Here is a 56,842-nt window from a genome sequence, read left to right as displayed (position 1 = left end):
CCACGGCGACGCGGGTGCAGGAGGTTTCCAGCTGGGTGCCGTCGGTGTCTTCAAGGATGAGTTTCAGGGTGTCGGTCATAAATAAAATATCTCAGCCGCGTGGCATTAATTGATCTGGAAAGGATAAACCGAGCCCAGTTTAAGGATTTGCGTCAGTTCATCCAATGCCGTCCGGCACTCAAGCAGCAACTGCGGGTCAGCCAGGTCGGTTTCGCGCAGGCTGTCGCGGTAGTGCTTGCCCACCCACTGGGTCAGGGTTTCGTACAACGGCGCGGTCATGATAACCCCTGGGTTCACGGCCGCCAGCTCGGTTTCGTTCAACGCCACACGCAGGCGCAGGCACGCCGGCCCACCGCCATTCTGCATGCTTTGCTTGAGGTCGAAGACCTTGACCTCGCGAATCAGCCCGCCGGAAGCGGTCAGGCCTTGCAGGTACTGCCATACGCGCTCATTGGCGCGGCATTCTTCCGGCACGATCAGCAGCATCGAACCGTCAGGCCGAGTCAGCAACTGGCTGTTGAACAGGTAGGAACGCACCGCGTCCTCGACACTGACCAACGCGCGAGGCACACACACCGACTGGAAGTTGCCGCCCAGCTTGCCCAACTTGCCGTGCAGTTCGGCGAGCATCTGTTCAGTGTTGAGGAACGCATCCTCGTGATAGAACAGTACCTCGCCGTTGCCCACCGCGATCACATCGTTGTGGAACACACCGGCATCGATCACCGCCGGGTTCTGCTGGGCGTACACCACGCCGTCATCCTTCAAGCCATGCAGGCGCGCAACGGCCTGGGAGGCTTCCAGGGTCTGGCGCGCCGGGTACTTCTGCGGGGCTGGGTAACGGGGGTCGAAGGCACTACGGCCGAAGACGAAAAACTCGACGCCCGCCTCGCCGTACTCACGGCAAAAACGCGTGTGGTTGGCCGCGCCTTCATCGCCAAACTGCGCCACGGCCGGCAAGGCGGCGTGGTGGGCGAAGTGCTTGCCATCGGCGAACATCGCCCCCAGCACGCGGCTGGTGGTGGGGTGTTCGATGCTGCGGTGGTATTTGCAATTGAGGTTGGCGGCAGTGAAATGCACGCGGCCGTCTACGGTGTCTGCGCTTGGGCTGACGGTGGCGGCGTTGGCTACCCACATGCTGGAAGCCGAGCAGCTCGCTACCAGCAAAGGCATGGCCTGCTTGGCGGCCTGCTCAATCACCTGGGCGTCGGTGCCGCTGAAACCCAAGCTGCGCAAGGCGGCCACATCCGGGCGTTCCTGGGGCGCCAACACACCTTGCACAAAGCCCATGTCCATCAGGGCTTTCATTTTCTGCAGGCCCTGCAACGCCGCTTCCTTCGGGTTGGAAGACTGCTGGCTGTTGCTTTGGGACGCGACGTTGCCGAAGGACAAACCGCCGTAGTTATGGGTCGGCCCCACTAGACCGTCAAAATTGACTTCACAGGATTTCATCGGCGAGGCTCCACGAACATCTGTTTTTATAGGCATCAAATCACTTGAATACACCACAGATCCCTTGTGGGAGCGGGCTTGCTCGCGAATGCAGTATGTCATTCAACATTTGAAGTGACTGAACCACCGCTTTCGCGAGCAAGCCCGCTCCCACATTTAGATCAGCGTTATACCTGGCGTGAGCGTTGCCGGGACTATCAGGCTCGGCGTCTCCAGCGACGCCACCGGGTACGCGCAATAATCCGCCGCGTAATAGGCGCTGGCGCGATGATTGCCCGACGCCCCGACACCACCGAACGGCGCGGTACTGGCGGCGCCGGTCAACTGTTTGTTCCAGTTGACGATACCGGCGCGGCTTTCCAGCCAGAACTGCTGGTAACGCGCTTCGGAATCCGACAACAGGCCAGCGGCCAGACCGTATTGGGTGTTGTTGGCCTCAGCGATGGCACCGGCAAAATCCGCGTAGCGGATCACCTGCAGCAGCGGGCCAAACAGCTCTTCGTCTTCACGTTCCGTCACAGCGGTCACGTCGATGATGCCAGGGGTCAGCAACGCGGCCTGAGCCTGAGGTTGGGTCATCTCCAGCAGCGCCACGGCGCCATTGGCCAACATCAGTTCCTGGGCTTGCATCAGCGCTTTGGCCGCAGCAAGTGAAATCACCGAGCCCATGAACGGCGCCGGTTGCTGGTCGAAAGCACCGACTTCAATGCTCGCACTCACCGCCACCAGGCGCGCCAGCAAGGCATCGCCCCAGGCACCTTCAGGCACCAGCAAGCGGCGGGCACAGGTGCAACGCTGGCCTGCCGAGATAAACGCCGACTGAATGATGGTGTACACCGCCGCATCCACGTCGGCGACTTCGTCCACGACCAGCGGGTTATTACCGCCCATTTCCAGGGCCAGGATCTTGTCCGGGCGCCCGGAGAACTGCTGGTGCAAGTGGTTGCCGGTGCGGCTGGAACCGGTGAAGAACAGGCCGTCGATGCCTGGGTTGGCCGCCAGGGCGATGCCGGTTTCCCGCGCGCCTTGCAGCAGGTTCAGCACGCCCGCCGGCAAACCGGCTTCGATCCAGCACTGTACGGTCAGCTCGGCGACCTTGGGGGTCAGCTCGCTCGGCTTGAACAGCACGGTATTACCGGCCAGCAACGCCGGAACGATGTGCCCATTCGGCAAGTGCCCAGGGAAGTTATAAGGACCGAACACCGCTACCACACCGTGGGGTTTGTGGCGCAACACAGCGGTGGCGTCGCCCAGGAGGCCGCTCTTCTCGCCGGTACGTTCGCGGTAGCTTTGCACCGAGATCGCAATCTTGTTGGCCATGCTGGTGACTTCGGTGGCTGATTCCCACAGCGGCTTGCCGGTTTCTTCGCCAATGCAGCGGGCGATTTCATCGGCACGGCTTTTAAGCGTGGCGGCGAAGGTTTCCAGCACGCTGATGCGTTCTTCGAGCGAGCGCTTGGCCCATGCCGGGAATGCCTGACGCGCAGCCTGCACGGCGGATTCGACCTGTTCGGCGCTGGCGCCATTGCCGGCCCACAGCACTTGCTGGGTCACCGGGTTGCGCGATTCAAACAGTTCACCCTGGCCAGCCAGCCAACTACCTGCGATATACAGCGAATTCATTATTTCGACTCCCGAGCAGCAGACAACGCAACAGCACGCACTTGATCACCCACCACCAGTTGCAGGCGCTTGGCGGTCTGCGGATCGACCACCAGGGTGCCTGCCGCCAGCCGAGCCGGAGCGGCGGTGATACGGCACTCCTCGCGCTTGCGGTTATGAATCAGGAACGGCGTGGCGTCGTCCCCCGGTGTGCCGATGGCCAACACCAGTGACTGGCTGTCGCGCACCGCACGGATCTTGCTGGTTTCACATTCCACCGCAGGGCCTGCGTCGAAAATATCCACATAGCCCTGGTAGCTGAAGCCTTCGCTCTTGAGCATGCTCAGGGCCGGCTCGGTGTCCGGGTGGACCTTGCCGATCACATTGCGTGCGTCTTCGGAGAGAAAGCAGCTATACAGCGGAAACTTGGGCATCAGCTCAGCGATAAACGCCTTGTTGCCCACGCCAGTGAGGTAGTCGGCCTGGCTGAACTCCATTTTGAAGAAGTGCCGGCCCAGGCTTTCCCAGAACGGCGAACGCCCGGCGTCGTTGGACACACCGCGCATCTCGGCAATGATCTTATTGCCGAACAGTTGCGGGAACTCGGCGATAAACAACATGCGCGCCTTGGCCAGCATGCGACCGTTAAGGCCGTTGCGGTAATCGGCATGCAAAAACAACGAGCACAATTCGGAATTACCAGTGAGGTCGTTAGCCAGGAACAGCGTCGGAATCTCACGGTAGATATTCAGCTCCTGGGACGCGCTGACGGTCAGCCCCACCCGGAAGTTGTACCACGGCTCGCGCAGGCCGACGGCGCCAGCAATGGCGGAGATTCCCACCACGCGGCCTTCATCGTTTTCCAGCACGAACAGGTAGTCGGCATCGCCGCGCCCGGCTTCGCCGCGAAAGGTTTTTTCCGCCCAGCCCACCCGGTGGGTCAGGCGCTCTTCGTTGGCCGGCAAGGTGGTAAGGCCGGTGCCAGTGCTGCGCGCCAGATCAATCAGGGCCGGTAAATCGCTGCTGCGTACGGGACGAACGATCATGCTATCTCCTCGAACGGGCCGCTGTTGTCAGCCACCCGCGAAACTCTCTTTTTAAACCGCAACCAGGCGCACGCTGGCGCCTTCGCCAACACCCAGCGCTTCTGCTGCTGCCAGGTCCAGGGTCACCGGTTTGCCGGGCGCGTAGTCCAGCTCCAGCATCACCGCACGGTAATCCTGCAACTGCGCGTTACTCACCAGGTACTGGCGGCCAACGCCCTTGACCATCTCGCCGATCTTCACCGGCACCACGCGGCTCTGGGCGATCGAGCGAATGCCCGAGACCCGGGCGTGCAGCGTCGGGCCGCCGTCGAAGATGTCGATGTAATGGTCAGTCTCAAAGCCTTCACGCATCAGGATGTCGAAGGTGATTTGCGCACGCGGGTGCACCTGGCCCATGGCCTCTTGCGCTTCGTCCGGCAACAGCGGCACGTAGATCGGATAGTGCGGCATCAGCTCAGCGAGGAAGGTGCGGCTTTTCAGCCCGCACAGGCGCTCGGCGGCGGCGTAGTTGAGGTCGAAGAAGTTGCGGCCGATGGCATCCCAGAACGGCGAGTCACCGTTCTCGTCGCTGTAGCCGACAATCTCGGTCACCACCGAGTCGGCAAAGCGCTCGGGATGGCTGGCAACAAACAGCAGACGGCCACGGGAGTTGAGTTCCGACCACGGCGAACCGACCAGCTCCGGCACCACATAGAAGCTGGTGAGCAGGCTGTTGCCGGTAAGGTCGTGGCACTGGGAAAGCACGTGGATCTTGTTGTGGATCTTCAGCTCGCGGGAGGCGTGCACGAAGGTCTCGTTACGAAAGCTGTAGAACGGCTCGGAGTAACCGGCCGAGGCCACGATGGCCGAGCAGCCGGCAAGCTTGCCGGTCTCGGTGTCTTCCAGCACGAAGAAATAGCTCTCTTCACCGTTGAAACTCACCTCGGCGGCGAAGGACGCTTCGCTGGCCGCGATCTTGTCGCTCAGGCGTTCCACATCATCCGGCAAGGAGGTGACACCAATCGGGCTGTCCGCAGCCAGACGCTGTACCTCGCCCAGATCAGCCATTTGCGCGGGGCGCATCACCAGCATGGTGTCACTCCTTAACTCGAAAACTCACAGAGGAAAAAATACCGGACACGGGCTCCGGATACACATCGGTCTCAATGTGTAAGCAGATCCATGTGGGAGCTGGCTTGCCTGCGATACAGACAACTCGGTCTATCAACGGCACCGAGGTGATGCTATCGCAGGCAAGCCAGCTCCCACATTTGTTCAGGTCCGGCCAATAAAATGTGTCGCTATCAGGCTTGCGTTAACGTCTTCACAGCACGCTCAAAACGATCCAGGCCTTCATTGATGTCCGCCTCTTCCACCACCAGACTCGGCGCAAAACGCACCACGTCGGGGCCGGCTTGCAGGATCATCAAGTTCTCTTTTTCGGCCGCGTTGAACACGTCCTTGGCCTTGCCTTTGAACGCATCGCTCAACACGCAACCGATCAGCAGGCCCATGCCGCGAACCTGAGTGAAGATGCCATACTGCTTGCCGATCTGCTCCAGGCGCGCCTTGAACAGGTCGTGCTTGGCATTCACACCCGCCAGCACTTCTGGGGTGTTGATCACGTCGATCACCGCTTCCGCTACCGCGCACGCCAGCGGGTTGCCGCCGTAGGTGGTGCCGTGGGTGCCGACCACCAGGTGCTTGGCCAAGTCTTCACGGGTGAGCATCGCCGCAATCGGGAAACCGCCGCCCAGGCTCTTGGCACTGGTGAGGATGTCGGGCGTCACGCCGTAATGCTGGTAGGCAAACAGGTGGCCGGTGCGGCCCATGCCGGTTTGCACTTCGTCAAATACCAGCAGTGCGTCGTGAGCGTCGCACAGCTCGCGAGCGCCTTGCAGGTAAGCCAGCTCGGCCGGCAGTACACCGCCTTCGCCCTGGATCGGTTCCAGCACCACGGCGCAGGTCTTATCGGTCACCGCCGCTTTCAGCGCAGCCAGGTCGTTATAAGGAACGTGGGTGATGCCGGTGATTTTAGGCCCGAAACCATCGGAGTACTTCGACTGGCCACCGACGTTGACGGTGAACAGGGTACGGCCGTGGAAGCTGTTCAGCGCGGCGATGATCTCGTACTTCTCGCTGCCAAAACGGTCGAACGCCACGCGACGGGCCAGCTTGAAGGCGGCCTCGTTGGCTTCGGCGCCGGAGTTGCAGAAGAACACGCGCTCGGCAAAGGTGGCATCGATCAGCTTGTGGGCCAGGCGCAAGGCCGGCTCGTTGGTGAACACGTTGGAGACATGCCACAGCGTGTTGGCCTGTTCGGTCAGTGCACCGACCAGCGCCGGGTGCGCATGGCCCAATACGTTGACCGCGATGCCGCCGGCAAAGTCGATCAGCTCGCGACCGGCCTGGTCCCACACGCGCGAACCTGCGCCACGTACGGGGATGAAGGCAGCAGGTGCGTAGTTGGGCACCATCACTTGGTCGAAATCGGCACGTTGCACCGGGGCTTGCTCAACGGACATCGGAGTCTCCTGAAGAGGAACGCCTGCCTGGAACTGGCGGGCGATGCAGGGATTGTAAGGACAGTTTTCAGCGCCACCTTGTCGCCAAGCGACAACTTCTTATAGCGCCAACCCCGGTTTTACGCGGGTTTACGGCAATGCGACATATTGCATCGCAATGGCGCAGTGTAAACGCTGCGTTCAGTGAGAGGCAGAGGCACGGCCCGCTGATTTTCGCCTAATGCCTTAACTATCTGCTGCCCATGAACCCATCAGGCTTGCTGTGATGACAGTGACTCACCCCCACTGAAGGATCAGCCCCGTGCCCACGACAATCAGCCAACGCCTCGCAGTCGCCGCCACCCAAGTGCCTGCCGGGTTTCACACACGCCTGCCGGCCTGGCTGGCAAACGCCTCGGATGACAAGCGCCAAGCGTTGAAAACTGCGCCACTGGATGTCGCCGACTGGCAGGCCGACGCCAGCCGCCAGCAACACGCGCCCCTCAAGCAGGCGGTGGAGCAGAGTTGGACCGCGCAAAGCAAAGTAGACGCGGCACTGGCCGACCTCAAGACACCGCACGCCTTCACCGCACCGCTTTTGCAACAGGCGCTCAAGACCCGCTGGGGCGTGGACATCGATGTCAGCACCACCCATCTGCGCCTGTATGCGCCCCTGACGATCCCACTGTTCCCCATAGAAACCGGCGGCGTCAAAGCCTGGACCGTGTCGCTGGTGGATGCCGCGCTGCACAACTTTGATGCAGCAGAAAGCAAGAAAGCTGCCTACACCGCAGACTCCAGCTTCATCACCCAACCCTCTGCCACCGGGCAATTCGACACCCTGCCCTCAGTAAACAGCAAAGTCAGCATCCAGGCCTTCATCCGGCTCTGCCGTGAACTGGACATCGGCACGCAATACCAGGCCTACCTCAAGACATTTTTCGGTTTCCAGGACGCCACCCGCAAGAGCGCGCTGCGCAGTACCGTCATCGAAAGCCTGAAGGCCGAGGCACAAGCCGCCGTGCACCTGGCGCGCCTGAAAAAGGACGGCAGCGAAGCCGTACTGCGCACGCTCCAGGCCCAGCTCAAAGGCATCAGCAGCCTGACACTGGAAGGCAAGACCCTGCTCAGCCACGACCTGAGCCTGATGGACGCGCCGCTGGCCGGCATTGTGCTGTTCGCCGCCGACCTGGAACTGCACCACAGCGCAGTGCCCGTGGTGGCGTACATCCCCGGCGATCCGCAGGCACCGCTCAAGTATTACCGCGACGGCATTGCCTTCATTCAAGACCTGACCCGCAAATTGCGCGACGCCGATTACCAAGCGTTCTTCAGCCGCTTTATCAGCCACGAACACCGCGCCTACTTCTTTGCCAACCTCAATAACCGCTTGTCCCAGATAACCTGGCACTCCCCCATCCCCGGCGACCCCAGGCCGACCTGGCGCGCTGAACCGGTGGCCAACCCCAAGCTGCAATTGCACGCGACGAAAATCACGGGCGAGCTGTACGAACACCTCTATGAAAGCAAACTCAACAGGCTGCTCAATGACGCGCGCAATATTGCCGTGTCCACCGCCGACGCCGACAGCAAGGCACGCTGGCAACGTTGGGACGTCGTGGCAAAAATCGGCAAAACCCTGCTCGAAATCGTCGCTTTCATCGCCACGCCGTTCATTCCCCCCCTGGGCCTGCTGATGCTTGGCTACACCGCCTATCAACTGCTCGACGACGTGTTCGAAGGCATCGTCGACTGGGCTGAGGGCCTCAAGCGCCAGGCGTTCGGGCACCTGATGTCGATCCTGGAGCAAATGGTGCAATTGGGTATGTTCGCGGTCGGCGCACCGATTGCCGAAGGGCTGCTACGCCAGGCACTGCCTCGGGAAGTCTGGGCGTTTTTCGAGCGCCTGCACCCGGTCACCTCGCACGACGGCAAAACGCGCCTGTGGAACCCGGACCTGAGCCCCTACGCCCACGACCTTCAGTTGCCCGCCGCCTCACGCCCCCAGGCCGATGGATTGCATACCTACGGGGACAAACAGATCCTGCCCCTCGATGGGCAACACTTCGCCGTCAAGCAACAAGCGGACAACACCGTGCTGGTGCACCCAAGCCACATGCATGCCTACCAACCGCCCATTATCGGTAATGGCAAGGGTGCCTGGTTGACCCCACTGGATCGCCCGCTGACCTGGGACCGCAGCACCTTGCTGCGCCGCCTCGGCCCGCCCGCCGAGAGCCTCAGCGAAACCGGCCTGGAACAGGCACAGCGCATCAGCAGCACCGACGATGGCGCCCTGCGCAAACTCTACATGGACCGCCAGCCGCCACCGCCGTTGCTGGCCGACAGCCTCAAGCGCATTCACATCGACCAGCACCTGCAAGACTTCATCGACCAGATGAACAGCGACGACCCGCAGGTTTATCGAAAAGCCGACACGCAGACCCAACTCTGGCTGCTCAGCCAGACCGGCCTGTGGCCCGAAACCAAGACCCTGCGTTTTCTAAACGCCAAAGGCGAAACGGTATGGGAACATCCTGGCCGAGAAAACGCGGCAGTGGCGCAAATCCATGAAGCGCAGATGAACAACGGCGACCTGCTCAAGACCCTGCTGGAAACCCTCGACGAGCCAGAGCGCAAGACGTTGCTGGAAGAAGACTTTGGCACCCCCACCACCCAATTGCATGTGCGCGCCGCCAAGCTACGCAAACAGCTGGCACGCAGAGCCGCGGATAAACGCGCTTCGATGTTCGACTCACGCTACCGAGGCCTGGAGCTGACCACCGATGCGCGCGTTCAGAAGGTCATCGACAGCACGCCAGGCCTGCCGGTCAGCGCGGCCGAGGAAGTGCTGCGCGGTGCCAGCGGCCAGGATCTGCTCGACATCGACCAGGGCACACTGCCTTCGCACCTGGTCGAACGTGCACGCTGGGCAGCCCACCAGGTTCGAATCAGCCGGGCGTATGAAGGCTTGTACATGAGCGCGCTGGAGAGCGGCGACACCCACCGACTCGCCGTGCACTCCCTGGAAAAACTGCCGGGCTGGTCGCCCCAGGTGCGCCTGGAAGTGCGCGACTTCAAGCGCGACGGCCAGTTGCACGACGCCATCGGCCCTGCCCAAGCGCCCATTCGACGCCTGTTGGTGCGCACCATCGAAGGCGACTACATTCCCGAAGACAGCAAGGGCACCCTGCTTGGCGAAACCGACTTCTACACCGCCGTGCTCCAGGCATTGCCCGATGCGCAGCGCGACGCGCTGAATATGCAGATCGGCCAGGGCCCGCACCTGCGAGAAACCCTGCGCCAACATGCGCTGGCACGTGACGAGCTTGGCCCTCTGCTGGCCGAAGTACCGCTGCTCAAACCCTCCTACGACCCCACCCTGATGCGCCTGCCCGGCGGCATGGAAGGTTACGACGCCAGCCCATCCACTGCCGGTAGCAGCAGCGGCGCTGCCTCGCTCGAGGCGCGGCTGCACGAGTTGTACCCGCAACTGAGCCCCAACGAGCTGACCGCCGTAATCGCTGCCATGCACAACGACCCCGGTACGCCATTGGGTACCCTTCAATTCCTGAAGAACGAGTTCTCGCAGTTGGACGCCAGCCTCAGAGCCTGGCAGCAGAACGTGCCACAAACCCTTGTGGGCACTGACCTACCCCTGAGCCGCTGGCGAATTGCTTCTGAACAGCAGAATCGTCGGCTCTGGGCGCAACGGCTGATCAGCGCCTGGCGCCACGACACACCCCGGGACGCCGCGTTTGATAACGGGCACCTGTTGCAACTCAACCAACCCATTTACGGCGAACTGCCGACACTGGAGGCCAGCTTCGGGCACATCACCAGCCTGGAGTTGCTGGGCTACCTGACCACCCGTGGCACGCCGGCCTTCTTGGGGCGCTTTCCCGGGCTACGCCGGCTGGCTATCAGCGACATCGCCCTCAGAACACTGCCCGAGGAGGTCAGCGCATTAACTCGCCTCAATGCACTGGTACTGCGCAATTGCGAACTCAACCTCACCACCCCAAGCCGTGCAGCCCTGGCCAACCTGGCCGAGCTGCACACCCTGGACCTGTCCAACAACCCGCTGGCGCTGGCGCCCAATCTGGAAAACATGGCCAACCTGCGTACGCTCAACCTTGCGCGCAGCGGGATTTCCGTCTTCCCCTCCGGCCTGCTCAGTCGACCTCGGCTGGTCAGCGCCAACCTCAGCAACAACCTCCTGCGCAGACTGCCCGACGCCCTGTTTTCCCTGCCCGCGGGCGCCGCCAGGGCCTTCGACCTTTCCGGCAACCCACTCTCACGCACGACGCTTGAACGGATAAAAACCTACTGCCAGAACACCGGGGAACACTTTGGCGCCGACGCCAACCCAGCGGAGGTGCGCCTGGCCCAAGCGCTTTACCCGACCTATAGCACCTACGAGGCCAATCAATTTATCTTCAGGTTGCCAGGCGGGCTGGACGATTCAATGGCGACACTGGTGCGCCTCAAGGCCGACTACGAACGCCTGCAGGCCGACCTGCAAGAATGGGTAGCGGATGTGCCCGCGCGCTACCCGTTCACGGACGTGCCCATGGATGAACAGGTTCGCGCACAGCAGCAGCTCATGCGCGGGGAAATAAGAGGCTTGCTGGAGCAAGTGTGGCGACGCGAGAGCGACCTGGACTTCAGTCATGACACGCTGACCCAAACCCATCAAATGGTCCTGACGTTGCCACTGTTGGGCGACCTGCCGAAACTGAATGTGGATTTCAAGCACGTTTCCAAGCTGGAACTGAGGGCGCAGGAAACCACCTCGATACCCGAAGGCTTTCTGGAACGCTTCTCCAACCTGGAGAGCCTGCTGATTGACCGCTATGTCCTCAAAGACATTCCCGCTGCCGTGTTCAAGCTGCCCAAGCTCAATACACTCAGCCTGACGCAATGCCAACTGCGGCTGACCCCCGAAAGTGTCGCAGCGTTGAGCGACCTGCACGACCTGAACTACCTGGACCTGAGCGATAACCCACTGGGGCTGCCCCCCGATGTCAGCAACATGTCCGGCCTGGAGACCTTGATGATGGAAAACGCCGGGCTTACTGAAGTGCCGCGCGGCGCATTCAACCTGACATCGCTCACCCAACTGAACCTGAGCGATAACCGTATCACCGAGTTGCCCACCGACCTGATTGAAGTGGACCCGGACGCAGCGGCAGGTTTTGATCTGAGCGACAACCCCTTCTCACCCGAGGCGATTGCCATCCTGCGTCGCTATTACAACCGCACGGCGGTGGATTTCGATGTCGCGCAAGCCAGGCAACCGGCGCCAGACGACTCTGGCTCAAGCTCCCCGACTTCATCCGAAACAGACAACGAACCCTGAGCGCCGCTCAACCGCGCTCGGAGGGCACCGACGATAACTCGAACGGGCTGCTGCTGCGGCGCTGGTTACGGTCTTCGCGAGGGGTGGCGCCGAAAAAATTGCGGTAGGCGCTGGAGAAGTGCGGCCCTGAGGAGAAGCCGCACGACAGGCCGATCTGGATGATCGACTTGCTGGTTTGCATCAACATCTGGCGCGCCTTGTTCAGGCGCAATTCCAGGTAGTACTGGCTGGGAACGCGGTTGAGGTATTGCTTGAAGATCCGTTCAAGCTGTCGTCGTGAGACGCACACGTGCTGGGCGATTTCATCGGTGGTCAGCGGTTCTTCGATATTGGCCTCCATCAGCAAAACCGCCTGGGTCAGCTTCGGATGGCTGGAACCCAGGCGATTTTGCAATGGAATACGCTGGCGCTCGCCGCCTTCGCGGATGCGTTCTACTACCAACTCTTCGGACACCGCACCGGCCAGCTCCGCACCGTGGTCACGGGCCAATACCGCCAGCAGCAGGTCGAGTACCGACATGCCGCCGCAGGCAGTGAGGCGGTCACGGTCCCAGTCGAACAAATGGCTGGTGGCAATGACCTTGGGGAACCGCTCGGCGAAATCGTCCTGCCAGCGCCAGTGCACGGCGGCGCGGTAGCCATCGAGCAGGCCCAGTTGGGCCAGCGGGTACACACCCGCCGACAAGCCGCCGATTACACACCCTGCCCGAACAAGCTGCTTGAGCGCGGAACTCAGTGGCGAAGCGATGACCGTCGGCGGTTCGTCGGCCAACAGGAACAGCTTCTGAAAGCCCTCCAGCTTACCGGCCCACGGCTCGCCCGGCAGTTGCCAGGCACCTTCGACGGCGGGCTCGGCGAGCAAAAACGACAGCTCGTAGATCACATCCGGATGCACCCGCTGGGCAACGCGCAAGGCCTCCTCAGCCAGCGCAAGCGTAAGGGCTTTTGTGCTGGGCCAAATCAGGAAACCAATTTTGTGGGCGGTCATGGAGTGCTATCCAAAGCGAAAACAGTGAAAGAAGCTGTGGGCCAATGCTAGCCCGTAAACCAACACAAATCTCAAAAACAATGAAGACCTGCTTCCCTGTAGGAGCGAGCTTGCTCGCGAAAAACCTGAGAACGACACGGGGTATCAAGCTTGCCGCGTTATCGTTGACGATCTTCGCGAGCAAGCTCGCTCCTACAGGGGGTGGGTGGCAGTCTTGATTATTTCAAACTGCCAGAGAGGAACTGCTGCAAACGCTCCGACTGCGGGTTGACCAGCACTTCCCGCGGGTTGCCACGTTCTTCAACCACACCTTTGTGCAAAAACACCAACTGGTTCGAGACTTCACGGGCAAAGCCCATTTCGTGGGTCACCACCACCATGGTGCGACCTTCCTGGGCCAGGTCCTGCATCACCTTGAGCACTTCGCCTACCAGCTCAGGGTCGAGTGCCGAGGTCGGCTCGTCGAACAGCATCACCTCTGGCTCCATCGCCAGGGCGCGGGCAATCGCCACGCGCTGTTGCTCACCACCGGACATATGGCCGGGGAACGCATCCTTACGATGGCCCACGCCGACCTTGGCCAGGTAGTGCTCGGCCTTTTCACGCGCTTCTTTCTTCGATACGCCCAGCACGTGCACCGGCGCTTCCATCACGTTTTCAAGCGCGGTCATGTGCGACCACAGGTTGAAATGCTGGAACACCATGGACAGGCGCGAACGCATGCGCTGCAACTGCTTGGGGTCGGCAGCCTTCATGGCGCCGTCTTTGTTGGCGACCAGTTTGAGCTCTTCGTTATTGAGCAGAATCTTGCCGGCGTGGGGTTGCTCGAGCAGGTTGATGCAGCGCAAAAAGGTACTTTTGCCCGAACCACTGGAGCCGATGATGCTGATCACATCGCCGGCGGCGGCGGCCAGGGACACACCTTTGAGCACTTCATGACTGCCATAGCGTTTATGCAGGTCTTGGACTTCAAGCTTGTACATGCGGTCGGTTCTCACAAAAACAGGTGGTCAGTCGTTGAGCAAGCGCCCGCAGCGCAGCGCTTCGCGCCCCGCCACCTTGGCCAGCCAGAAACCCGCTTGGGCATAACGTAGCCGTTCAACGGCAAACAACACCCCCGAGGTGCCCGCGCAAATAGTGCTTACGCGGTCGGTGAGGGGGTCAATCACTTCAAAAATCTCGTCGCCGGTTTCTACCCAGTCGCCAGCTTTACGCAGGTAACTGATCACCCCGGCGTGGGGCGCGAACAACAACTCGGTGCCTTCGAACGGCACGCCTTCGCACGGCTCAAACTGCGGCGCAGGCCATTGGCCTTTGATCAGGCCTTGCTCGGCTAGAAAGGCCAGGATGCCTTCGGCGTGGAAGATCGCTTCATCACGGCCGGTATCAGCCTGGCCGCCCAGTTCCAAGGTCGTCGCCAGGCACGCCAGCGGAATCTGCGCATCCGGGAACGCGCGTGACAAACGCAGCCACGGCAGCGAACAGGCCTCATCAAATGAACTGCCGCCGGAGTCTTCCGCCAGCAGGCCGACCTTCACATTCAAATGTGCCGACAACGAACGCCACTGGGGCCAATGCTGGGGCAGCGCGTACATATGCAGCGCGGCTTCAGCGTCGCAATGCAGGTCGAGCACCACATCGGCGGTGCAGGCGTGGCTCAGCAGGATGCGTTGCATGCCTTGCAGCTGGCTGCTCGGTTCGGGCAAGGCATTGAGCGCATCGCTCATGGCCTGGCGGATCAGGCGCACATTGGCGTGCGGGTCGTCCCCCAGCTTGCCTTGCAGCAACTCGGCCACCGGCTCGCTCAGTTCGACAAAATCGCGGTTGAAATTCTTGCCGCTGCCGACTTCGAAACGCCCCTGGTGGCTGCCCTGCAACAACTGGCCGAGACCCATCGGGTTGGCGACCGGCACCAACTCGATCACGCCGTTGAGGGCGCCTTGCTGTTCCAGCGCCACAAGGCGCTTTTTCAGTTCCCAGGCGGCGCGCATGCCAGGCAATTCATCGGCGTGCAGGCTGGCCTGGATATAGGCCTTGCGCTCGCCACTGCCGAAACGAAACACGCTCAGCTGGCGCTCGCAGCCCAGGTGCCCCCAGGGCAGCAGATGGTCGATACGTTCCATATCAGTGCTTCCGTGGAGCCAGGTAGCTCAGCCAGCGGCGCTCGGCCAACTTGAACAAGCGCACCAGGATGAAGGTCAGGCACAGGTAGAACACGCCGGCGGTGATATAGGCTTCGAACGGCAGGTAATACTGGGCATTGACCGTACGCGCGGCACCGGTGATGTCGATCAGGGTAACGATGGACGCCAGGCTGGTGGTCTGCAGCATCATGATCACTTCGTTGCTGTACTGCGGCAGCGCACGGCGCAGGGCCGACGGCAACAGGATGCGGCGGTACAGTTTGTAGCGCGACATGCCCATGGCCTTGGCCGCTTCGATCTCACCGTTAGGTGTAGCCTTGAGGCTACCGGCGATAATTTCGGCGGTGTAGGCGCTGGTGTTGATCGCAAACGCCAGGCACGCACAGAACGTGGCGCTGGACAGCAGCGGCCATAGGAAGCTTTCGCGCACCACTTCGAACTGCGCCAGGCCGTAGTAGATCAAAAACAGCTGCACCAGCATCGGCGTGCCGCGGATCACATAGGTGTAAAGCCAGGCCACGCCGTTGACGACCGGCTGCTTGGACACCCGCATCAAGCCCAGGGGCAAGGCGGCGAGCAGGCCGAAGAACAGCGAGATGGCGAGCAGTTTCAGGGTGGTCAGCAAGCCGCCAAGGTACAGCGGCATGGCCTCCCAGATGACGTTGTAGTCGAAGATCATAGATCAGCCGCCCTTACGCCTACCGAGTAGCGCTTCTCAAGGTAACGCAAGGCCAGCAACGACACGCTGGTGATCACCAGGTACATCGCCGCCACTGCGAGGAAGAAGGTAAAAGGCTCGCGGGTGGCGTCTGCCGCCTGCTTGGCCTTGAACATCATGTCTTGCAGACCTACCACCGAAATCAGCGCGGTGGCCTTGGTCAATACCAGCCAGTTGTTGGTAAAACCAGGGATCGCCAGCCGAATCATCTGCGGCACCATCACCCGGAAAAACACCTGAAAACTGCTCATGCCATACGCCAGGCCGGCTTCGGCCTGGCCTTTGGGGATGGCCATGAAGGCGCCACGGAAGGTTTCCGAGAGGTAGGCGCCAAAGATGAAACCCAGGGTGCCGATACCGGCGGCCAAGGGGTTCAAGTCGATATAGTCGTCAAAGCCCAGCAACGGCGCGACGCGGTTAAGCAAGTCCTGACCGCCGTAGAAAATCAGCAGGATCAGCACCAGGTCGGGGATCCCGCGGATCACCGTGGAGTACAGGTCGCCCAGCCAAGCCAGCCAGCGTACCGGCGACAGGCGTAGCGCGACCCCGATCAGACCCAGAACGATGGCCAAGGCCATGGACGACAAGGCGAGCTGAAGCGTCAACCAAGCGCCATCGAGGATAACGGCCCCGTAGCCTTTCAACATGATTCAGGTCCTCGAAAAGGGGGATGAAAAAATGGCGCAAACTTCAGGATGACTGTTGCTTGCGCCATTTCGGACAGACAGCTGCGATGAATTACTTGGCGTCAGCGCCGTAAATATCGAAGTCGAAGTACTTGTCCTGGATTTTCTTGTATTCGCCGTTGGCACGGATGGCAGCGATGGCCGCGTTGATGCGCTCCAGGTTTTCCTTGTCGCCTTTGCGCACTGCGATGCCGATACCGTCGCCGAAGTATTTGGCTTCGGTGAACGATGGGCCTACGAACGCGTAGCCTTTGCCGGCGTCGGTTTTCAGGAAACCGTCTTGCAGCAGGGTGGCGTCAGCCACGGTACCGTCGAGACGACCGGCAGCCACGTCCAGGTAGATTTCGTTCTGGGTGCTGTAACCCTTGATTTCCGCACCTTTAGGAGCCAGGACTTCCTTGGCGAAACGATCGTGGATCGAACCGCGCTGCACACCGATCTTCTTGCCTTTGAGTTCATCCAGGCTGTCGCTGACGGTAGTGCCTTCCTTCATCACCAGGCGCGCTGGGGACAGGTAATAGCGGTTAGTGAAGTCCACGGATTTCTTGCGGTCTTCCGTGATGGACATGGACGACAGGATCGCGTCGATCTTGCGCACTTTGAGTGCCGGGATCAGGCCATCGAATTCCTGCTCGACCCAGGTGCACTTGACGTCCATCTGCTTGCACAGGGCGTTGCCGATGTCGTAGTCAAAACCGACGATGCTGCCATCCGGCGCCTTCGAGGCAAACGGAGGGTAAGCCGCTTCGATACCAATTTTCAGCGGCTTGCCTTCGGCGAAAGCCTGCATGGACAGCACGGACAGCGCCAGGGCGCCCAACAGCACGAGTTTCTTCATCTTGGGACTCCATCGGTATAGGGCAAAAACAGCAGTATGAGCCATGGCCCACGATGCGGCGAAGGTGTAACCGAATAGCGGTGCTGCGTCCTGCGCGGGCGACACCTGCGACGACGAGCGAGTGATCGGCATTCTAACGACAGGCCGGAAGCCGATATTTCCTCAATGCGACAACAATTTACAGAAGCACTGAGAAAGCGGTTCCAACTCATTGACAGCCTCTGAATTTTATGCAGAGACAAAAGATATTAAACCTGATGATGCTGCAAATTGCGGGCCTATTATTCGCAAACCCTTCTAGCACGGCAAGTCTGGCGTTTAATCTTATTTTTTGGGGTGTCTAGAACGCGGTTTTTCGGGGCGTGGGCGTGGTCCATTGCCTCAGGTTTGTGCGGGCGGTTACACATTTGAGCGAGGCGGTAACATTCAGAAACGTCCTACGATGAAAACCGATATTTATTGGTTTGGTGGATATACAGGTGTGTCAGACCGCCACCACTGCCTGCTATGGAAAGCACCCCAAATGTGGGAGCGGGCTTGCTCGCGAAAGCGGTGGGTCAGCTAAATATGAGCCAACTGACCCACCGCTTTCGCGAGCAAGCCCGCTCCCACAGGGAATTGGCCTCGGCTCGAACGCCTACAAAAAAGCCCCACCCGGCTTGCACCGAATGGGGCTCTGTCCCACCTACCCCGCTTACGCGACGTTCATGGTCTTGTGCGTTTCAATCAAATGCGCCACCACGCTTGGATCTGCCAGAGTAGAGATATCCCCCAACCCATCGTATTCAGCCGTGGCGATCTTGCGCAAAATGCGCCGCATGATTTTCCCCGAGCGCGTTTTCGGCAGCCCCGGTGCCCACTGGATTACATCCGGCGAGGCAATCGGCCCGATTTCCTTGCGCACCCAGTTCTTCAATTCCAGGCGCAACGCTTCATTGGGCTCTTCGCCATTTTTCAGGGTGACGTACACATAGATGCCCTGCCCCTTGATGTCATGGGGCACGCCCACCACTGCCGCCTCGGCGACTTTGGGGTGGGCAACCATGGCGCTTTCGATCTCGGCGGTGCCCATGCGGTGGCCGGACACGTTCAACACGTCATCCACACGGCCAGTGATCCACCAGTAACCGTCCTCATCGCGACGTGCGCCGTCACCGGTGAAGTACATGCCGCGGAAGGTCTTGAAGTAGGTGTCGACAAAACGGTCATGGTCGCCGTACAGGGTACGCGCCTGGCCTGGCCAGGAATCCAGAATCACCAGGTTGCCCTCGGCGGCGCCTTCGATGATGTTGCCCAGGTTGTCCACCAGCGCCGGTACCACACCGAAGAACGGCCGCGCCGCCGAACCCGGCTTCAGCGCATGGGCGCCCGGCAGCGGGCTCATCAGCGTGGCGCCGGTTTCGGTCTGCCACCAGGTGTCGACGATCGGGCAACGGGATTGGCCGACGTTCTTGTAGTACCAGTCCCAGGCTTCCGGGTTGATCGGCTCGCCCACCGAACCGAGCAGGCGCAGGCTGCTGCCGTCGGCGCCTTCGCAGGCTGCGGTGCCGGAGGCCATCATGGCGCGGATCGCGGTCGGTGCGGTGTAGAGGATGTTGACCTTGTGCTTGTCGACGATCTTCGCCACGCGGGTGATGTCCGGGTAGTTCGGCACGCCTTCGAACAGCAGCGTGGTCGCGCCATTGGCCAGCGGGCCGTAGACGATGTAGGTGTGGCCGGTGACCCAGCCAACGTCAGCGGTGCACCAGTAGATTTCGCCCGGGCGGTAGTCGAATACGCGCTCGTGGGTCAGGGCCGCATAGAGCAAGTAGCCACCGGTGGTGTGCTGCACACCCTTAGGCTTGCCGGTGGAACCGGAGGTATAGAGGATGAACAGCGCTTCTTCGGCACCCATCTCTTTTGGCGCGCAGACGGTGCCCGCTACTTTCATCAGGTCTTCGTACCAGATGTCGCGATGCTGGTTCCACTTGATCGCGCCATTGGTGCGCTTGCACACGATCACCTTCTGGATGCTGCTGGTTTCCGGGTTGGTCAGTGCGTCGTCGACGTTAGCTTTCAGCGGAATCTTCTTACCGGCACGGATGCCTTCGTCAGCGGTAATCACCACTTTCGACTTACAGTCGATGATGCGACCAGCCAAGGCTTCCGGAGAGAAACCGCCAAACACCACCGAATGAATCGCGCCAATGCGGGTACAGGCCAGCATGGCGACCACGGCTTCGGGGATCATCGGCATATAGATAGTCACCACGTCGCCGCGATGCACGTCCTGGCCGCGCAGGGCGTTGGCGAACTTGCAGACTTCTTCGTGCAGCTCGCGGTAGGTGATGTTGCGGCTCTCGGCAGGGTCATCGCCCTCCCAGATGATCGCGATCTGGTCACCACGCTCGGCGAGGTGACGGTCCAGGCAATTGTAGGAAACGTTCAGGGTGCCATCGGCGAACCATTTGATGTCGACATGGTGGTCGTCGAAAGAGGTCTGCTTGACCGCGGTGAAAGGCTTGACCCAGTCAAGGCGCTTGGCTTGCTCACGCCAGAAGCCGTCGGGGTTGACCACCGACTGCTGGTACATGGCCTTGTAGGTCGCCTCGTCGGTCAGCGTGTTGGCTGCTACTTCGGGGCGAACGGGGTACAGGGAAGCCGCACTCATCTTTCTTACCTCGGTGACATAGTTGTTGTTGTATGGCCCCTGTTGTAGCCGGGGTGGGCCTATAGAACCATTCGACGATGGTAGTAACAAGACCCTACAAATTGCCCTGCTATGCCGTTTTACCCCTCTGGCCCGCGTGCTGCGGCGCCTGGCAGGTTTCTGAAAAAATCTTGATTGAGGGATTGTTACAAAAACCGCCAAAAGTGTTTATCAAAACCACGGGTATATGAATATAACCGAGGCGCCTAAAATCAACTCCGCCAACAAGGCACTCTGATTAACAACGCAACAGCCCCCACGAAGGCAACGTTAATCCGAACTTCCCAACTTTTAAGTGACACACGCGGCCTCACAAGGGCCCCGTGCCCCCTTTCGCCCTGAAGAAGGTAATGAAGCAATGAAAGCGTTATTAGTGATGGCCCTGAGCAGCCTGTGCGCCACTGCCGCCCTGGCTGACGAAGCCCCGACTGAACTGGCCGGCCAGAACGCTCCGATCGTTGAGGACTACACCTACAGCACGCACTTGGATGTGGCCAAAGTCTTGTCCATGAGCAGCATTCCAGAAGTCTGCGAAGTTGTACCGGTAAAAATGGAATATGAAGATTCGCAAGGCCAGCGGCATATTCTTAACTATCAAGTGATGGGCAATGGTTGTTCTAACGGCTAACAACTTCTGAAGTTGGATTCTTAATTGCCGCAAGAAATCGTTCTTGCGGCCAAGAACCCGCTTTGAATACACCCCACATCAATTGTGGGAGCTGGCTTGCCTGCGATGGCGATTTCAGCCACGACCACTCTTTTTACGCCCGCTTCCCCTGCCCCAAAAAAAACATCCCCGCCCGTCAAAAACCCCCACCCCCAGCAAAGCCTTGCAAACACTCGCTTTGGCCGAAAACCACGTCATTTTGGCGCTCCCAAGTGACCATCCGCCGCAACACAAACCCAATTTTTTCCCTATAATGCGCGGGTAAATCGGGCCTGCAATATCCCTTTACACAGGGATAAAGAGCCAGACCTTGAGCCTGCGCTGCAGCAAGCACGCATCGCTGCGCCCCTCAAGCCTCATGCAGCACCCGTAACCTGATTCCGTTTATTTGCCTGCGCGAGCTGTTGCAACAAACGATTCCTTAAGATCCACCGCGGCCCAAGGGCCGTGTGAACACCCAACCATCCGGTTTCACACGGGCACCTTTGAGCCCTCACGCAGGAGACGACACGTCATGCTGAGCTGGGACGAATTCGACAAAGAAGAAGAAGGCGAAGTAGCCGCTAAAGGCGCCAACGCCGGCCACGCCACCGAAGCCAACATGGACCGCCTCGACGGTGCCGGCGCTGCTGCCGCCGTGGAAGCCCGCGCCGTCACCGCCAACGACTCCGCCGCCATCGTGCGCGCCAAGGCTGCCCTGGACAAACTCGACGTCGCCGAAGGCCTCGCCGAGCTGGAAGGCGCCTCTGCCCGCGTCGCCGTTGACGAAAAACGCATGATCAACTGCCGCGCCGACCTCAACCAACTCGTGCCGTTCAAGTACGACTGGGCCTGGCAGAAGTACCTCGACGGCTGCGCCAACCACTGGATGCCGCAAGAGGTCAACATGACCGCCGACATCGCCCTGTGGAAAAACCCCGAAGGCCTGACCGACGACGAGCGCCGTATCGTCATGCGCAACCTGGGCTTCTTCTCCACCGCCGACTCCCTGGTGGCCAACAACCTGGTACTGGCCGTGTACCGCCTGATCACCAACCCGGAGTGCCGCCAGTACATCCTGCGTCAGGCCTTCGAAGAAGCGATCCACACCCACGCCTACCAGTACTGCATCGAATCGCTGGCCATGGATGAAGGCGAGATCTTCAACATGTACCACGAGATTCCATCGGTCGCCAAAAAGGCCGCCTGGGGCCTGAAGTACACCCGTTCGATCTCCGATCCAAAGTTCGAAACCGGCACCGTCGACACCGACAAAGAACTGCTGCGCAACCTGGTCGCTTACTACTGCGTGCTGGAAGGCATCTTCTTCTACTGCGGCTTCACCCAGATCCTGTCCATGGGCCGCCGCAACAAAATGACCGGCGTGGCCGAGCAGTTCCAGTACATCCTGCGCGATGAGTCGATGCACCTGAACTTCGGTATCGACGTGATCAACCAGATCAAAATCGAAAACCCACACCTGTGGGATGCCGAGATGAAAGAAGAAGCGACCCAGATGATCCTGCAGGGTACGCAGCTGGAGATTGAATACGCTCGCGACACCATGCCTCGTGGGGTGTTGGGGATGAATGCGGCGATGATGGAAGACTATCTGAAGTTCATCGCTAACCGTCGTTTGACGCAGATTGGGTTGAAGGAAGAGTATCCGGGGACGACGAATCCGTTCCCTTGGATGAGCGAGATCATGGACTTGAAGAAAGAGAAGAATTTCTTTGAGACTCGGGTGATTGAGTATCAGACGGGTGGGGCGTTGAGCTGGGATTGATTTCCAAATCAAGTAACACTAAAGAGCCCTGACTTGTTCAGGGCTTTTTTATGCTCACAGGAATGAACAGGATGCTTCCTACAGGATCATCATCCATAGAGCGGTTGATTCAAACTCCTGTGCCACCTAGGCTCATCCGCCGGTGCCTAAGAAACGCCCAACGTAGAAGCAAGCCTTAATCACACAGCTAAACCTCGCTCGACGTCAGTCATGCGAATTAGATGTCGTTATGTGGCTTAGCCGGTTGGCGTTTCTTAAACCGCACTCTCTACGCTGGGTTCTCGCCCTTGAGCAAATCACGTAGAGGTCATAGGGAATGTCAAATCAACACGTATCCATCTTTCCGGCCAGCAACGCCGTACATGAAGCATTTATCGCGGTAGTGTTCACACGCCACAGCCTTCATTTACATACTCTTCTTTTGGAAAACCAACCCTGGTTTTGCGCCCGCGAGCTTGGGCGCTTGATGGGATGGCATCTGGACGAGCGAACGACTCGCAAGCTCGATAAAGATCAAAAAAGAATCGTAAAATTGCTGTTCCACGGCCAACCGGAAGAAATGCTGATGATCAGCGAATCCGGTGCCTATGCATTGCTGGTCTATCACTATGTGCCGGGAAACCGTCTTTTACGAAGCTGGCTGACTCATGAAGTTGTTCCGACCTTACGCGACCAACGCCAACCTGGAAGCATGGAGCGACCATCTTTGAGCATGCTGGACTGGCCAGAGATGTCGTTAAACCTGCTGCATTGGCAGGATGAGGGCTGGATACGCCTACGGGACATGCCATACCTGTTGGTAAATCGAACGTCACGGAGACAGCGAGCAAAAACGCCGTGGTGGCGAAAGCTCATCCAACCATTCCGAATCAAGCAGCGAACTTGCTGAAGAGCACGTCCGCCAACTCCCACCAATCCGTAGGAAATTTCGTAGACTCGACAACGACCACTCAGTATCGTCCGAGGGTTTTCCACCCTCGGCGGCTGTATGGATATTACGAAAGACAAAACGGACTGGAGCGACGCGGAGCTGGAAGCGGCGGTTGAGGCTTATCTGAAAATGTTGGCTTGGGAAAAGGCCGGCCAGTCTTTCAATAAAGCCCTCGAAAACCGCCTTCCGCGCGAAGGCCCGGTGGCGGGCCGTGCGAAAGGCTCCATCGAATTTCGCATGCAGAATATTTCCACCGTATTGGTCCGTATGGGCTGGGACCGCATCGATGGTTACAAGCCTGCCAAGAACGTGGGCACCGGCGTAGAACAACGTATCCGCCAAGCCCTCGCCGCACAGGCCGTGTTCGAATCCGAGGACGCGGCCCAAACCGCCGATGAACAAACGCTTATTCGCCGCGCTTCCAAGCTGCAGCAGCAAACCTTCCCGAAACTACCGGATGGCATCGCCCAACCGCAGAAAGTAGCCAGTGTCAGCACTGCCTTCGTTCGCGATCCAAAGGTACGCGCCTGGGTGCTCAAGGAAGCCAACGGCATCTGCGAAGGCTGCGGTTCGAATGCGCCGTTTGAGGTCGACGGTTTTCCGTTTCTTGAAGTCCATCACGTCAAGCACCTCGCCCAGAAGGGGTCGGATCGCATCACCAATGCTGTAGCCTTGTGCCCCAATTGCCATCAGCGTTGTCACCGGTCGAGTGATCGGGAGGCTTTTAGCGAAGGGCTTTACGCCAAAATCGGAAGATTGGCACGGGAGTAACCTCCTGCTGTCGCAATTGATGCACGCTTAACACTATTAGTAGGACCGAGGCCAACTTGCGAACCCGGACATGCTAGAAGCCGCCCCTAAGGGCTGACTACTCTCTGCCTCCGACAAGCCTGCGCTCTTTCTCTTTTTTCTTTCAAAACCAGCGCCTGACCTTCCATTTCACCGGAAGTGCAAATCCGTGAGCCAATATGCCGAAAAAGGCAATCCACTCGATGATTGGATATTGAATAATAAAATCACTTCTAACCCCAAAAAAAGGAAACTCGCCATACTTAATCACTTCAATATATGACACCACAAAAAAGCCGTTAAATATCACACACAAAAATAACTTTAGGGTATTAAGACCTTCACCCGAAAGCCTAGCCCTTAGAGCATACGCTCCGGCCACGCCAAAAATCACAAATACAAAAGCATAAAGTACAATCAATCTACCACCACCTTATACACCTGCTTCCCTGTCTCATATCGATATACAACTCAACACCTAATAAAAACATCCCCATTCTTTTGTAAGCCCTCTCTTTATCTGATCGTAGTCCTGAGTTGAAAAATTTGCAGAAATGAGACCTTGGGATTTGCCGTTGATGGTCATGTAGCCGTGGTTTGCCATGGGATTAACGCCTTGTTGTTTTTGGCATTTACCATACGAAAAATTGCAAATAGGAAATATCGGAAAGTTCGCTTTAAGTGGTACGAGCGGTATGTAGGAAATTTAACCCACACTCCGATCAGTCAGCCAAAACACTTGTAAGAACTACCTGCACTCGCTTTCGAGTGAGCATGCCGGAACCTCAGAAGCCCCACTCCTGGCGCAGGGGTAGTAAACTCGTATCGCCATAAACGCATGGACCGTCGCACGCACACAGAAGAGCGCAGAGGCTGACCCGCTGAACCGTCAACCTGAACCCCGACAGGCAAGCGCCAGTCACAACGCTATGAAACCGCCCTACCTGATAAGGACCACCCGTGAACCCAGACATGCTCGAAGCCGGCCCCGCAGACGCCAAAGTACTTTCCGTCTTTGACTTCGACGGCACCCTCACCCACCACGACAGTTTCGTGCCCTTCCTCAAGTTCGCCTTTGGCACCGGTGAGTTTTATGGCCGGATGGTCAAGCTGGCGGTGCCGGGGCTGCGGTTTTTGGTGCGGCAGATCAGCCGGGATGAGTTGAAGGCGCAGTTGATTCGCACCTTCATGACCGGGGTGGAGAAGGCTTGGGTTGAGCAGCAAGCGCAGGAATATTGCCAGGCGCGCTGGAGCAAGTTGATGCGTCCGAGTGGGTTGCAGTCGGTGGCGGATGAGGTGAAGTCCGGGGCGGTGGTGACGCTGTGTTCGGCGTCGCCGGCGTTGGTGTTGCAGCCGTTTGCCGACCGGCTTGGCATTCGTTTGATCGGCACTGAGCTTGAGGTGGTGGATGGGGTGCTGACCGGCAAGCTCACCGGGAATAATTGCCGTTGTGAGAACAAGGTGCTGCGCCTTGAGGCGGTGTATGGGGACCTGGGGGAGTATCGGCTCAGGGCCTGGGGCGATACGCGTGGGGATCGGGAATTGCTGGCGGCGGCGCAGGATGCGCATTTTCGGCATTTTCATGCGAAGAAGAAAAAGCGGGCTCGAGTGCAGCGGTGATGCGGGTGGGCGGGGTTGGCGGGTGAACCGAGGCGATCCCATCGCAGCCTCGCTGGGGCTCGACAGCTCCCACATTTGAGCTTTGTTGAGGCTTAGGCCGGCGTCTTCAGGTCTACACCCAGTGCTGTGGCGAAAGCTTTTACCATCGGGCTTCTCGGGGCGTTGTGGCGCAGGATCAGGTTGAACGCGGTGCTCAGCTGTACCTGCTCCGAGCACAGTGCGCGCAGGCGTCCTTCCCTTACCAGTGGCGTGGCGTAGTGTTCTGGCAGAAAGCCCAGGAAGCGGCCGGTGAGGATCAGGATGGCGACGGCTTCCACTTGTGAGGCCGAGGCGGACTGGCTGTCGTGGTTGACGAAGTTGGCCTTGTCGCGATGGATCGCATACCGATGGTTCACCACTTCATATTGGCGAAGGGCATCGGGGGTGATGTCGCTGGCGGTGAACAGTGGATGCCCTACGGCGCAGTAGGCGTGGGCCTTTTCTTCGTAGAGCGGGAAGTAATCGAATTCTTCACGGCGTTGGTACACCGGGACGATGCCGGCGACCAGGCGCCCTTCCACGACGCCGCGTTCAACTTCGTCCAATTGCGAGGCGTGTAGGCGCAATCTTATTTTTGGCGATTGGCGATGTAAGTTGGCCAGGGCGGTAATCAGCGGGGAGTTAATGTCGGAGACGGTGTTATCAATAACGCCCACACTCAGGTCGCCGATGAGTTCATTCTGTGCCGAACTAAGCTTGTCGCGAAAACTGTCCACCGAAGTAAATAACTCGATGGATGCCTGGTACACCAACTTGCCTTCTTCAGTCAGCCCGAACCCTTCGCGGCCCCGTGTGCACAGGCGCATGCCGATGCGAATCTCAAGGTCGGAGATCTGTTTGCTGATGGCGGCCAGGCCCACGTTCAACTCGTTTTGCGCAGCACTGAAGCCGCCGGCTTCGACCACGGCCATAAATACCCGCAGCAATTTGAAGTCCAACCCGCTCAGTTGCAGCGGTGCTCGGGTGCCGGGTTTTGGCGGCAGGTTTCCAGAAGTGGAAAGTGGGGTTTCCATAATGCGCGTTGACCTCGAGTGCCATATTCAACAGGCTTGAACCCAATCCTTGAACATAGCCAGGCGGCGATAATGAACATAAACATCCGCCCTTGGCAACCTTGAATACGGCGCGTCAGATGCCGGTTCTACACCGATAAACTTCTGTTGAAACTGCCTCCGACTCTTCTAAAAACAAGCGTGAGGAATACCCATGTCCCAGCCCACCGACCGCCTTTGGGGCGCTCGTTTCAAGACCGGTCCGTCTGCGGCGTTGGCCGCGTTGTCGCGCTGCCCTGAGCGTTATTTTCGCCTGACGCCCTACGACCTGGCCGGCTCCCGCGCCCATGCCCGTGAGTTGCAGCGCGCCGGTTTGCTGGATGAGTCGGAGACCCTGCGCACCCTCGAAGCCCTGGACCGTATCGGTGAAGATTTCGCCGCTGGCCAGCTGCATCCCACCCTGGATGATGAGGACGTGCACACCTTTATCGAACGCGTATTGACCGAGCGCCTCGGTGCCCTGGGCGGCAAGTTGCGTGCCGGACGCTCGCGCAATGACCAGACGGCCAATGATCTGCGCCTGTTCCTGCGTGACCATGCGCGCACCATCGCCACCGAGGTGTTGGGCTTGCAGCAGGCGTTGGTTGAACAGGCCGAGCAACATGTGCAGAGCATTTGCCCGGGCTTTACCCATTTGCAGCAGGCGCAACCCATTGTGTTCGCCCATCACTTGTTGGCTCACGCACAGTCGATGCTGCGCGATGTGCAGCGCCTGGTGGATTGGGATGCGCGCACGGCGCTGTCGCCATTAGGCGCGGCAGCCATGGCAGGTTCCGCGATAGCGCGTCAGCCAGAACACTCAGCCAAGGAAATGGGCTACACCGGGCCCTGCGAAAACTCCATCGACGCTGTCGCCAGCCGTGACCATGTGGCGGAGTTCCTGTTTGTGGCGGGCATGCTCGGGGTGAATATTTCGCGACTGTCGGAGGAGTTTTGCCTGTGGTCGTCGCGCCAGTTTCGCTGGGTGGTGTTGGACGATGCCTACGCCACCGGCAGTTCGATCATGCCGCAGAAAAAGAACCCGGACATTGCCGAACTGGCGCGGGGCAAGGCCGGGCGTTTGATTGGCAACCTGACCGGATTGATGTCGACGCTCAAGTCGTTGCCGCTGTCGTACAACCGCGATTTGAGTGAAGACAAGCACAGCGTGTTGGACAGCGTGGACACCTTGCTGCTGGTGTTGCCGGCGATGGCCGGGATGGTGGCGACCATGAAGGTGCAGGTAGAGGAGTTGCGGCGCCAGGCACCGATGGGTTTTACCTTGGCGACGGAGGTGGCGGATTGGTTGGCCACCCGTGGTGTGCCGTTCAAGGAGGCCCATGAAATAACCGGCGCGCTGGTGCAGGCCTGTGAACAGCATGAGATTGAGTTGTGGCAAGCCTCACCGGCGATGTTGGCCGAGGTGGATGGGCGGCTCACCCCGGACGTGCGCGATTGCCTGACCCTGGAGGCGGCGATTGCGGCGCGCAGTGGCTGGGGTGGTACGGCGCCGGAGCGGGTGAAGGAGCAGATTGGGCGGTTGACGGTGGCGTTGGCGGCTCAGCAGGAGTGGGCTGAAAGTTATCAAGGATTTCGAATTTAAGCCGGTGACGATCGTTCCCACGCTCTGCGTGGGAATGCATCCCGTGACGCTCCGCGTCGTCACGTTACGCGCCAACGACGGGACGCGGAGCGTCCGAGGCGGCGTTCCCACGCGGAGCGTGGGAACGATCATGCATCAAGAATAATTTTGGAGTAGCAGCATGAACCAAACCCCGGCAGAGCGCTTGGAAGCCGAGCGCAAGTTGTCCGAGAACCAGTTCGATATCACGCAGTACGAGCATGTGCCGCGGCGCTATTACGGGCGGATGTTTTTTGCCACCCTGATCGTGATTGTGTTGGCGGCGCTGTTGCGCGCGTTTGCCAATGGCCAGATCGAATGGTCCTACATTGGCCAGTTCCTCACGTCTGAGGCGATCCTCTGGGGCCTGGTGAACACCATCGTCATGTCTATCCTGGCGATGGCGCTGGGCGTGGTGATCGGGGTGATCACGGCGATCATGCGCATGTCGGCCAACCCCATCCTGCGTTACGTGGCCATCACCTACACCTGGCTGTTTCGCGGCACGCCGCTGATTTTGCAGTTGCTGCTGTGGTTCAACCTGGCGCTGATCTTCCCGGTGATCGCGATTCCGGGCCTGTTCAGCATCGACACCGTCGACCTGATGACACCCTTCGTGGCCGCCCTGCTCGGCTTGAGCATCAACCAGGGCGCCTACACCGCCGAGGTGGTGCGGGCTGGCTTGCTGTCGGTGGACACAGGCCAATACGAGGCGGCCAAGTCCATCGGCATGCCGAGCCTGCAGGCGCTGCGCAGGATCATTCTGCCGCAGGCCATGCGGGTGATCATCCCGCCGGTCGGCAACGAGTTCATCAGCATGGTGAAAATGACCAGCCTGGCCAGTGTGATCCAGTACTCGGAGCTGCTGCACAACGCGCAAAACATCTACTACGCCAACGCCCGGGTGATGGAGCTGCTGATTGTGGCGGGCATCTGGTACCTGGCGGTGGTGACTGTTCTTTCATTTGGTCAAAGCCGCCTCGAGCGTCGTTTTGCCCGCGGCGCTGGCAAGCGTTCGTAAGTCTGGGTTGAGGAGATTTGCCCCATGAGAAGCATCGTCAAGGCTGTCAACCTGAACAAGTATTACGACCAGTATCACGCCCTGCGTGACATCAATATCGAGGTCGAGCAAGGCGAGGTGATGTGCATCATCGGCCCGTCCGGCTCGGGCAAAAGTACCCTGCTGCGTTGCGTCAACCAGCTGGAAAAAATCGACAAGGGCGGCCTGTGGGTCGATGGCGAACTGGTCGGTTATCGAGTGGTCGGCAACAAGCTGCACGAGATGAACGAAGCGCAGATCGCCCGCCAGCGCCTGGCCACCGGCATGGTGTTCCAGCGGTTCAATTTGTTCCCGCACATGACCGTGTTGCAAAACATCATCGAAGGCCCATGCCAGGTGCTCCAGCGCTCGCCCAAGGAAGCCATCGAAGATGCGCTGGAACTGCTGGCCCGCGTTGGCCTGGCGGACAAGCGCAATGCCTACCCGGTGGAGTTGTCCGGCGGCCAGCAACAACGTGTGGCAATCGCCCGGGCCTTGGCGATGCGCCCCAAGTTGATGCTGTTTGACGAACCCACGTCAGCCCTCGACCCGGAGCTGGTAGGCGAAGTGCTGTCGGTGATGCGCGATTTGGCCACCACCGGCATGACCATGATCGTGGTTACCCATGAATTGGGCTTCGCTCGCGAAGTGTCCAACCGCATGGTGTTTATGGACGCCGGCCAGATTGTGGAAGCCGGCAGCCCCGAAGACATTCTAATAAGCCCACAAAACCCGCGTACCCAAAGCTTTATTTCTGCCGTTCGCACTTAACTAAAAAACTAACGAGAACGCCCCCATGAAAAAGATGTTTATCCCTACCTTGCTTGCAGGCCTGTTGGCCTCCTCGTGTGTACTCGCAGCCTTGCCGCAAGCCATCAAGGATAAGGGTGAAATCAGCGCGGCCATCGTGCCGAACTACCCGCCGATGGACTTCAAGGACCCGGCCACCAACAAGCTCACTGGTTTTGACTTCGACCTGGGCAACGCCCTCGCCGAACGCCTGGGCGTGAAGATCAAATGGCAGGAAACCGGCTTCGAGCAGATGCTCAGCGGCCTGACCACCAAGCGCGTCGATATCGTGCTGTCGGGCATGAGCGACACCGCCGAGCGCCAGAAAGCCGTGACCTTCATCGACTACTTCACCAGCGGCCCACAGCTGTACACCCTGGCCAAGCGTGAAGAGATCAAGGAATTGACCGACCTGTGCGGTAAAAAAGTCGGCACCAGCCGCCGCACCACTTGGCCGTCGGAAATTACCGCGTGGAGCAAGGCAAACTGCGAAGCGGCGGGTAAGCCGGCAATCGTGGTGATCGGCACCGAAGGTTCGGCGGATGCCCGGGCGCAGTTGCAGCAAAACCGCCTGGATGCGGCGATGCAGGGCAGCGAGACCATTCCTTATTTGATGTCGTTGGACAAGGGTAAGTACAAGCCGGTGGGCCTGGCGATTTCCAAGCAGTTCACCGGGCTTGGGATTGAGAAGAGCAATACCGAGTTGGTCACGGCGATCAGTGAAGCGTTGCAGGGCATGATTGATGATGGGACGTACGGCAAGATCCTGAAGAAGTGGGATCTGGAGCAGGGTGCGGTCGAGAAGATCAGCATCAATGCCGGCCAATAATTTGATCTAAAAGTGGGAGCGGGCTTGCTCGCGAATGCGCTGGATCAGTCAGCACACTTGGTGACTGACACACCGCCTTCGCGAGCAAGCCCGCTCCCACATGGATCTCCATCTTCATCCAGAAATAACAAGGACGCTCGCCCCCACCGTGGCCACCTACTCCCTGGTAATCCGTCGCCTGATGATCTGCTCGGTGACCATCGTGGTCAGCCGCGCCATGACCAGCCCGTTGCTGGCCCTCTGGCTGAGCACACGCCTGGGCCTCAACCAGCAGGACATCGGCCTGCTGATGGGGATTGCCGTGTTCATCGCCACGCTCCTGGGGTTGTACGGCGGTTACATCATCGACCGCCTGGAAAAGCGCAAGCTGTTGATCCTGGCCATGCTCTCCAGCTCCATCGGTTTTTTGTTGCTGACCTTTGCCAGCAACCTCTACCTCACCACCCTGACCCTGGTCATCACTGAAGCCGCGTCGGCGTTGTTCCTGATCGGCTCCAAGGCGATCATCAGCGAGAACCTGCCGGTGGGTGAGCGCGCCAAAGTGTTTTCACTGCGCTACACCCTGACCAATGTGGGCTATGCGACCGGCCCGATGTTGGGCGTATTGATTGCCGGCCAACTGCCGTGGGCGCCGTTCCTGATTGCCAGTGCCATTGCCTTTGGCAGCCTGTTCCTGATGATCGGTATTGCGCCGACTCAACGGGACGACAGTCATAAACCCCAGAGTTTTCTCAGCACCCTGCGCACCTTGCGCAACGACCGCACGTTGATCCTGTTCACCAGCGGCAGCCTGTTGAGCACTATCGTGCATGGGCGCTACACCCTGTATCTGTCGCAGTTTTTGCTGGTGGCCTACACACCCGACCAGGCACTGAAAATTCTGTCGGCGGTGCTGGCCTGTAACGCGATCACCGTGATTTTGATGCAGTACCAAATCGGTCGATTCCTCAAGCGCGAGCAACTGCGCCATTGGATCGTGCTGGGTACCTTATTGTTTATTGCCGGGTTGGTCGGCTTCAGCCAGGCGAACAGTCTGCTGAGCTGGTGCCTGGCGATGTTCGTGTTCACCTTGGGCGAGATGATCATCTACCCCTCGGAATTTCTGTTTATCGACACCATTGCGCCGGATGCACTACGGGGCAGTTACTACGGTGCCCAGAACCTGGCCGCGTTTGGCGGGGCCATGAGTCCGGTGATTTGTGGCTACCTGCTGATCAACGCGGCACCCACCAGCATGTTCTTTGCCCTGGCCGCACTTACTGCCATAGGCGGCACCCTGTGTTTCTTGAGCGGGCGACGCGTGGCAGGTTCTTGCTGATATTTACCCAAGATACGGCTATTAATAGCCAAACCTCTGACGGACCCGAGCCCATGAAATTCGACACGGCCTACAGCCTGAGTCTCGACGACAAGCTGTCGATCTATGACGTGCGAGATCTGAATTTCGACGAAACCACCGGCTTCGATTCCGACAAGGATAGCTTCCTGTGCCCCAACGACGCCTGCCGCGCGGCCTTCGATAGCGCCAATGCGTTGAGCACTTTCAACGCCAAGAACGTCAACTACCAGCGCACGCCGCACTTCAAGAACAAACCCGGCACTCGGCATATCGATGGCTGCCGCTATGCCGGCAGCCATAAATCGGCGACGGGTGAAAGTGATGACGAGCGTGAGGAAAATTTCCCATCGGAGTTTGTGCTGACGCGGCGACTGTACGCGCCTAAAACACCGGTAGTCAGCACCGATGCAAGCGCCCTACAGGCACCGACGAAAGCGCCTGCAGACCGCGCTACGACATCCTCTGGCAGTAATGACACAACCCCGGACAAAACCAGCGTGTTCGCACACCCGGTGGAGTGCTACGTGTCCAACATCGATGACAAGGACAAGCTCAAGGCCATGCCCTTGAAGATCGGTGAACACACGGCGACCTACTGGGCATTCTTCAAGAAGATCGAATACCTGCAAGACAACCTGGGGTTGATTTACTGGGGCAAGATCAAGGCTATCAAGGACTACACCAGCAGCTTTCGCATCGACTTCGAGAAGAAGGTGTGGCTCGACAAAAAGCCTTATTCGGTGAACGTCTACCTGAGCAAAAAACTCATCGAAAACTACCGCAAGCGCACGGCATTCCTGGAGCAGATCAAGGCGGCGGCCAGCAGTGAACGGCCGCTGTATTGCTTTTTCTATGGGGTCACACCGCAGCTTATGCAGGTGCCCAGTAAGAAAAACCCCGAGCAAACGTTCGGGGTATTCAGCGCCAGGATCGAGAACCTGGACCACCTGATTATTCGTGAGGCGCCAGGGCTGGAATCATAAGGGGTTGCATCGCCAGTGGATGAGCGGTAGAAACAACTGTACAAAAACACAGTATAGTTGCACCTCCCCTGTCGAACCTGGAGAAAACCCCATGTCCTCTCTGGCAATGAGTTCTTTCGTAGAACAACAGATCGTCCTGCATCAATTCACCGCCAAACACTGCGCGCAGGCGCGCGTCATGCTGGGCTGGAGCCGCGAAGAGCTGGCTCGCCAGGCTGGCGTGGCGGTGCAAGCAATTGAGCAATTGGAAGGCCACGGCGACGTGGACGATGAAACCCGTTTAGTCCTGGCGTTTCGCCTGGAGGCCGAAGGGCTGGTGTTTTTCCCGGGGTTCGCACCGGGGTGGGGGATGAGTGCGCGCCGGTTTGATACCCCGGCGGCGCAACCTTCTGTGCAAGGCCTCATTTCTCAATTGATGGGTTCAACAGTGGCAACCAGCAGAGGCTGACTCAATTTCAGCCGTTGGTGGCCTCAACTGTTTTATCTGGACTGGCTGGTGTTTGCGTAAAAGGAATACCTGGGAGAAAAGCCGGTTCTCGGATGGCCTGCGAGGCTTGTTCATAACCATAGGCGACAGAGAGCAAGGTGGCTTCACTATTGCCGGAGCCATAAAAATAAAGTGCTGTCGGCATGCCTTCATCATCCATGCCTGATGGAACGGATATACCGGGGTACCCGGCCGCAGCACTGTAAAAATAGTTGTGGGACAGAAAGTTCGACACCATGGCGTCGAGCTTGTGCTCCTTCATGGGATCATCAACGGTTTTCTGAAATACAGGAAGGATCGCTTCCCACAACGCCTCGCGTTTTTGCGGGGTGGTCTCCAGGTCATTGATCATTTCCAACAGTTTCTGGTCTGGCTCACCCGCTTTGTGCGTGCGTTTGATAAAAGCGATCAGCTCAGAAAGTGATTTGACCGGCAAGCCCTCCCGCCCGGCCAGATAGTCGTCCAGTTGCTGCTTGACCTCGGAGAAAAGCGCTTCGTTATATTCTTCAAAAGCTTCATCTGACACGCTATCTTCCAGCGCCTCCACTGGCACTAGGATCGCACCCTGGGCCTTCAATACCTCCAGCGCCTGCTCATAGTGCTTGCGGTCTGCTCGCTTGGCTGGGTCCTTGGCATCCTCAGCAGACAGCTCAGGTAAAGGGGTATAGCCAATTCGCTTACCCTTCAAGGCGTCGGAACGCAGGCCTTTGGTGTAGACAGTGGTCTCGGTCATTGCATTAAGCGCCTCTGCCGCATCGCAGATATTGCGGGTGAAAGTCCCCACTGCATCCATCCGTGTGCTGGTCATGACGCCTTCGGTGCTGACCAGGCCCGTCGTGGTTTTCAGGCCAAACACACCGTTGTGGGCTGCTGGGCTGATGATCGAGCCGTTGGTTTCCAGCCCTAACGCCACCGGCACATGCCCTTGCGCTACAGCTACTGCCGAGCCAGAACTGGAGCCTGCCACCGGCCCGCCAAGTCGATGCGGGTTCAACGTCTGGCCACCTCTGGAACTCCAGCCATCGGCAGGTGATAGTGAGCGAAAGTTGGACAGCTCACTCATATTGGTTTTGCCTACAATCACCACTCCGGCTTTCAGCAAATTGTCGACGACCTTGGCATTTTTAGTGGCCGGCGCGCCCACCAAAGCCTTTGAGCCTGCGCTGGTCTGCATGCGGTCGTTGGTTTCAAAGACATCCTTCAGCGCTATCGGCACGCCATGTAAATGCCCGCGCACACGGCCATCGGCACGCTCCTTATCGCGGGCCTTCGCCTCACTGAGGGCATCCGGGTTGGTTTCCAAGAATGCATTGCCGCCCTGTAGCCCGCGATCAATATTGGCAATTTGCTTGAGCGAGTCCTTCAACAGTGACTCTGAGGTGACGCCGCCGCCTTGGCCCATCTCCACTGACATCTGGCAGGCACTCTTGAAACCTTGCACAGGGTTTGAAAGCTCCTGAAGCAGGCCTGTCGCCCATCCACCTGCCGAAACTGGTCCGATCATCAAATGCCCCTCTGTTTGACTGAGTGTGAGCGCTATCGGTCGATAACACCGCACCAGTCTAAGAGCCGGCCCCCCACCACTATTTCAGGCGAATCTTGCCACCGCGTCCTACCCTTCCCAGCCCGGTGTAGGCATCTATACCGTCTATGGCCGAAGCTGGCGGTAAGCGCGCACCAGTGCCGCCAAACCATCACCTGCCCAGCGCGCACCGTAAAACCAGATTCGGGAGCCATCCTCCAGGGTTTCACACACAAAGGGGTATCCGCTTTTTAAGGCATGATGAAAGGCGGCTTGGGGATCCTCCGACACCAGGGCATCCAGACGAAGACCTGCCACCAGCTCATCGATTTCACGACAGGCCTGCTGGCTGTCGCCACTGCGCTGCATGTCCACCGCTACCCATTGCACCCCGGCGTGACGCAGGGTGTCGAAGACCCGCTGCAAAGCCGCACTGCGCTCAACCGGCTCAACCTGATTGCCCTGTACATAGCGCTCGGCATAGCCGATCCGATACCCGGTCAACGCCCGCGTGGCGGTGAAGGTGGTGTTATTCAATACTAGCGGTACTTCGACCATTACCGGTTCGGTAGGGTCCACGCCGCTGATGGCGACAAGTGATAGCGCCGGGTCACGTACTGGCCGTATATGGGGCGCCAGGGCGTTATACCCAGGGACGAGCGTGGCGCCCGCAGCCTGTTCGGCGCCAAAGACAATAGAAGTGGGTGCTGCATGGGGTGGCGAAGCGGGCACGTCGGCGGCGTTTATTGGCGCGGGCAGCGGCTGGGCTGGGGCACAAGGCAACCCCATTCTCCAAAGCTTCTTACAGTGGCTGTCCATCGAAACGTCCTCCCGGAGATAAAATTCCCGCGGGATCATCGCACTCTCATTTGGCGTTTGTCGCAGAGCTGAAATCCGCTGAAAAACTCTTTTCCAAGCGGGTTTTCGGCTCAGCCTGCTGCGTGTTCGTTAACCGATTGAGGCTCGACTTCCAACCACCAGGCATGCCCACGCTCGGGCTGGTTCAAGCGAAATGCCTGGCCCATTGCCGGGGTAGTGATCGAGACATTGCGCTCCCAGGCCAGGGCCATGATGCGGTCGAACGGTTCGTGCCAGGCGTGGAAGGCCAAGTCGAAGGTGCCATTGTGAATCGGCAACAGCCAGCGCCCTTTCAGATCGATATGCGCCTGCAGTGTCTGCTCCGGCTGCATGTGCACATGGGGCCAATCGACATTGTAAGCGCCGGTTTCCATCAGGGTCAGGTCAAACGGCCCGTATTGCTCGCCGATGCGTTTGAAACCGTCGAAATAGCCGGTGTCGCCACTGAAAAAGATACGTCGCGTGTCGTCGATCATCACCCAGGAGCACCACAGGGTCTGGTTGCCATCAAACAGGCCGCGCCCGGAAAAGTGCTGGGCCGGTGTGCAGACAAAACGAACGCCATCGACTTCGGTGCCCTGCCACCACTCCAGTTGGCGCACTTTGCTGGCGTCTACGCCCCATTTGACCAGCGTGTCACCCACGCCTAGGGGCGCCAGGAAGTAGCGGGTCTTTTCGGCCAATTGGACCACTGCTTTGCGGTCGAGATGATCGTAATGATTGTGGGAAAGGATCACCGCTTCCAGCGCTGGCAGCTCTTCAAGGCTGATCGGCGGCTGATGAAAACGCTTGGGGCCGGCCCAACTGAAGGGCGAGGCGCGCTCGGCAAACACCGGGTCGGTGACCCAGAATTTACCGCGCATTTTCAGCAACACCGTTGAATGGCCCAGGCGATACACGCTGTGATCAGGGGCGGCCAATAACTGCTCGCGAGTCAGTGGCTGTACCGGAATCTGCCCCACCGGCCGAGTGGTGCGCGGTTTGTTGAACAGCATGTTCCAGAAAATACGCAGGGTCTTGCCCAAGCCACCGTGCTGCACCGGGGCGTCGTTGCTGAAGTGCCCCAGGCCCTGCTCGGCAGGTTTGGGCGCCGAGGGCGCAGGGTCGAGACGGGTTGAAATAGTGGCCATGACGAAGTGACTCCTGCGGTCCGCTCAAGTATTACACTGCACAGTGTAGTTTCTAGATTGCAACAAAATCCGGAGCAAGTAAACTGCCCGGTGTAATTTCATTGTTGAGTCGAATGCCTTCCATGACTGCCCCCAAACGCCTCACCGAGCGTAAACGCGAAGCCATCGTGGCGGCGGCGATTGCCGAATTTCGCGAGAACGGCTTCGAGGTCACCAGCATGGACAAAATCGCCGCCACTGCGGGCGTTTCCAAGCGCACGGTGTACAACCATTTCCCCAGCAAGGAAGAACTGTTCGCCGAGATCCTCCACCAGTTGTGGGCCAGCAGTGTTGCCCAACTGGACGTGATCTACACCAGCGACCGCCCGCTGCGCGACCAACTGCGCACGTTGCTGGAAGCGAAAATGCAGATGATGTCGGACGCCAACTTCCTCGACCTGGCACGCGTGGCCATTGCTGCCACCATCCATTCGCCGGAGCGTGCGCAAGACATGGTCAACCGCCTCAGCGCACGGGAAGAAGGCTTTACCCAATGGGTACGCGCCGCCCAGGAAGACGGCCGCCTCACCTGCACCGACCCGGCGTTCGCTGCCCATCAGATCCAAAGCCTGCTCAAGGCCTTTGCATTTTGGCCGCAAATCACCCTCGGCCAGCCCACCCTCGACCTTGTCGCACAGGCCCACGTCATCGAATCAGCCATCGACCTGTTCCTCGCCGGTTACGAAGCCAGCACGCAACGCCCGCCCCAGTAAGCCCTGTTGCAGGCGCGACATTTAAGGTCGTTTCTGGCGTATTTACCCGCTGTTTTGCGCAAATGGCCTGGAAGGACACTGATTATTCCCACGGGAATAATCGACAATTCACCGTTCTTATCCGACCACCGGCTCTGCCCGTTGACGCGTGCTGTTGCACCCGCAAAAAAAGTTGACCCAGGACACTATGGAAAACAGACGAGGCAAAGGGCTTTCATTTGCCAGGCGAATCTACACGCCAAGGATTATCGGCCTGGGTATCGGCAGCATCAGTGTGATCGGGGCTTTGTATCCCTTGTCGATGCCCGGTTGGGTCTGGGCGTTGCTGCTGTTCAACGGCATTGCCTGGCCGCACGTGGCGTACCTGGTTTCCACCCACTCGCCGTTTCCCTACCAGGCCGAACAACGCAACGTGATGTATGACTCGGTGCTGGGCGGTTTCTGGGCCGCTGCCGCCCAGTTTTCACCACTGACAGCGGTAACCATTCTGTCGATGATGGCCATGAACAACGTCGCAGCCGGGGGCAAACGCCTGTTCCTGCGCGGGTTTCTGGCACAGGCGGCCGGTATCGCGGTGGCCTGGGGCCTGTTCGGCGTCAAGTTCGACCCCAGCGTCAACCTCACCGAGGTCTACACCTGCCTGCCGATGCTGACGCTCTACCCGATGGCCATCGGCATGGTCTGTTACCAGTTGGCGATCAAACTGTCGGAACACAAACGCGCCCTCAGCGCCCTGAGCCGCGTCGACAGCCTTACCGGCCTGCTCAACCATGGTTCGTGGAAAGACCTGCTCAACCTCAAGTTTCACAAGTGCCAGCAGCAACAAGGCCAAGCGACCATTGCCTTGATCGATATCGACCACTTCAAGCACATCAATGATGTGCATGGCCACACCGTCGGTGACGCGGTACTGCGCCAGTTGAGCCAGGCGCTGCGCGAACACTTGCGCGAAGAAGACCTGGCCGGCCGCTACGGCGGCGATGAGTTCTGTGTGATTCTGCCGAAAATGCCCCTGCACGCCGCTGCGCAGGTGATGGAACATCTACGCGAAACCTTCAGCGGCTATCGTCATGCGCAGATCCCCGACCTGCGCGTCAGCCTGAGCATTGGCCTGGCGGATTTCCACCCGTCGTTCAAGGACGCGGTCATGTGGCTCGATGCGGCGGATCGCGCGTTGTACACCGCCAAAAACAGCGGCCGCAACCGCGTCAAGGTCAGCGAATGCACGCCCGCTCATTCAGCCTGAGTTGTCTGATGACACCTCGTCCGAATCTTGCTCCGCCCACCTGCTGCAATAGCATAATGCCGCCATTGGTCGCCTGGTCAAAATAGTCCTGCCTGATGGGCGAACTTCCAGGCCGATTGATCACTCTGAGACCGTTGTTCCACCCCCCTCTGTCAGCATCAGGAAGCTGGCAATGAGCAAGTCAACCGTAAGGCCAAGGGCCCTACGGGGTCAGGCGCAAATACATGGACCCCGCATACGCTTGCATGCCCGAGCCCTCCACCATGCTATTTCACGCTCATAAGAAAACCATCAGTACCCTGCAACACAGCCTTGCCCAACAGACCAGCCTGCTGGACGCCATTGAGCGCTCCATGGCCGTGATCGAATTCGACCTGCAAGGCACCGTGCTGCGCGCCAATGACAACTTCTTCAAGACCATGGGTTACCGCGCCGAACAGATCCTGGGCCAGCCCCACCGGATGTTCTGTACCCCGGCGTTCGCCCGCAGCGCGGATTACAACCAGCTGTGGACACACCTGCGCAACGGCCAATTCCAGTCGGGCACCTTTGAACGAGTAGGCGCCAACGGTGCCTCGGTGTGGCTGGAAGCCAGCTATAACCCGGTACGGGATGAAGCGGGGAACGTGATCAAAGTGGTGAAATACGCCATGGACGTCACCCCACGCCTGCAGGCCGAAAGCGAAGCCAACGCCAAGCTCGAAGCCATCGACCGCGCCATGGCGATGATCGAGTTCAACCTCGACGGCACCATCATCACCGCCAACGGCAATTTCCTGCAGCGCATGGGCTACAGCCTGGCGCAGATCCAGGGCAAGCATCATCGCCTGTTTTGCACACCCGAGCTGGCCAACAGTGCGGCCTACAGCGAGTTCTGGAAGCGCTTGAACCAGGGCGAGCTGTTCAATGGCCAGTTCGAGCGGGTGGACAAACACGGCCAGGTGGTGTGGCTGGAAGCCAACTATAATCCGGTGTACGACGCCAGCGGGCGCCTGTGCAAAGTAGTGAAGTTCGCCTCGGACGTCACCGCCCGCGTGCTACAGCATGCCGCCGACGCACAAAGCGCCGCACAGGCTTATCACCTGTCGTTGAACACCCAGGAGATGGCGGAAAAAGGCGCCGAGGTGATTCAGAAAACCGCCACTGGCATGCGCGAAATTGCCGTGGATATCGACACCTCTTCGCAACTGATCGCCAAGCTGGGCGAGCGCTCGCAACAGATCACCGCCATCGTCAACACCATTCGCGGCATTGCCGACCAGACCAACCTGCTGGCCCTCAACGCAGCTATTGAAGCGGCCCGCGCCGGCGAGCAGGGCCGTGGCTTTGCCGTGGTGGCTGATGAAGTGCGGCAACTGGCGGCGCGCACCAGCGGCTCCACCGCCGAAATCTCCGGCATGATCGCCATGATCCAGGACGAAACCCGCCAAGCCATCGACAGCATGGACGCCACCCGCGACCGCGCCGCCCAAGGTGTGGAACTGGCCAACCAGGCCGGCACGGTGATCCTGCAAATTCGCGAAGGCACCGGCGAGGCGGTACAGGCAGTGAGCGCGTTTGCAAACGAGCGAGGTAATCGCTGACCCATTGGCGCTGGCTGTCTGGAGGCTAACTTCGCAGCCAGCGCACATGCCGCCCCAGCTCATCAAACAGCGTCACCACCGAGCGCAACGCCCGGCAATCAGGCCGCGTCAACAACCACAGCGCCGTATCGTGCCCTGCCAGCGCAGGGCCCAGCGGTTGCAGGCCATCGCCCATGAGAAAATCCGGCAGTGCCGCCACGCCCAATCCAGCCCTTACCAATTCGGTCACCGACTGCATGCTGTTGCACCGATAACGGGGACGCACGCCCGGCAAATGTTCACGACGCCAGATGACGGTGGGGTGATCGGGTAAAAAGTCATCTGGCGCGATCCAGGCCAGGTCGGCCCACTCGTGGCCTGCATGCTGGCGCGCATAGTCGGCACTGGCACACACCTGATAGGTCACCGGCCCCAGGCAGCGTCCGACAAGATGCGCTGGCGGCGCCTTCGTCAGGCGCAGGGCGATATCCGCATCACGGCGGCTGAGGTTGGCGAAGTCATTGGAGGTGCTCAGTTCCAGGGTCAACGCCGGGTAGGCCGGCATGAACTGCGCGAGGGCCGGCAACAGCAAGCCTTGCAACACCGAGTCGGTGCAGGTCAGGCGCACGGTGCCGCTGATCACTTCACCGCCCTGCTCCACGCCAATACGCGCCGCCTCCAGCGCCTGCTCGGCACGCTCGGCTTGTTGTGCCAGGTTGCTCGCCAGGCCGGTGGGCAAATAACCGGCACGGCTTTTTTCAAACAGGGTCTGGCCCAGCGCCGCCTCCAGCCGCCGCACCGCACGGAACACCGTGGACACATCCACGCGCAGCAGCGCAGCCGCCCGCGCCAGGGTACCGCCGCGCACCAGGGCCAGAATCAATGACAGGTCGGCGTAGTCGATTTGATAGTGCGTGGCTGCATTGAACATATGGGCAAACGCCAATACTGATTGCGTAAACGCCAATCTATAGTGGGTATCAACCCACCACAAGCCATGGGACGTACACGATGCCAACCCCCGCGCTGCACCTTGCCCTGATCGGTGACCACAACCCCGATGTGACCGCCCACCAGGCCATTCCCGTGGCCCTGCAACAGGCCGCCGACGCTCTGGGCCTGAGCGTCCAGGCGCAATGGCTGGCCACCGACACCCTCACCTGCACTTCTGCCCTGCACGACTTTGACGGCTTCTGGTGCGTGCCCGGCAGCCCCTATCGCGATGTCGACGGCGCCCTGCGGGCGATCCGTTTTGCCCGCGAACAAGGTCGTCCTTTCCTCGGCACCTGCGGCGGTTTTCAACATGCCGTGCTGGAATATGCCCGCAACGTGCTCGGTTGGGCCGATGCCCAACATGGCGAATTAATGCCGGATGCTGAACGCGCCGTCATCACGCCGCTGGCCTGCTCTATGGTGGAAGTGAACGACACCGTGCGCCTGGCCCCGTACACGCGCATCGCCCAGGCCTACGGCAGCCTGGATATCCACGAAGGATACCGCTGCCGCTACGGCATCAACCCCACCTTCGCCGACGCCCTGCTGCAAGCCAACCTGATCCCCACCGGCCACGATTCGGCGGGCGACCTGCGCGCGGTGGAACTGCTCGACCACCCGTTCTTCGTCGCCACCCTGTTCCAGCCCGAACGCGCCGCGCTCAAAGGCATCACGCCGCCGCTGGCGATTGCGCTGCTCAAGGCCTGCCAGGAGGTATCGGTATGATCGCCAAGACACCCGCCCCACCTTATTACGCGGTGATTTTCAGCTCGCTGCGCACCGACGCCGACCTGGGTTATGGCGAGGCCGCCACACGCATGCTGGAACTGGCCAGGCAACAACCGGGGTTTCTGGGGGTGGAATCGGCGCGGGAGGATGGGCTGGGGATCACTGTGTCCTACTGGACCAGCGAGGCGGCGATCCTGGCCTGGAAACAGCAGGCCGAGCATCGGCAGGTGCGCGAGCAAGGGCGGGCCACTTGGTATGCGGCGTTTCACACGCGGGTGTGCAAGGTAGAGCGGGCCTACACCTTCCCCACTTGAAATATTGCCCCTTGTAGGAGCTGGCTTGCCTGCGATGGCCATAGGTATCTACACAACTTTGTGGGCTGAAGCAGCAGACGGTAACCACGATGCGAAGCGAGCCGCTCTTGATCCTGCTCTTGATCTGCTTGTGATCTTGATCTCAGGCGCCCCGTTAAACCACGCTGGCCGAACGCAGGCTTGAATTCGTGGGTAACCCGGCAGGACGTCGGGTTAGCCGCCCCGCGCCATGGATGGCGCGTGGCGGCGGCCCACGGATTCAAGCCTGCGTTCGGGCACACCGAGCCTAAGCGAGGTGCCAAGTGGTGGGGCAAGAGCGCTTTGCTTACTTTCGCGCTTTTCGAAAGTGAGCCGCCGTCAGGGCGGAACCCTAAGTGGCCGTTACCGAAGGAATGGATATGTACACAGTCCAACTGTGTTGACTGTCAGGCCGCCTTCGCGAGTAAGCCCGCTCCCACAGTTTTGACCGCGGGGTGTCAGGTAGATAAGTGTCGGCTGGCAGGCCGCCATCGCAGGCAAGCCAGCTCCCACCTTTGCTCGTCATCGTTTGCAAAATGACGGACGACTAACTCACCAAACTACGCAACGCGCTGATCTGCGGGATCTCTACCCGGTGCATATACACGCGTAGCGGCTCGGTGATGTTGATGCGCTCGTCGATATTCTGGTCGAGCAACAACTGCAGGCGCGCTCGGCACAGGGTCATGGTGTGGTCGGCGGCCGGCAGCCAGACGAACTCGGCTGTGGGGATGATGCCGTCATCGGCCACGTCCATGCCGAATGAGTCTTCGCTGAAACGCACGATGTACTGGCCGGTCTTGCGGTTGAGGCCGACAAAACCCTGGAGTTGGTCGGCGGCCTGGCAGATAAGCTCGGAAGTGATGCGCATGGTAAACCTCACTGAAAAGTCCCACAGGGACTGGAAAGATGGTTTACACGCGTGGCAGAAATTACCGCCCTCTGACGGGGCAGCTACCCGTAAGAATACTGCAACGCCCTGCAAAAAAGTCCACAAAATTGGCCGGTGCGCACGTTAATGTCGGTTTGGTGATAGCGCCGTTCGCAATCAATTGTTAAAAAGGACACCTTCTCAAAGTTACCTCCACGAAAGGACTTCGCATATGCCTGTCACGTTTTCCAAAAGCGCCTTGCTGCTGGCGTTGATGCTCGGCCTTGGCCAGGCACAGGCTGCCGAGCCGGTCAGCCCGGCCGAATTGGCGACAAACGAAGGCATCCCCTACCCTGCCGTGATCGCTCACCGTGGCGCTTCCTATGACGCGCCTGAATCCACCGCCGCGGCCTACAAGGTTGCACGCGACCTGGGCGCCGACTACCTGGAACTGGACCTGCAACGTAGCAAGGACGGCGTGTTGTTCGCCCTGCACGACAACAACCTGCAGCGCACCACCGACGTCGCCACCAAGTTTCCCGAGCGCAAAGACGCACCCGCCAACGAGTTCACCTGGAAAGAGCTGCAAACCCTCGACGCCGGCAGTTGGTTCAACGCCGCCTACCCGGACCGCGCGCGCGCTGGTTTCGTTGGCCTGAAGATCCTGAGCCTGGACGACATCATCAAGATCGCCGAAGGCAACCCCTCGCACAAACCCGGCCTGTACATCGAGACCAAGGAGCCCAAGCAGTTCCCCGGTATCGAAGCCGACCTGAAAAACAAGCTGCTCGACAAAGGCTGGCTGAGCTCCGCCGGCTCCAAACTGGGCAAGAGCAACACCGGTGTCGGCCAAGGCAAGGGCCGCGTGGTGCTGCAAACCTTCGAAACCGCCAGCCTCAAAGAGCTGCAGAAGGAAATGCCCAATACCCCGAAAATCCTGCTGTTGTGGGTGGGTGAAGGCAGTATCGAGCCCAAATCCAAAGTGACCTTCGCCGAGTCTGGCGAACCCACCAAGGCCGCCTACTACGCCAAGCAAGAGCCTAAAGACGCTGCCGAATTCGAAAAGTGGGTTGATGAAGCCAAAAGCCTCGGCGCCATCGGCACCGGCCCGTCGGCTGAGCTGACCGACCACGGCGACCAGAGCTACACCGACCTGGTGAAGCCTGAAATGAACAAGCTGACCCACGACAAGGGCCTGCTCGTGCATGTGTATACGGTGGATGAGCCGGTGGACTTCGAGAAAGTGATGAAGGCCGGCGTCGATGGCATTTTCACCAACCGCGCCGCTGAGCTGCTGAAGTTCTACAAGCGCTGGCCGTCGTCCAGCGTGCAGGATCTGCTCAGCGACCATAAGTACTAAAAGCGTTGGTGTCAGTGAGCCATTAAGGATGAGTTAAGTTGCGCCGGTTAATCTGGCGCCACTTAAACAGCTCAACCTAAGAAGGACACACACCATGAAAACTTTGACTGCCCTGTTCGCTGCCACCGCCCTGACCCTGACTGCCGGCCTGGCACAGGCGGATGTTCGTCCGGATCATATCGAGGGCCTGCTCAAGTCCGGCGCCGTGATGCCTTTCGACAAACTCAACGCAGCAGCCGTGGCAACTCACCCTGGTGCTTCGATCACTGACACTGAGCTGGACACCAAACACGGTGTCGCCAACCAGTACGTCTACGAAGTGGACCTGACCGATACCACCGGCAAGCGCTTTGAAGTGAAGCTCGACGCCAAGACCGGTGCCGTGCTGGAAAACAAGCAAGACACCTGAGTTGAACCTTGAAAAAACGCGCCACCTTCGGGTGGCGTGTTTTTTTATGCGCGCCTCAAACCGTCACATAACCGTCATACCGCCTTGCAATGATTCGCCTAGGAACCTGTGAAACGTCCTACAGGCCCTTTCTCTGCGAGTCGCCATGAACCACAGCATCGACCATGCCCACCAGGATTCCGATCTGTTTGGCCTGCTTTACGGTTTTCGTTTTCGCCCCGGCGAGAAAGGCCAGCAAATTGATTCCGCCACCGCCCTCGCCGCCTTGCAGCAACCCCCAGACCCGGAAGAATTCCTGTGGCTGCACCTGAACCTGGCCCACGCCGCCTGCGAGCGCTGGATGCAGGCGCATTTGTCGCTGCCGGAAGAGTTTTTTGAAGCCCTGCACGAGGGGTCGCGCTCCACGCGCATCGAGCATGTGGACTCGGCCTTGCTGGCGGTGGTCAACGACGTGGTGTTCAACTTCAGCAGCATGGTGTCGTCGGATATTTCCACGCTGTGGGTGTGCGCCCGCAGCCGCTTGCTGGTGAGTGCGCGCCTGCAGCCGTTGCACTCGGTGGATAAATTGCGCTCGTCGGTGAAGGCCGGTGAACACTTTCGCTCGCCGTTGGAACTGCTGGTGCACCTGCTGCGCGACCAGGGCGAAGTGCTGACGCAGATCGTGCGCAAGACCAGTATCAGCGTTGACCATATCGAGGATCAGCTGTTGTCTTCGCGCCTGTCCACCAACCGTGCTGAACTGGGTGCGGCCCGCCGCGTGCTGGTGCGCCTGCAACGCCTGCTGGCGCTGGAACCGGGCTCGCTGCTGCGCCTGCTCAATCGCCCGCCGCAATGGCTGCAAAAGGAAGACGTGAAGGAGTTACGCAAATCCACCGAGGAGTTTGCGCTGATCATCAACGACCTGACCGCCCTGGGCGAGCGCATCAAGCTGTTGCAGGAAGAGATCGCCGCCAACCTCAATGAGCAGAGCAACCGCACGCTGTTTACCCTCACGGTGGTGACGGTACTGGCGCTGCCGATCAACATCATTGCCGGCTTTTTTGGCATGAATGTGGGTGGGGTGCCCCTGTCTCAAGACCCGGAAGGCTTCTGGATATTGGTGGCACTGGTTGCCACCTTCACCTTGATCGCCGGGCGCTGGGCCTTTCGCAAATTCTCAAATTGAAATAAGCCCCAACTGTGGGAGCTGGCTTGCCTGCTCCCACAGGGGTTATGCGTATGTTCAGTGATTGAAGAGTCCAGCCATCGCTTTGAGCCGCTTCTTGTATACCCGCCGCGCCTCCAAGGCCTCCTCCAGGCTTACCGCCACAAACCCCGCTCGCTGGTTGGGCTGCATTTGCCCAATCAAGTCCAGGTCGGCGCTGATCACCGTGCCAATCATCGCGTAGCCACCGCCCGACACCGCATCGCGGTGCAGCACAATCGGCTCCAGCCCCGCCGGTACTTGAATCGAGCCAATCGGGTAGCAACTGTCGACGATGTTGGAAGGATCGGAGCCCGCGCCAAACGGCTGTTCCCGTGGCTGGAAGCTCAACGCGCTGCCGCCCTTGAAGCGATAGCCGATGCGATCGGCCTCGGAGCCCACCGTCCACGGTTCGGCAAAAAAACTGCTTTTGGCCTCGTCAGTCAAGCGCTCGTAATACAGCCCCGGCACCACCCGCAAGGTCACATCGCCGCCGACCGAACGCCGCAACGCCATCGGCAAGCTATTGCCCGCACGCCCGGTACCGCTGGCGGTACCGATCGACAATTGATCGCCCTCCTGCAAGCGCCGGCCATTAAACCCGCCGAGGGCGCCGAGGGTGTAGGTGGAGCGGCTGCCGAGCACCAACGGCACGTCGATACCGCCGGCGACGGCAAGATAAGTGCGTGCGCCGGCCTTGGGAAATTCGAACCGCAGCACCTGCCCGGCGCGCACGGCAAAGGCGGTGTCCTGGTGCACCACTTCGCCGTCCAGGCGCGGCGACATCAGGGCGCCGCTCAAGGCCACCAGCGCGTCCTGTTGGAACTCCAGTTCCGGCCCGATCAGCGTGCATTCCAAGCCCGCCGCGCCCACGGGGTTGCCCACTAGGTGGTTGGCTGCACTCAACGCGTATTGGTCCAGCGCCCCCGACGGTGGGATGCCCAAGTGGTAATAACCTTCACGGCCAAGGTCCTGCACGGAGGTGGCGAGGCCAGGTTTGAGGACCTTGATCATGCCAGCGCCTCCTGCAGGGTTTTCGGATAGCCGATGGGGTCGGCGAGAAAGGCATCCAGGGAAAATTCCACCGGGCGAATGCGCAAGTCGAAACGCCCGGCGTCCACCTCGGCGACGGCCCGGTCATAAGCCTCGCGGTCTATCGGCTTGAACTGCACGATATCGCCGGGGCGAAAGAACACCATGTGCGCCTTGAGGTACGCCAACTGCTGCGCCGGGTCGTAGATCGGTGCCGGGGTGACGCCGAACATCTGGTAACCGCCCGCCCCTCGCACTGAGTAGATACAGCCAAAGCAGCCGCCATGGCCCAGGGTCAGTTTCGGTGTGTCGGTGCGTGGTCGCAGGTACTTGGGCACCTGCAATTGCCGCTCGCGTTCGACCATCTGGAACATGAACGGCAAGCCCGCGACAAACCCCACCATCGACACAAACCACGGCGCGCCACTGTGGGCGGCAATGAACGCGTTTACGTCGGCCAGGCCATTGATGCGTGCGGCGTATTCCAGGTCGGTGCCGCTGGGGTCTTGGTGGCGGTCACGAAAGCGCATCAGGGTTTCGTGAGTCCAGGGGTCGTTATAGAGCACCGGGATTTCGATGATGCGCGTGCGCAAGGTGCGTTCGGCCACGGCCTGGGCTTCGGCGCTTTGCACGGCGTCGAGCAGCGCGTGAGGGGCGATGCGGTCGGGGTCGAAGCGAATCTGGAACGATGCATTGGCCAGGCAGACATCCAGTACGCCTTCCAGCGCCAGGCGCTCCACGGCGCGGGTCACCGCCATGCCCTTGAAAAAAGCCTCCAGGGACATGCTGTCGCTGACCTCGGCAAACAGGTGTTCATCACCGCCGAAGCTATAGCGGATGGGGGACGTTTCAGCCATGTCTGTTCCTCTTGGAATCATTGTAGAAAGGCAGGCAAAAAAGTAAGGGGTGGATCTTATTGGGGTGTTCTGACGTCGATACCCGCCTGGTCCAGGGCTGCACGGGTGGCCTCCACCAGGTCCAGGGCGCCAGGGGTGTCGCTGTGCAGGCAGATGGAATCGAATTCGATGGCCAGGTCTTCGCCTTCGACGGTACGCACCAGGCCGGTCTGGCAGGCGCGCAAGACCCGCGCGGCAACCGTGGCGGGGTCCAGGGCCCGCACATTGCGGGTAAACACGATGGAGCCGCTCAGGTCGTATTCACGGTCGGCATAGAACTCGCGCACCACCGGCTGCCCCAGTTCCTTGGCAATGCGCCAGATCACCGAGTTGGGCATGCAGTACAGCAACAGCGTGGGCTCGATGATCTGCAGGTTTTGCACCAACAGCCGCGCAGCTTCTTCATCGCGGGCCAGGTGCATGTACAGCGCGCCGTGAGGCTTGATGTGTTGCAGGCTCATGCCTTGGGCACGGGCTATTTCGCGCAGGGCTCCGAGCTGGTAGAGCATGTCGTCCACCAGCTCCTGGGCCGGTGCGTTGATATGCCGGCGACCGAAACCCACCAGGTCACGAAAGCCTGGGTGCGCGCCAATCGCCACCCCCAGTTGCTTGGCGCGCTCGACGGTGCGGCGCATGGTGCCGGGGTCGCCGGCGTGAAAGCCGGTGGCGATATTGGCCGAGCTGATGTAGGCCATCAGCTCTGCGTCGACGCCGTCGCCGATGGTCCAGGGGCCAAAGCCTTCGCCCATGTCTGAATTGAAATCCACTGCCTGCATCGAGGTCGCTCCGCCAAAGGTGATGCCCGCAAAGTAGGCCGGGGCTTGACCCCTTGGGAAGATCTATTATCAGATGGCCCATCTTCTGAAAATCAGATATCGCTCATGTCCCTCACCTTGCGCCAGGTTCGCTACTTCGTCGCCACCGCCGAGATCGGCCAGATTTCCCAGGCGGCGATTCACTTGAATATTTCCCAATCGGCGGTGACCACGGCGATCAAGGAGCTGGAAGCCATGCTCGGCGTGCAGCTGTTTGTGCGCTCGGCCCAGGGCATGAACCTCACCGATGCCGGGCGGCATTTTCTCAACCGTGCCTATGTGATTGTGCGCAGCGTGGACGACGCCCTCAACAGCCCGTTGCCGGACTACCGCGCCAGCGGCGTGCTGCGGGTGGCAGCCAGTTACACCGTGCTGGGTTATTTCCTGCCGCACCATTTGCAGCGCATGGAGCATTGGCATCCGGACGTGACCATCGAGGTGTTCGAACAGGAACGCCAGGCCATCGAACAGGGCCTGCTCGACGGCCAGTTCGATATGGCCGTGGTGCTGACCGCCAACCTCACCCATGCCGATATCGTTTCGGAAATTCTGTTCAACTCCGAGCGCCGCTTGTGGCTGCCCAGCCATCACCCGTTGTGCGAACGCGGTGCCGTGAGCCTGGCGGACGTGGCCCAAGAACCCTACATTTTGCTCACCGTCGATGAAGCCGAACACAGCGCCATGCGCTATTGGGAACAGGCCGGGCAAACCCCCAAGGTGCGTCTGCGCACCAGTTCGGTGGAAGCGGTGCGCAGCATGGTTGCCAACGGCAGCGGCGTGGCGATCCTGTCAGACCTGGTGCACCGGCCCTGGTCCCTGGAAAGCAAGCGCATCGAAACCCTGACCGTCACCGACCCGGTCACGCCCATGAGCGTCGGCCTGGCCTGGCACCGCGAGCGCGCGTTTACCCCGGCGATGCAAGCGTTCCGGGACTACTTCCACGACGCGTTCCTGGCACCGCAGCAGTTGTCGGCGCGCCGCTAAAGATGGGCTTGCAGGGTGGCGGCCAACCAGTCCATGAACACCCGCACTCGCAATGGCAAATGCCGCTGGCCGGCGTACAGCAACGACACATCCAGGGGCGGCGCCTGGTAGTCGGGCAACACCGCCACCAACTCGCCGCTGGCCAACAAGTCGCGTATGCCGAGCTGCGGCACCTGGGTGATGCCAAACCCGCCCAGGCACGCCGACTGATAGGCGTCGGTGCTGTTGACCGTCACCCGGCCTGCCATCGGTAACCACTGCACTTTATTGCCCACCAGGTATTCGAACCCGGCCGAGCGTGCGCCCAGTGGCCGCACGTAATGCACCAACTGGTGATGCGCCAGGTCTGCCAGGGTTTCGGGCACGCCATACCGTTGCAGGTACGCCGCGCTCGCGCAGTTGACCATCGGCATGCTGCACACCCGCCGCGCTACCACGGTTTGATCGGGCTGGGCGCCGACGCGCACCACGCAGTCGAACCCTTCGGCGATCAGGTCCACCTGGCGGTCCGAACAACTGATCTCCATGTCGATCAGCGGGTGGCGCGTCATGAAGTTAGGCAGGTTCGGCAAGATCACGCTGCGTGCCATGACATTGGGCATGTCCACCCGTATGCGCCCGGCCAGTTGGGTTTCATCCTGGCGAAACAAGCCCTCCAATTCCTCCATGTGCGCCAGCAGGTCCTTGCTGCGTTCGTACAGCACACGACCATCCTGGGTCGCCTGCACCTTGCGTGTGGTGCGTTGTAACAGCCGTGCGCCCAGCAGTTCTTCCAGCGCCTGCACATGCTCGGACACGGTGGAGCGCGGCAGGCCGAGACTTTCACCGGCCTTCGTGAAACTCGACAATTCCGTCACTCGCACAAAGGTACGCAGTAACTCTAGCTTGTTCATGGATTGTTCGCCTTATCCGGCCAGTGATTCCGTTATAGCGCTGTTTATCACGTAATGGGCGGACAAATACACTCAGTCCCACTAACCCCATTCGAGGACTGCACCATGACCCGTAAAATCGCACTCATCACCGGCGCCAGCCGTGGCCTGGGCAAAAGCGCCGCTCTGCACCTGGCTGCGCAAGGCATCGACATCATCGGTACCTACCACAGCGCAGCGGCCGAAGCCCAAGCCGTGGTTGCTCAAGTAGAGGCCTTGGGTGGCCGCGCCGCCATGCTGCAATTGGATGTAAGCCAGAGCGCGACCTTCGATGCGTTCGTTGGCCAGATCGGTAAGTTGCTCAAGGATGTGTTCGCCGTGGATCGCTTCGATTTCCTGATCAACAACGCCGGAGTCGGCACCCACGCAAGCTTTGTCGAGACCACCGAAGCCCAGTTTGACCAGTTGGTGGCGATCCACGTGAAGGCGCCGTTTTTCCTCACACAAAAACTGCTGCCGTTGATCAACGACGGCGGGCGCATCATCAATATCTCCAGCGGCCTGGCGCGCTTCAGCCTGCCGGGTTATGCGGCCTACGCGTCCATGAAAGGCGCGGTGGAAGTGTTGTCGCGCTACCAGGCTAAAGAGCTCGGCCCACGGGGGATTACCGTGAACACCCTGGCACCGGGTGCGATTGCCACCGACTTCGGCGGCGGCGCGGTACGCGATAACACCGACGTGAATACGATGGTGGCCAACAACACCGCCCTGGGCCGCGCTGGCTTGCCGGACGATATTGGCGGGGCGATTTCGATTTTGCTGGCCGATGGCAGCCACTGGATCACCGGCCAGCGGATCGAGGCGTCGGGCGGAATGTTCCTCTAAACGGCGGCCTCCTCTGTAGGAGCGAGCTTGCTCGCGAAAAACTCAAGAGCGCCGCGTGTTTCCAAAGGCTCCGCGTTATCGTTGGCGATCTTCGCGAGCAAGCTCGCTCCTACAGGGTGGCTGGGGTTTTACCGGCGAATTTCTCGCGCAACACGTCATAACCCCAGTGGTACACGTAGGTGTACGGCAGGAAGAACAACAACACGCCAATGTCGAGGATGAAGGCTTCCAACAGGCTGATCTTCATCAAGGCGGCAATCAACGGCACCGCCAAGAGGATCAGGCCACCTTCAAACAGCAGCGCATGCAGCACACGGGTCCAACTGCCGTTGGCCAGTTGCAGGCGGGTTTTAAGGCGGTCGAACAGGCTGTTGAATACCACGTTCCAGCTCAGTGCCAACAGGCTGATGCCCAAGGTCACTGCGCCCATCTCCAGCGCCGGCCGGCCGGTGATCCACACCAGCAGTGGCGTGCAGATCAACAAGGCCAGCCCTTCGAAACCAAGGGCTTGAAAAACGCGTTCAGTAAGGGATTTGGTAGGGGTCATGACCCGGCTCCGTGAGTGACGATGGTTGCCATGATCAGGCTTTGTCTCGATACTTCATAACCAATAACCATCGATCAAGGCGATAGTCATGGCCTCCCATGAAGTGCTCCAGGCGTTTGTCCAGGCGGCCACCCAAGGCTCGTTTTCCGCAGCGGCGCGCAAGCTGGGCAAGAGCCAGTCCACCGTGAGCGCGGCGGTGGCCAGCCTTGAGATCGACTTGGACGTGGTGCTGTTTGACCGCAGCAGCCGCAAACCGACCCTCACGCCTGCGGGGCATGTTTTGCTGCAACGGGCAGAGCAAGTGCTGGAAGCCAGTAGCCGCCTGGAGCTGGCGGCCAGTCAGTTATCGCAAGGCCTGGAGCCGAAGCTGAGTATCGCCATGTCCGATACTTACCAATCCGATCGGTTCGAGGTCGCCCTCACCGCCTTTGAGCAACGTTACCCGGACCTTGAGCTGGAATGCCTGATCGCGGAATGCGAAGACCTGATCGCGCTGGTGCAAAGTGGCCGGGCGCAGATCGCGTTTATCGAGCAACAGGAAGTCTACCCGCCGGACTTGACGTTTTCCCCCGTGGAGGAACGCACGGAGATCGCGCTGTTCGTCTCGCCCAAACACCCATTGGCGAACCTGGACAAGGTTACCCCGCACACCCTGCAACAACACCGGGAGCTGCGCTTGGCGAGCATCATCAGCCCCAATGAAAACCGCAGCACCCAGCGCGTATGGTCGGCACCGAGTTACCTGATGCTGATGGAAATGGCCCAATTGGGTTTTGGTTGGGCACCGATTCCGCGCTGGCTGGTGGAGCGCTTTGGCGGCAACCAGTTGGTTGAACTCAAGGTGCGCAGTTGGCCACGCTCGGTGGCGGTGGATGCGTTGTGGTCGCGGCAACAGCCACCGGGGCCTGCGGGGAGTTGGTTGCTGGGCAAGATGCTGGAATGAGCCTGTAGGAGCGAGCTTGCTCGCGAAGAACGTCAACGATAACGCGTGCTTCCTGAAGAAACGCGGCGTCGGTGAGTTTTTCGCGAGCAAGCTCGCTCCTACAGGTATTAGGCTTACGCCCTCCCACATTTGGATCGTCACTGTCTGGGGGAATTGAGTTCGGCGAGGCGTCCCGTGATGAAGCGTTTTTCTGGCGCCTGTTGGGTCAGGGCCAAGGCCTTTTCGTACGCGCTGCGGGCTTCGTCAAACCGCCCCAACTGCCGGCAAAACTCCCCACGCGCCGAATGCGCCAAGTGGTAGTCCTGCAGCTCACCGCGCTGCAATAGGTCGTCTACCAGCGCCAACCCCGCCAACGGCCCCTGCTCCATCGCCACCGCGACCGCACGGTTCAACTCGATCACCGGCGACGGCACAGCCCTGAGCAATACATCGTAGAGCCCGACAATCTGCCGCCAATCGGTTTGCCCCGCATTGGGCGCCTCGGCGTGTACGGCGGCAATCGCCGCCTGCAGACAATACGGTCCAAAGCGCCGCGTGGTGAGCGCCTGCTCCACCAGTGCACAGCCTTCAGCAATCAAGGCGCTGTCCCAAAGCGTACGATCCTGAGCGTCCAACAGCACCAGTTCGCCGCTGGCAGAAGTGCGGGCGGGCCGGCGCGACTCGTGTAGCAGCATCAACGCCAGCAAGCCCATGACTTCCGGCTCGGGCAGCAACTCCAGCAGCAAACGGCCCAGGCGAATGGCCTCCAGGGTCAGGTCTTCACGGGTGAGGTCGGCACCCGCTGAGGCCGAATAGCCCTCGTTGAACACCAGGTAAATCACCCGCAGCACACTGTCCAACCGCTCGGGCAATTCGGCCCGGGACGGCACTTGATAGGGGATTTTCGCCTCACGGATCTTGCCCTTGGCGCGCACGATACGTTGGGCAATAGCGGTGGGCGTGGCAAGAAAAGCGTGGGCGATGGCCTCGGTGCTCAGGTCGCAGATCTCGCGCAAGGTCAGCGCAACCTGGGCGTCGGCTGCCAACGCCGGGTGGCAGCAAGTGAATACCAGGCGCAGGCGGTCGTCTTCCACGTCTTCATCACTCCACGGCGCGGCTTCCAGCGCGTCGGCCTGCTCCTCCAATAACGGGGTAAACCGCGACTGACGCCGCAGGCGGTCGATGGCCTTGAAGCGGCCGGTGGACACCAGCCACGCCCGAGGATTATCCGGCACGCCATCCTCGGGCCAGCGCTGCACGGCGACAAAAAACGCCTCGTGCAGCGCCTCCTCGGCCAGGTCGAAATCCCCCAGCACGCGAATCAACGTCGCGAGCACGCGGCGTGATTCGCTGCGGTAAATGGCGTCGATCTGCGCGGTCAATCGACCATGCCCTCGGTCACCCACTTCACCAGGCGGTCCAGGCTCCGGCCCCAGCCATCATGAAAGCCCCATGGCCTGGTGGGCCTGCTGGACAGTTCAAATTGGGCGGGTTGAGTGATCACGGGGAAACCTCCTCACGTCTTTTGATTATGGTGTTGATAGATCCAATTGGCGCACGGGGCGCACTTCCACACTGCCGACGCGGGCCGCCGGAATGCCGCCCGCCACCTGGAGCGCTTCATTGAGGTCCTTGGCGTCGATCAGGTAGAACCCGGCGAGCTGCTCCTTGGTTTCGGCAAACGGCCCGTCGGTGATCAACAGCTTGCGGTTGCGCATGCGCACGGTAGTGGCGGTGGTCACCGACTCCAGCGGCTCGGCGGCGAGCATGCGCCCGCTGGCCTGAATGGCCTCGGCGTAGGCAAGGCATTCCGAGTCGTGAGGGCTGTCGGGCGAGGTGTGCAACACCTGTTCGTTGCTGTAGATCAGGCACAGGTATTTCATGGCGTTCTCCGTTTTCGGACTACTGACTATAGTTCGCGGTGCTCAAGGTTTCAGGTCGAACAACGCCGTGCCGCTTTGCATATCAAACGGTGCCGACCAGTGCTCATGCACCACCTTCCATTGGCCATCGATACGCTGGTAGCCGGCGGTGACGCGCATCCAGCAGGCCTTCACCTCACCGTCCGGCCCGGCGCCGCCGCAGTGGGCCAGCCAATGGGCGAATGCGCTGTCTGGCGCTTCGACGACATGCAGTTCATGAAACTCGAAGATGCCGGGGCCGGGGCAGTGCTCCATACACGCTTCCCAGTGCGCGCGGTAGGCCGCCTTGCCCTTGAATTGCAAGGCGGTTACCGCGTCGAACGAGACGATATCGTCGGCGTAAAAGCTGACAATCTGGTCGATATCGCGGCTAACGACGGCGTTTTTCCATTGCTCGATCAAGCTCTTGATTGCAGCGCTCATGGCGATGACTCCTTGGGGTGGACAATCACGGAAGACACCCTTAGTCGAATGGCCCGAAGGGAAATCGACATCCTCCTGAAAAATAATTTCCCGTGGCCCAAACCCGATAAACTGCCACTTCCCTTGCAGCCGTTCGGACAGCCCCATGCAAACCCGCCTCGTTGCCTACGAGGCGCTGAACGCTGTGCAACAACAGCACGTCGGCGCCATCGAAGTTCACCCTGAGCAACTGCCGTTTTGCGGTGATATGTATTGCGCCCTCAATACCCTGCTCGCCAAGCCAAGCCCTGGGGTCAAGGGCTTTGCGCTGTTGGCCGATGACCTTCCCGTGGCGTTCCTGCTGCTCAAGCGCCCCCCGTGCCTGCCTCATTGGGCCGATGAACACAGCGCCACGCTCCACGCGCTACAGGTAGACCGGCATCAGCAGGGGCGTGGATACGGCAAGGTGTGTTTGCAGGCGTTGCCCGCCGTGGCGCGCGAGGCATGGCCGCAGATCAAGGGGTTGGAGTTGTCGGTGGATGCCCACAACCTGGCGGCGATGGGGTTGTACCTGGGGGCCGGATGGGTGGATCGCGGTGAAGCGTACAAGGGCCGGGTGGGGTATGAGCGTCGGTTGAGTTTCAGGTTTGATCCATAGCGGCAATGTCACGTAAACATGTT

General features: G+C 60.0%; 53 protein-coding genes and 2 pseudogenes (1 of these 55 only partly in view). 25 read left to right on the top strand and 30 right to left on the bottom strand.

Translation table 11 applies throughout. The annotated features are described in order from the left end of the window. The 6 genes from CRN80_RS16275 to CRN80_RS16250 all read right to left on the bottom strand — a co-directional run. Positions 1 to 79, bottom strand: the 5' end (the start) of a protein-coding gene (locus CRN80_RS16275; RefSeq protein WP_003175651.1) for a hypothetical protein. The gene continues 209 nt to the left of window position 1, outside the view; the window shows 79 of its 288 coding nt (coding positions 1–79); the start codon lies at positions 77 to 79; its stop codon lies beyond the left edge, outside the window. A 26-nt stretch (positions 80 to 105) separates the two neighbouring features. After that, complete coding sequence (gene astB, locus CRN80_RS16270) at positions 106 to 1,452, bottom strand: N-succinylarginine dihydrolase (protein WP_098950574.1); 1,347 nt, start codon at positions 1,450 to 1,452, stop codon at positions 106 to 108. Positions 1,453 to 1,608: 156 nt separating this feature from the next. Next, positions 1,609 to 3,078, bottom strand: coding sequence for a succinylglutamate-semialdehyde dehydrogenase (astD, locus tag CRN80_RS16265; RefSeq protein WP_178081034.1), 1,470 nt, complete (start codon positions 3,076 to 3,078; stop codon positions 1,609 to 1,611). Beyond that, positions 3,075 to 4,100: an arginine N-succinyltransferase gene (astA, locus tag CRN80_RS16260; RefSeq protein ID WP_003193612.1), complete on the bottom strand. Its 1,026-nt coding sequence runs from the start codon at positions 4,098 to 4,100 to the stop codon at positions 3,075 to 3,077. The genes astD and astA overlap by 4 nt, the downstream gene beginning before the upstream one ends. Before the next feature lie 51 nt (positions 4,101 to 4,151). Beyond that, positions 4,152 to 5,171, bottom strand: a complete 1,020-nt coding sequence (gene aruF / locus CRN80_RS16255) for an arginine/ornithine succinyltransferase subunit alpha (RefSeq protein WP_003175655.1) — start codon at positions 5,169 to 5,171, stop codon at positions 4,152 to 4,154. A 212-nt stretch (positions 5,172 to 5,383) separates the two neighbouring features. Next, entirely contained in the window at positions 5,384 to 6,604 is a 1,221-nt protein-coding gene (locus tag CRN80_RS16250; RefSeq protein WP_003193615.1) for an aspartate aminotransferase family protein, read from the bottom strand. Positions 6,605 to 6,905: 301 nt separating this feature from the next. Between CRN80_RS16250 and CRN80_RS16245 the strand changes: the two genes are divergently transcribed. Continuing rightward, entirely contained in the window at positions 6,906 to 11,945 is a 5,040-nt protein-coding gene (locus tag CRN80_RS16245; protein ID WP_256588484.1) for a dermonecrotic toxin domain-containing protein, read from the top strand. Between the two features lie 7 nt (positions 11,946 to 11,952). Here CRN80_RS16245 and argR read toward each other — a convergent pair whose 3' ends face one another. The 7 genes from argR to acs all read right to left on the bottom strand — a co-directional run bounded on the left by argR (position 11,953) and on the right by acs (position 19,969). Next, positions 11,953 to 12,933, bottom strand: a complete 981-nt coding sequence (gene argR / locus CRN80_RS16240) for a transcriptional regulator ArgR (RefSeq protein ID WP_014719597.1) — start codon at positions 12,931 to 12,933, stop codon at positions 11,953 to 11,955. Between the two features lie 218 nt (positions 12,934 to 13,151). After that, the gene (locus tag CRN80_RS16230) at positions 13,152 to 13,916 is read right to left on the bottom strand and encodes an ABC transporter ATP-binding protein (protein WP_003193620.1); all 765 of its coding nucleotides are present in this window, start codon (positions 13,914 to 13,916) and stop codon (positions 13,152 to 13,154) included. Between the two features lie 27 nt (positions 13,917 to 13,943). Beyond that, positions 13,944 to 15,056 (bottom strand): succinylglutamate desuccinylase/aspartoacylase family protein, encoded by a 1,113-nt coding sequence (locus tag CRN80_RS16225; RefSeq protein ID WP_034133580.1) that lies wholly within the window; start codon positions 15,054 to 15,056, stop codon positions 13,944 to 13,946. 1 nt (position 15,057) lies between these two features. Continuing rightward, a complete protein-coding gene (locus CRN80_RS16220; protein WP_005790641.1) occupies positions 15,058 to 15,756 on the bottom strand; it encodes an ABC transporter permease in 699 nt (232 codons plus the stop codon). Then, complete coding sequence (locus CRN80_RS16215; protein WP_003193627.1) at positions 15,753 to 16,442, bottom strand: ABC transporter permease; 690 nt, start codon at positions 16,440 to 16,442, stop codon at positions 15,753 to 15,755. The genes CRN80_RS16220 and CRN80_RS16215 overlap by 4 nt, the downstream gene beginning before the upstream one ends. 91 nt (positions 16,443 to 16,533) lie before the next feature. Next, positions 16,534 to 17,319, bottom strand: coding sequence for an ABC transporter substrate-binding protein (locus CRN80_RS16210; protein WP_032895631.1), 786 nt, complete (start codon positions 17,317 to 17,319; stop codon positions 16,534 to 16,536). A 694-nt stretch (positions 17,320 to 18,013) separates the two neighbouring features. After that, on the bottom strand, positions 18,014 to 19,969 hold the full coding sequence (gene acs, locus CRN80_RS16205; protein WP_005790645.1) for an acetate--CoA ligase: 1,956 nt from the start codon (positions 19,967 to 19,969) through the stop codon (positions 18,014 to 18,016). Positions 19,970 to 20,366: 397 nt separating this feature from the next. Here acs and CRN80_RS16200 point away from each other — a divergent pair, with 397 nt between their 5' ends. The 4 genes from CRN80_RS16200 (at position 20,367) to CRN80_RS16185 (ending at position 24,142) form a co-directional block, all read left to right on the top strand. Further along, positions 20,367 to 20,636, top strand: a complete 270-nt coding sequence (locus CRN80_RS16200) for a DUF2790 domain-containing protein (RefSeq protein ID WP_014719601.1) — start codon at positions 20,367 to 20,369, stop codon at positions 20,634 to 20,636. A 553-nt stretch (positions 20,637 to 21,189) separates the two neighbouring features. Continuing rightward, on the top strand, positions 21,190 to 22,440 hold the full coding sequence (locus tag CRN80_RS16195) for a ribonucleotide-diphosphate reductase subunit beta (RefSeq protein WP_032895630.1): 1,251 nt from the start codon (positions 21,190 to 21,192) through the stop codon (positions 22,438 to 22,440). Between the two features lie 316 nt (positions 22,441 to 22,756). Next, positions 22,757 to 23,329: a Bro-N domain-containing protein gene (locus CRN80_RS16190; RefSeq protein WP_098950571.1), complete on the top strand. Its 573-nt coding sequence runs from the start codon at positions 22,757 to 22,759 to the stop codon at positions 23,327 to 23,329. A gap of 99 nt (positions 23,330 to 23,428) precedes the next feature. Further along, a complete protein-coding gene (locus tag CRN80_RS16185; protein ID WP_098950570.1) occupies positions 23,429 to 24,142 on the top strand; it encodes an HNH endonuclease in 714 nt (237 codons plus the stop codon). Positions 24,143 to 24,284: 142 nt separating this feature from the next. Here CRN80_RS16185 and CRN80_RS16180 read toward each other — a convergent pair whose 3' ends face one another. Continuing rightward, positions 24,285 to 24,581, bottom strand: coding sequence for a hypothetical protein (locus CRN80_RS16180; RefSeq protein WP_098950569.1), 297 nt, complete (start codon positions 24,579 to 24,581; stop codon positions 24,285 to 24,287). Positions 24,582 to 24,689: 108 nt separating this feature from the next. Next, positions 24,690 to 24,764, bottom strand: a pseudogene (locus CRN80_RS31715) (type VI secretion system tube protein Hcp); the annotation flags it as partial. A gap of 368 nt (positions 24,765 to 25,132) precedes the next feature. Here CRN80_RS31715 and CRN80_RS16175 point away from each other — a divergent pair. Continuing rightward, positions 25,133 to 25,780, top strand: a complete 648-nt coding sequence (locus CRN80_RS16175) for an HAD-IB family hydrolase (RefSeq protein ID WP_032900840.1) — start codon at positions 25,133 to 25,135, stop codon at positions 25,778 to 25,780. A gap of 92 nt (positions 25,781 to 25,872) precedes the next feature. Here CRN80_RS16175 and CRN80_RS16170 read toward each other — a convergent pair whose 3' ends face one another. Continuing rightward, positions 25,873 to 26,832: a LysR family transcriptional regulator gene (locus CRN80_RS16170; protein ID WP_098950568.1), complete on the bottom strand. Its 960-nt coding sequence runs from the start codon at positions 26,830 to 26,832 to the stop codon at positions 25,873 to 25,875. Positions 26,833 to 27,025: 193 nt separating this feature from the next. On the opposite strand from CRN80_RS16170, the gene argH reads away from it, so the two are divergent. The 7 genes from argH (at position 27,026) to CRN80_RS16135 (ending at position 33,898) form a co-directional block, all read left to right on the top strand. Next, a complete protein-coding gene (gene argH, locus CRN80_RS16165) occupies positions 27,026 to 28,453 on the top strand; it encodes an argininosuccinate lyase (RefSeq protein ID WP_032895624.1) in 1,428 nt (475 codons plus the stop codon). A 160-nt stretch (positions 28,454 to 28,613) separates the two neighbouring features. Then, entirely contained in the window at positions 28,614 to 29,492 is an 879-nt protein-coding gene (locus CRN80_RS16160; protein WP_016979819.1) for an amino acid ABC transporter permease, read from the top strand. Between the two features lie 24 nt (positions 29,493 to 29,516). Next, positions 29,517 to 30,281, top strand: a complete 765-nt coding sequence (locus CRN80_RS16155) for an amino acid ABC transporter ATP-binding protein (protein WP_098950567.1) — start codon at positions 29,517 to 29,519, stop codon at positions 30,279 to 30,281. 25 nt (positions 30,282 to 30,306) lie between these two features. Beyond that, a complete protein-coding gene (locus tag CRN80_RS16150; RefSeq protein WP_098950566.1) occupies positions 30,307 to 31,128 on the top strand; it encodes an ABC transporter substrate-binding protein in 822 nt (273 codons plus the stop codon). 148 nt (positions 31,129 to 31,276) lie between these two features. Then, positions 31,277 to 32,446, top strand: coding sequence for an MFS transporter (locus CRN80_RS16145; RefSeq protein WP_032895621.1), 1,170 nt, complete (start codon positions 31,277 to 31,279; stop codon positions 32,444 to 32,446). Between the two features lie 53 nt (positions 32,447 to 32,499). Then, a complete protein-coding gene (locus CRN80_RS16140) occupies positions 32,500 to 33,450 on the top strand; it encodes a hypothetical protein (protein ID WP_098950565.1) in 951 nt (316 codons plus the stop codon). A gap of 91 nt (positions 33,451 to 33,541) precedes the next feature. Beyond that, positions 33,542 to 33,898, top strand: a complete 357-nt coding sequence (locus CRN80_RS16135) for a helix-turn-helix transcriptional regulator (protein WP_032895618.1) — start codon at positions 33,542 to 33,544, stop codon at positions 33,896 to 33,898. A 7-nt stretch (positions 33,899 to 33,905) separates the two neighbouring features. Here CRN80_RS16135 and CRN80_RS16130 read toward each other — a convergent pair whose 3' ends face one another. The 3 genes from CRN80_RS16130 to CRN80_RS16120 form a co-directional block, all read right to left on the bottom strand. Then, positions 33,906 to 35,351: an amidase family protein gene (locus tag CRN80_RS16130; RefSeq protein ID WP_098952626.1), complete on the bottom strand. Its 1,446-nt coding sequence runs from the start codon at positions 35,349 to 35,351 to the stop codon at positions 33,906 to 33,908. 234 nt (positions 35,352 to 35,585) lie between these two features. Next, complete coding sequence (locus tag CRN80_RS31240; RefSeq protein ID WP_256588481.1) at positions 35,586 to 36,248, bottom strand: hypothetical protein; 663 nt, start codon at positions 36,246 to 36,248, stop codon at positions 35,586 to 35,588. A gap of 140 nt (positions 36,249 to 36,388) precedes the next feature. Then, the gene (locus CRN80_RS16120; protein WP_098950563.1) at positions 36,389 to 37,447 is read right to left on the bottom strand and encodes an MBL fold metallo-hydrolase; all 1,059 of its coding nucleotides are present in this window, start codon (positions 37,445 to 37,447) and stop codon (positions 36,389 to 36,391) included. 122 nt (positions 37,448 to 37,569) lie between these two features. On the opposite strand from CRN80_RS16120, the gene CRN80_RS16115 reads away from it, so the two are divergent. The 3 genes from CRN80_RS16115 (at position 37,570) to CRN80_RS16105 (ending at position 41,028) form a co-directional block, all read left to right on the top strand. Then, a complete protein-coding gene (locus CRN80_RS16115; protein WP_032895616.1) occupies positions 37,570 to 38,199 on the top strand; it encodes a TetR/AcrR family transcriptional regulator in 630 nt (209 codons plus the stop codon). 187 nt (positions 38,200 to 38,386) lie between these two features. Then, complete coding sequence (locus tag CRN80_RS16110) at positions 38,387 to 39,445, top strand: diguanylate cyclase (RefSeq protein ID WP_098950562.1); 1,059 nt, start codon at positions 38,387 to 38,389, stop codon at positions 39,443 to 39,445. Between the two features lie 263 nt (positions 39,446 to 39,708). After that, on the top strand, positions 39,709 to 41,028 hold the full coding sequence (locus CRN80_RS16105) for a PAS domain-containing methyl-accepting chemotaxis protein (protein WP_098952624.1): 1,320 nt from the start codon (positions 39,709 to 39,711) through the stop codon (positions 41,026 to 41,028). Between the two features lie 25 nt (positions 41,029 to 41,053). On the opposite strand, the gene CRN80_RS16100 is transcribed toward CRN80_RS16105, so the two are convergent. Continuing rightward, a complete protein-coding gene (locus CRN80_RS16100) occupies positions 41,054 to 41,938 on the bottom strand; it encodes a LysR family transcriptional regulator (protein ID WP_098950561.1) in 885 nt (294 codons plus the stop codon). Between the two features lie 80 nt (positions 41,939 to 42,018). Here CRN80_RS16100 and CRN80_RS16095 point away from each other — a divergent pair, with 80 nt between their 5' ends. Beyond that, positions 42,019 to 42,726 carry a CTP synthase gene (locus CRN80_RS16095; protein WP_098950560.1) on the top strand — a complete coding sequence of 236 codons (708 nt, stop codon included), beginning with the start codon at positions 42,019 to 42,021 and terminating at the stop codon, positions 42,724 to 42,726. Further along, positions 42,723 to 43,043, top strand: a complete 321-nt coding sequence (locus tag CRN80_RS16090) for an antibiotic biosynthesis monooxygenase (protein ID WP_003193670.1) — start codon at positions 42,723 to 42,725, stop codon at positions 43,041 to 43,043. The genes CRN80_RS16095 and CRN80_RS16090 overlap by 4 nt, the downstream gene beginning before the upstream one ends. Before the next feature lie 565 nt (positions 43,044 to 43,608). Here the strand turns inward: CRN80_RS16090 and CRN80_RS16075 are convergent. Next, on the bottom strand, positions 43,609 to 43,932 hold the full coding sequence (locus tag CRN80_RS16075) for a DUF2025 family protein (protein WP_003193672.1): 324 nt from the start codon (positions 43,930 to 43,932) through the stop codon (positions 43,609 to 43,611). A gap of 232 nt (positions 43,933 to 44,164) precedes the next feature. Between CRN80_RS16075 and CRN80_RS16070 the strand changes: the two genes are divergently transcribed. The 3 genes from CRN80_RS16070 to CRN80_RS16060 all read left to right on the top strand — a co-directional run bounded on the left by CRN80_RS16070 (position 44,165) and on the right by CRN80_RS16060 (position 46,866). Continuing rightward, on the top strand, positions 44,165 to 45,292 hold the full coding sequence (locus CRN80_RS16070) for a glycerophosphodiester phosphodiesterase family protein (RefSeq protein WP_098950558.1): 1,128 nt from the start codon (positions 44,165 to 44,167) through the stop codon (positions 45,290 to 45,292). A gap of 94 nt (positions 45,293 to 45,386) precedes the next feature. Beyond that, complete coding sequence (locus tag CRN80_RS16065; RefSeq protein WP_003193676.1) at positions 45,387 to 45,701, top strand: PepSY domain-containing protein; 315 nt, start codon at positions 45,387 to 45,389, stop codon at positions 45,699 to 45,701. A 145-nt stretch (positions 45,702 to 45,846) separates the two neighbouring features. After that, positions 45,847 to 46,866: a transporter gene (locus CRN80_RS16060; RefSeq protein ID WP_003193678.1), complete on the top strand. Its 1,020-nt coding sequence runs from the start codon at positions 45,847 to 45,849 to the stop codon at positions 46,864 to 46,866. Positions 46,867 to 46,923: 57 nt separating this feature from the next. Here the strand turns inward: CRN80_RS16060 and CRN80_RS16055 are convergent, their stop codons facing one another. Genes CRN80_RS16055 through CRN80_RS16045 form a run of 3 tightly spaced genes read right to left on the bottom strand, consistent with a single transcriptional unit; the run spans position 46,924 to position 49,588 of the window. Continuing rightward, the gene (locus tag CRN80_RS16055) at positions 46,924 to 47,898 is read right to left on the bottom strand and encodes a biotin-dependent carboxyltransferase family protein (RefSeq protein WP_098950557.1); all 975 of its coding nucleotides are present in this window, start codon (positions 47,896 to 47,898) and stop codon (positions 46,924 to 46,926) included. Then, a complete protein-coding gene (locus CRN80_RS16050) occupies positions 47,895 to 48,773 on the bottom strand; it encodes an allophanate hydrolase subunit 1 (protein WP_003193682.1) in 879 nt (292 codons plus the stop codon). The genes CRN80_RS16055 and CRN80_RS16050 overlap by 4 nt, the downstream gene beginning before the upstream one ends. Before the next feature lie 56 nt (positions 48,774 to 48,829). Next, a complete protein-coding gene (locus CRN80_RS16045) occupies positions 48,830 to 49,588 on the bottom strand; it encodes a 5-oxoprolinase subunit PxpA (protein ID WP_098950556.1) in 759 nt (252 codons plus the stop codon). Between the two features lie 105 nt (positions 49,589 to 49,693). On the opposite strand from CRN80_RS16045, the gene CRN80_RS16040 reads away from it, so the two are divergent. Beyond that, complete coding sequence (locus CRN80_RS16040; protein ID WP_098950555.1) at positions 49,694 to 50,611, top strand: LysR family transcriptional regulator; 918 nt, start codon at positions 49,694 to 49,696, stop codon at positions 50,609 to 50,611. On the opposite strand, the gene CRN80_RS16035 is transcribed toward CRN80_RS16040, so the two are convergent. Further along, positions 50,608 to 51,504, bottom strand: coding sequence for a LysR family transcriptional regulator (locus CRN80_RS16035; RefSeq protein ID WP_098950554.1), 897 nt, complete (start codon positions 51,502 to 51,504; stop codon positions 50,608 to 50,610). The genes CRN80_RS16040 and CRN80_RS16035 overlap by 4 nt on opposite strands. 105 nt (positions 51,505 to 51,609) lie before the next feature. Between CRN80_RS16035 and CRN80_RS16030 the strand changes: the two genes are divergently transcribed. Further along, positions 51,610 to 52,368, top strand: a complete 759-nt coding sequence (locus CRN80_RS16030) for an SDR family NAD(P)-dependent oxidoreductase (RefSeq protein ID WP_098950553.1) — start codon at positions 51,610 to 51,612, stop codon at positions 52,366 to 52,368. A gap of 109 nt (positions 52,369 to 52,477) precedes the next feature. On the opposite strand, the gene CRN80_RS16025 is transcribed toward CRN80_RS16030, so the two are convergent. Further along, positions 52,478 to 52,915, bottom strand: a complete 438-nt coding sequence (locus tag CRN80_RS16025) for a multidrug/biocide efflux PACE transporter (protein ID WP_098950552.1) — start codon at positions 52,913 to 52,915, stop codon at positions 52,478 to 52,480. Between the two features lie 88 nt (positions 52,916 to 53,003). Between CRN80_RS16025 and CRN80_RS16020 the strand changes: the two genes are divergently transcribed. Beyond that, a complete protein-coding gene (locus CRN80_RS16020; protein ID WP_098950551.1) occupies positions 53,004 to 53,858 on the top strand; it encodes a LysR family transcriptional regulator in 855 nt (284 codons plus the stop codon). A gap of 137 nt (positions 53,859 to 53,995) precedes the next feature. Here the strand turns inward: CRN80_RS16020 and CRN80_RS16015 are convergent, their stop codons facing one another. From CRN80_RS16015 to CRN80_RS16005, 4 genes and pseudogenes are all read right to left on the bottom strand, one after another. After that, positions 53,996 to 55,219 (bottom strand): RNA polymerase sigma factor, encoded by a 1,224-nt coding sequence (locus tag CRN80_RS16015; RefSeq protein WP_098950550.1) that lies wholly within the window; start codon positions 55,217 to 55,219, stop codon positions 53,996 to 53,998. Beyond that, positions 55,216 to 55,309 (bottom strand): annotated as a pseudogene (locus CRN80_RS31710) (polyketide cyclase); the annotation flags it as partial. The pseudogene CRN80_RS31710 and the gene CRN80_RS16015, both read right to left, overlap by 4 nt. 57 nt (positions 55,310 to 55,366) lie before the next feature. Beyond that, entirely contained in the window at positions 55,367 to 55,720 is a 354-nt protein-coding gene (locus CRN80_RS16010) for a YciI family protein (RefSeq protein WP_098950549.1), read from the bottom strand. A gap of 42 nt (positions 55,721 to 55,762) precedes the next feature. Beyond that, the gene (locus tag CRN80_RS16005; protein ID WP_098950548.1) at positions 55,763 to 56,182 is read right to left on the bottom strand and encodes a nuclear transport factor 2 family protein; all 420 of its coding nucleotides are present in this window, start codon (positions 56,180 to 56,182) and stop codon (positions 55,763 to 55,765) included. 145 nt (positions 56,183 to 56,327) lie between these two features. On the opposite strand from CRN80_RS16005, the gene CRN80_RS16000 reads away from it, so the two are divergent. Continuing rightward, positions 56,328 to 56,819 carry an N-acetyltransferase gene (locus CRN80_RS16000; protein ID WP_098950547.1) on the top strand — a complete coding sequence of 164 codons (492 nt, stop codon included), beginning with the start codon at positions 56,328 to 56,330 and terminating at the stop codon, positions 56,817 to 56,819. Positions 56,820 to 56,842 lie beyond the last annotated feature (23 nt).

Source organism: Pseudomonas sp. FDAARGOS_380 (assembly GCF_002591235.1).
GTDB classification, from domain to species: Bacteria; Pseudomonadota; Gammaproteobacteria; order Pseudomonadales; family Pseudomonadaceae; genus Aquipseudomonas; species Aquipseudomonas salmasensis.
The sequence above is the reverse complement of the archived record's forward strand: the minus strand, read 5'-3'. Positions and strand labels throughout refer to the sequence as shown.

Coding starts and splice junctions, on each gene's coding strand:
- CRN80_RS16120 (WP_098950563.1), bottom strand. CDS start 37,447: ATGGCCACTATTTCAACCCGTCTCGACCCTGCGCCCTCGGCGCCCAAA.
- CRN80_RS16095 (WP_098950560.1), top strand. CDS start 42,019: ATGCCAACCCCCGCGCTGCACCTTGCCCTGATCGGTGACCACAACCCC.
- aruF (WP_003175655.1), bottom strand. CDS start 5,171: ATGCTGGTGATGCGCCCCGCGCAAATGGCTGATCTGGGCGAGGTACAG.
- CRN80_RS16035 (WP_098950554.1), bottom strand. CDS start 51,504: ATGAACAAGCTAGAGTTACTGCGTACCTTTGTGCGAGTGACGGAATTG.
- CRN80_RS16250 (WP_003193615.1), bottom strand. CDS start 6,604: ATGTCCGTTGAGCAAGCCCCGGTGCAACGTGCCGATTTCGACCAAGTG.
- CRN80_RS16215 (WP_003193627.1), bottom strand. CDS start 16,442: ATGTTGAAAGGCTACGGGGCCGTTATCCTCGATGGCGCTTGGTTGACG.
- CRN80_RS16110 (WP_098950562.1), top strand. CDS start 38,387: ATGGAAAACAGACGAGGCAAAGGGCTTTCATTTGCCAGGCGAATCTAC.
- CRN80_RS16030 (WP_098950553.1), top strand. CDS start 51,610: ATGACCCGTAAAATCGCACTCATCACCGGCGCCAGCCGTGGCCTGGGC.
- CRN80_RS16050 (WP_003193682.1), bottom strand. CDS start 48,773: ATGGCTGAAACGTCCCCCATCCGCTATAGCTTCGGCGGTGATGAACAC.
- CRN80_RS16160 (WP_016979819.1), top strand. CDS start 28,614: ATGAACCAAACCCCGGCAGAGCGCTTGGAAGCCGAGCGCAAGTTGTCC.
- CRN80_RS16230 (WP_003193620.1), bottom strand. CDS start 13,916: ATGTACAAGCTTGAAGTCCAAGACCTGCATAAACGCTATGGCAGTCAT.
- CRN80_RS16010 (WP_098950549.1), bottom strand. CDS start 55,720: ATGAAATACCTGTGCCTGATCTACAGCAACGAACAGGTGTTGCACACC.
- CRN80_RS16195 (WP_032895630.1), top strand. CDS start 21,190: ATGCTGAGCTGGGACGAATTCGACAAAGAAGAAGAAGGCGAAGTAGCC.
- CRN80_RS16045 (WP_098950556.1), bottom strand. CDS start 49,588: ATGCAGGCAGTGGATTTCAATTCAGACATGGGCGAAGGCTTTGGCCCC.
- CRN80_RS16005 (WP_098950548.1), bottom strand. CDS start 56,182: ATGAGCGCTGCAATCAAGAGCTTGATCGAGCAATGGAAAAACGCCGTC.
- CRN80_RS16060 (WP_003193678.1), top strand. CDS start 45,847: ATGAACCACAGCATCGACCATGCCCACCAGGATTCCGATCTGTTTGGC.
- CRN80_RS16065 (WP_003193676.1), top strand. CDS start 45,387: ATGAAAACTTTGACTGCCCTGTTCGCTGCCACCGCCCTGACCCTGACT.
- CRN80_RS16190 (WP_098950571.1), top strand. CDS start 22,757: ATGTCAAATCAACACGTATCCATCTTTCCGGCCAGCAACGCCGTACAT.
- CRN80_RS16175 (WP_032900840.1), top strand. CDS start 25,133: ATGCTCGAAGCCGGCCCCGCAGACGCCAAAGTACTTTCCGTCTTTGAC.
- CRN80_RS16025 (WP_098950552.1), bottom strand. CDS start 52,915: ATGACCCCTACCAAATCCCTTACTGAACGCGTTTTTCAAGCCCTTGGT.
- argH (WP_032895624.1), top strand. CDS start 27,026: ATGTCCCAGCCCACCGACCGCCTTTGGGGCGCTCGTTTCAAGACCGGT.
- astB (WP_098950574.1), bottom strand. CDS start 1,452: ATGAAATCCTGTGAAGTCAATTTTGACGGTCTAGTGGGGCCGACCCAT.
- argR (WP_014719597.1), bottom strand. CDS start 12,933: ATGACCGCCCACAAAATTGGTTTCCTGATTTGGCCCAGCACAAAAGCC.
- CRN80_RS16185 (WP_098950570.1), top strand. CDS start 23,429: ATGGATATTACGAAAGACAAAACGGACTGGAGCGACGCGGAGCTGGAA.
- CRN80_RS16075 (WP_003193672.1), bottom strand. CDS start 43,932: ATGCGCATCACTTCCGAGCTTATCTGCCAGGCCGCCGACCAACTCCAG.
- CRN80_RS16040 (WP_098950555.1), top strand. CDS start 49,694: ATGTCCCTCACCTTGCGCCAGGTTCGCTACTTCGTCGCCACCGCCGAG.
- CRN80_RS16220 (WP_005790641.1), bottom strand. CDS start 15,756: ATGATCTTCGACTACAACGTCATCTGGGAGGCCATGCCGCTGTACCTT.
- CRN80_RS16170 (WP_098950568.1), bottom strand. CDS start 26,832: ATGGAAACCCCACTTTCCACTTCTGGAAACCTGCCGCCAAAACCCGGC.
- CRN80_RS16105 (WP_098952624.1), top strand. CDS start 39,709: ATGCTATTTCACGCTCATAAGAAAACCATCAGTACCCTGCAACACAGC.
- CRN80_RS16000 (WP_098950547.1), top strand. CDS start 56,328: ATGCAAACCCGCCTCGTTGCCTACGAGGCGCTGAACGCTGTGCAACAA.
- CRN80_RS16155 (WP_098950567.1), top strand. CDS start 29,517: ATGAGAAGCATCGTCAAGGCTGTCAACCTGAACAAGTATTACGACCAG.
- CRN80_RS16100 (WP_098950561.1), bottom strand. CDS start 41,938: ATGTTCAATGCAGCCACGCACTATCAAATCGACTACGCCGACCTGTCA.
- CRN80_RS16070 (WP_098950558.1), top strand. CDS start 44,165: ATGCCTGTCACGTTTTCCAAAAGCGCCTTGCTGCTGGCGTTGATGCTC.
- CRN80_RS16140 (WP_098950565.1), top strand. CDS start 32,500: ATGAAATTCGACACGGCCTACAGCCTGAGTCTCGACGACAAGCTGTCG.
- acs (WP_005790645.1), bottom strand. CDS start 19,969: ATGAGTGCGGCTTCCCTGTACCCCGTTCGCCCCGAAGTAGCAGCCAAC.
- CRN80_RS16135 (WP_032895618.1), top strand. CDS start 33,542: ATGTCCTCTCTGGCAATGAGTTCTTTCGTAGAACAACAGATCGTCCTG.
- CRN80_RS31240 (WP_256588481.1), bottom strand. CDS start 36,248: ATGGGGTTGCCTTGTGCCCCAGCCCAGCCGCTGCCCGCGCCAATAAAC.
- CRN80_RS16090 (WP_003193670.1), top strand. CDS start 42,723: ATGATCGCCAAGACACCCGCCCCACCTTATTACGCGGTGATTTTCAGC.
- CRN80_RS16200 (WP_014719601.1), top strand. CDS start 20,367: ATGAAAGCGTTATTAGTGATGGCCCTGAGCAGCCTGTGCGCCACTGCC.
- CRN80_RS16055 (WP_098950557.1), bottom strand. CDS start 47,898: ATGATCAAGGTCCTCAAACCTGGCCTCGCCACCTCCGTGCAGGACCTT.
- CRN80_RS16130 (WP_098952626.1), bottom strand. CDS start 35,351: ATGTCAGTGGAGATGGGCCAAGGCGGCGGCGTCACCTCAGAGTCACTG.
- CRN80_RS16210 (WP_032895631.1), bottom strand. CDS start 17,319: ATGAAGAAACTCGTGCTGTTGGGCGCCCTGGCGCTGTCCGTGCTGTCC.
- astA (WP_003193612.1), bottom strand. CDS start 4,100: ATGATCGTTCGTCCCGTACGCAGCAGCGATTTACCGGCCCTGATTGAT.
- CRN80_RS16225 (WP_034133580.1), bottom strand. CDS start 15,056: ATGGAACGTATCGACCATCTGCTGCCCTGGGGGCACCTGGGCTGCGAG.
- CRN80_RS16150 (WP_098950566.1), top strand. CDS start 30,307: ATGAAAAAGATGTTTATCCCTACCTTGCTTGCAGGCCTGTTGGCCTCC.
- CRN80_RS16020 (WP_098950551.1), top strand. CDS start 53,004: ATGGCCTCCCATGAAGTGCTCCAGGCGTTTGTCCAGGCGGCCACCCAA.
- CRN80_RS16115 (WP_032895616.1), top strand. CDS start 37,570: ATGACTGCCCCCAAACGCCTCACCGAGCGTAAACGCGAAGCCATCGTG.